Origin of the sequence: Phenylobacterium sp., assembly GCF_041691455.1 — a bacterium.
GTDB lineage: Bacteria > Pseudomonadota > Alphaproteobacteria > Caulobacterales > Caulobacteraceae > Phenylobacterium.
In genome coordinates, this window is record NZ_JBEPUO010000003.1 from 167,523 (window position 1) to 221,542 (window position 54,020).

Annotated in this window: 54 protein-coding genes (2 of these 54 cut by a window edge); 33 read left to right on the forward strand and 21 right to left on the reverse strand. The window is 69.6% G+C overall.

Annotated elements, in window-relative coordinates:
• Together ACESMY_RS07280 and ppk2 are read right to left on the reverse strand one after the other, a co-directional pair.
• Positions 1–477: the 5' portion of a winged helix-turn-helix domain-containing protein gene (locus tag ACESMY_RS07280; RefSeq protein WP_372783720.1), read on the reverse strand. It extends 729 nt beyond the left edge of the window; 477 of the gene's 1,206 nt are visible here — the first part of the coding sequence; its start codon is at positions 475–477; its stop codon lies beyond the left edge, outside the window.
• Positions 478–689: 212 nt separating this feature from the next.
• Positions 690–1,451 (reverse strand): polyphosphate kinase 2, encoded by a 762-nt coding sequence (gene ppk2, locus ACESMY_RS07285; protein WP_372783722.1) that lies wholly within the window; start codon positions 1,449–1,451, stop codon positions 690–692.
• Between the two features lie 46 nt (positions 1,452–1,497).
• Between ppk2 and ACESMY_RS07290 the strand changes: the two genes are divergently transcribed.
• Together ACESMY_RS07290 and ACESMY_RS07295 are read left to right on the forward strand one after the other, a co-directional pair.
• Entirely contained in the window at positions 1,498–2,232 is a 735-nt protein-coding gene (locus tag ACESMY_RS07290) for a 16S rRNA (uracil(1498)-N(3))-methyltransferase (protein WP_372783724.1), read from the forward strand.
• Positions 2,233–2,325: 93 nt separating this feature from the next.
• Complete coding sequence (locus ACESMY_RS07295) at positions 2,326–3,681, forward strand: glutamate--cysteine ligase (RefSeq protein ID WP_372783726.1); 1,356 nt, start codon at positions 2,326–2,328, stop codon at positions 3,679–3,681.
• Here the strand turns inward: ACESMY_RS07295 and ACESMY_RS07300 are convergent.
• Complete coding sequence (locus ACESMY_RS07300; RefSeq protein WP_372783728.1) at positions 3,678–4,169, reverse strand: DUF427 domain-containing protein; 492 nt, start codon at positions 4,167–4,169, stop codon at positions 3,678–3,680. The two genes, ACESMY_RS07295 and ACESMY_RS07300, sit on opposite strands and share 4 nt — an antisense overlap.
• A gap of 175 nt (positions 4,170–4,344) precedes the next feature.
• Here ACESMY_RS07300 and ACESMY_RS07305 point away from each other — a divergent pair, with 175 nt between their 5' ends.
• Positions 4,345–6,120, forward strand: a complete 1,776-nt coding sequence (locus ACESMY_RS07305; RefSeq protein ID WP_372783730.1) for a peptide MFS transporter — start codon at positions 4,345–4,347, stop codon at positions 6,118–6,120.
• A 3-nt stretch (positions 6,121–6,123) separates the two neighbouring features.
• Here the strand turns inward: ACESMY_RS07305 and ACESMY_RS07310 are convergent, their stop codons facing one another.
• The 5 genes from ACESMY_RS07310 to ACESMY_RS07330 all read right to left on the reverse strand — a co-directional run bounded on the left by ACESMY_RS07310 (position 6,124) and on the right by ACESMY_RS07330 (position 14,789).
• Positions 6,124–8,175 carry a TonB-dependent receptor plug domain-containing protein gene (locus tag ACESMY_RS07310; protein ID WP_372783732.1) on the reverse strand — a complete coding sequence of 684 codons (2,052 nt, stop codon included), beginning with the start codon at positions 8,173–8,175 and terminating at the stop codon, positions 6,124–6,126.
• Between the two features lie 162 nt (positions 8,176–8,337).
• Positions 8,338–10,431 (reverse strand): TonB-dependent receptor plug domain-containing protein, encoded by a 2,094-nt coding sequence (locus ACESMY_RS07315; RefSeq protein WP_372783734.1) that lies wholly within the window; start codon positions 10,429–10,431, stop codon positions 8,338–8,340.
• A gap of 91 nt (positions 10,432–10,522) precedes the next feature.
• Complete coding sequence (locus ACESMY_RS07320; RefSeq protein ID WP_372783736.1) at positions 10,523–12,559, reverse strand: TonB-dependent receptor plug domain-containing protein; 2,037 nt, start codon at positions 12,557–12,559, stop codon at positions 10,523–10,525.
• Between the two features lie 159 nt (positions 12,560–12,718).
• Complete coding sequence (gene tldD / locus ACESMY_RS07325; protein ID WP_372783738.1) at positions 12,719–14,149, reverse strand: metalloprotease TldD; 1,431 nt, start codon at positions 14,147–14,149, stop codon at positions 12,719–12,721.
• A gap of 283 nt (positions 14,150–14,432) precedes the next feature.
• The gene (locus ACESMY_RS07330; RefSeq protein ID WP_372783740.1) at positions 14,433–14,789 is read right to left on the reverse strand and encodes a DUF3140 domain-containing protein; all 357 of its coding nucleotides are present in this window, start codon (positions 14,787–14,789) and stop codon (positions 14,433–14,435) included.
• A gap of 243 nt (positions 14,790–15,032) precedes the next feature.
• Between ACESMY_RS07330 and coxB the strand changes: the two genes are divergently transcribed.
• The 10 genes from coxB (at position 15,033) to ACESMY_RS07380 (ending at position 24,328) form a co-directional block, all read left to right on the forward strand.
• Positions 15,033–16,001 carry a cytochrome c oxidase subunit II gene (coxB, locus tag ACESMY_RS07335; RefSeq protein ID WP_372783742.1) on the forward strand — a complete coding sequence of 323 codons (969 nt, stop codon included), beginning with the start codon at positions 15,033–15,035 and terminating at the stop codon, positions 15,999–16,001.
• Positions 16,002–16,018: 17 nt separating this feature from the next.
• Complete coding sequence (gene ctaD / locus ACESMY_RS07340; RefSeq protein ID WP_372783744.1) at positions 16,019–17,674, forward strand: cytochrome c oxidase subunit I; 1,656 nt, start codon at positions 16,019–16,021, stop codon at positions 17,672–17,674.
• 81 nt (positions 17,675–17,755) lie between these two features.
• Positions 17,756–18,739, forward strand: a complete 984-nt coding sequence (gene cyoE / locus ACESMY_RS07345) for a heme o synthase (protein WP_372783746.1) — start codon at positions 17,756–17,758, stop codon at positions 18,737–18,739.
• The gene (locus tag ACESMY_RS07350) at positions 18,736–18,888 is read left to right on the forward strand and encodes a hypothetical protein (RefSeq protein WP_372783748.1); all 153 of its coding nucleotides are present in this window, start codon (positions 18,736–18,738) and stop codon (positions 18,886–18,888) included. The genes cyoE and ACESMY_RS07350 overlap by 4 nt, the downstream gene beginning before the upstream one ends.
• On the forward strand, positions 18,878–19,471 hold the full coding sequence (locus ACESMY_RS07355; RefSeq protein WP_372783750.1) for a cytochrome c oxidase assembly protein: 594 nt from the start codon (positions 18,878–18,880) through the stop codon (positions 19,469–19,471). The genes ACESMY_RS07350 and ACESMY_RS07355 overlap by 11 nt, the downstream gene beginning before the upstream one ends.
• Before the next feature lie 124 nt (positions 19,472–19,595).
• On the forward strand, positions 19,596–20,474 hold the full coding sequence (locus ACESMY_RS07360; protein WP_372783752.1) for a cytochrome c oxidase subunit 3: 879 nt from the start codon (positions 19,596–19,598) through the stop codon (positions 20,472–20,474).
• 70 nt (positions 20,475–20,544) lie between these two features.
• Complete coding sequence (locus ACESMY_RS07365) at positions 20,545–20,901, forward strand: DUF983 domain-containing protein (protein ID WP_372783753.1); 357 nt, start codon at positions 20,545–20,547, stop codon at positions 20,899–20,901.
• On the forward strand, positions 20,894–21,652 hold the full coding sequence (locus ACESMY_RS07370; protein ID WP_372783755.1) for an SURF1 family protein: 759 nt from the start codon (positions 20,894–20,896) through the stop codon (positions 21,650–21,652). The genes ACESMY_RS07365 and ACESMY_RS07370 overlap by 8 nt, the downstream gene beginning before the upstream one ends.
• The gene (gene thrC / locus ACESMY_RS07375) at positions 21,652–23,043 is read left to right on the forward strand and encodes a threonine synthase (RefSeq protein WP_372783757.1); all 1,392 of its coding nucleotides are present in this window, start codon (positions 21,652–21,654) and stop codon (positions 23,041–23,043) included. Before ACESMY_RS07370 ends, thrC begins: the two co-directional genes overlap by 1 nt.
• The gene (locus tag ACESMY_RS07380; RefSeq protein WP_372783759.1) at positions 23,018–24,328 is read left to right on the forward strand and encodes a M16 family metallopeptidase; all 1,311 of its coding nucleotides are present in this window, start codon (positions 23,018–23,020) and stop codon (positions 24,326–24,328) included. The genes thrC and ACESMY_RS07380 overlap by 26 nt, the downstream gene beginning before the upstream one ends.
• Here ACESMY_RS07380 and ACESMY_RS07385 read toward each other — a convergent pair.
• Both ACESMY_RS07385 and ACESMY_RS07390 read right to left on the reverse strand, forming a co-directional pair.
• Complete coding sequence (locus ACESMY_RS07385) at positions 24,325–24,627, reverse strand: winged helix-turn-helix domain-containing protein (RefSeq protein ID WP_372783761.1); 303 nt, start codon at positions 24,625–24,627, stop codon at positions 24,325–24,327. The two genes, ACESMY_RS07380 and ACESMY_RS07385, sit on opposite strands and share 4 nt — an antisense overlap.
• A gap of 1 nt (position 24,628) precedes the next feature.
• Positions 24,629–25,243 carry a hypothetical protein gene (locus ACESMY_RS07390; protein WP_372783763.1) on the reverse strand — a complete coding sequence of 205 codons (615 nt, stop codon included), beginning with the start codon at positions 25,241–25,243 and terminating at the stop codon, positions 24,629–24,631.
• Between the two features lie 160 nt (positions 25,244–25,403).
• Here ACESMY_RS07390 and ACESMY_RS07395 point away from each other — a divergent pair, with 160 nt between their 5' ends.
• Together ACESMY_RS07395 and ACESMY_RS07400 are read left to right on the forward strand one after the other, a co-directional pair.
• Positions 25,404–26,015, forward strand: coding sequence for a GNAT family N-acetyltransferase (locus ACESMY_RS07395; RefSeq protein WP_372784053.1), 612 nt, complete (start codon positions 25,404–25,406; stop codon positions 26,013–26,015).
• Between the two features lie 40 nt (positions 26,016–26,055).
• The gene (locus ACESMY_RS07400; RefSeq protein WP_372784055.1) at positions 26,056–27,723 is read left to right on the forward strand and encodes a putative bifunctional diguanylate cyclase/phosphodiesterase; all 1,668 of its coding nucleotides are present in this window, start codon (positions 26,056–26,058) and stop codon (positions 27,721–27,723) included.
• Here ACESMY_RS07400 and ACESMY_RS07405 read toward each other — a convergent pair.
• A complete protein-coding gene (locus ACESMY_RS07405) occupies positions 27,720–28,283 on the reverse strand; it encodes a YqgE/AlgH family protein (RefSeq protein ID WP_372783765.1) in 564 nt (187 codons plus the stop codon). The genes ACESMY_RS07400 and ACESMY_RS07405 overlap by 4 nt on opposite strands.
• A gap of 126 nt (positions 28,284–28,409) precedes the next feature.
• Between ACESMY_RS07405 and ACESMY_RS07410 the strand changes: the two genes are divergently transcribed.
• Positions 28,410–28,892, forward strand: coding sequence for a peroxiredoxin (locus tag ACESMY_RS07410; protein WP_372783767.1), 483 nt, complete (start codon positions 28,410–28,412; stop codon positions 28,890–28,892).
• Positions 28,893–28,941: 49 nt separating this feature from the next.
• Here the strand turns inward: ACESMY_RS07410 and ACESMY_RS07415 are convergent, their stop codons facing one another.
• Together ACESMY_RS07415 and ACESMY_RS07420 are read right to left on the reverse strand one after the other, a co-directional pair.
• Positions 28,942–29,247, reverse strand: coding sequence for a hypothetical protein (locus ACESMY_RS07415; protein WP_372783769.1), 306 nt, complete (start codon positions 29,245–29,247; stop codon positions 28,942–28,944).
• Between the two features lie 93 nt (positions 29,248–29,340).
• Complete coding sequence (locus tag ACESMY_RS07420; RefSeq protein ID WP_372783771.1) at positions 29,341–30,033, reverse strand: DUF1223 domain-containing protein; 693 nt, start codon at positions 30,031–30,033, stop codon at positions 29,341–29,343.
• Between the two features lie 109 nt (positions 30,034–30,142).
• Between ACESMY_RS07420 and ACESMY_RS07425 the strand changes: the two genes are divergently transcribed.
• Positions 30,143–30,691, forward strand: a complete 549-nt coding sequence (locus ACESMY_RS07425) for a sigma-70 family RNA polymerase sigma factor (protein ID WP_372783773.1) — start codon at positions 30,143–30,145, stop codon at positions 30,689–30,691.
• Positions 30,681–31,325 (forward strand): NrsF family protein, encoded by a 645-nt coding sequence (locus ACESMY_RS07430; RefSeq protein WP_372783775.1) that lies wholly within the window; start codon positions 30,681–30,683, stop codon positions 31,323–31,325. The genes ACESMY_RS07425 and ACESMY_RS07430 overlap by 11 nt, the downstream gene beginning before the upstream one ends.
• Here ACESMY_RS07430 and ACESMY_RS07435 read toward each other — a convergent pair.
• Positions 31,322–31,912, reverse strand: coding sequence for a DNA-3-methyladenine glycosylase (locus ACESMY_RS07435; protein WP_372783777.1), 591 nt, complete (start codon positions 31,910–31,912; stop codon positions 31,322–31,324). The two genes, ACESMY_RS07430 and ACESMY_RS07435, sit on opposite strands and share 4 nt — an antisense overlap.
• Before the next feature lie 16 nt (positions 31,913–31,928).
• Here ACESMY_RS07435 and ACESMY_RS07440 point away from each other — a divergent pair, with 16 nt between their 5' ends.
• Positions 31,929–33,110 carry an amidohydrolase family protein gene (locus ACESMY_RS07440; protein ID WP_372783779.1) on the forward strand — a complete coding sequence of 394 codons (1,182 nt, stop codon included), beginning with the start codon at positions 31,929–31,931 and terminating at the stop codon, positions 33,108–33,110.
• Positions 33,111–33,112: 2 nt separating this feature from the next.
• On the opposite strand, the gene ACESMY_RS07445 is transcribed toward ACESMY_RS07440, so the two are convergent.
• The 4 genes from ACESMY_RS07445 to ACESMY_RS07460 form a co-directional block, all read right to left on the reverse strand.
• Complete coding sequence (locus tag ACESMY_RS07445; protein ID WP_372783781.1) at positions 33,113–34,972, reverse strand: ATP-binding protein; 1,860 nt, start codon at positions 34,970–34,972, stop codon at positions 33,113–33,115.
• Positions 34,973–35,044: 72 nt separating this feature from the next.
• The gene (locus tag ACESMY_RS07450; RefSeq protein ID WP_372783783.1) at positions 35,045–36,787 is read right to left on the reverse strand and encodes an acyl-CoA dehydrogenase; all 1,743 of its coding nucleotides are present in this window, start codon (positions 36,785–36,787) and stop codon (positions 35,045–35,047) included.
• Positions 36,788–36,825: 38 nt separating this feature from the next.
• A complete protein-coding gene (locus tag ACESMY_RS07455) occupies positions 36,826–37,944 on the reverse strand; it encodes a dipeptidase (protein ID WP_372783785.1) in 1,119 nt (372 codons plus the stop codon).
• Entirely contained in the window at positions 37,941–39,293 is a 1,353-nt protein-coding gene (locus ACESMY_RS07460; RefSeq protein ID WP_372783787.1) for an amidohydrolase family protein, read from the reverse strand. The genes ACESMY_RS07455 and ACESMY_RS07460 overlap by 4 nt, the downstream gene beginning before the upstream one ends.
• 90 nt (positions 39,294–39,383) lie before the next feature.
• Here ACESMY_RS07460 and ACESMY_RS07465 point away from each other — a divergent pair, with 90 nt between their 5' ends.
• The 10 genes from ACESMY_RS07465 to ACESMY_RS07510 all read left to right on the forward strand — a co-directional run bounded on the left by ACESMY_RS07465 (position 39,384) and on the right by ACESMY_RS07510 (position 48,421).
• Complete coding sequence (locus ACESMY_RS07465) at positions 39,384–39,881, forward strand: DUF421 domain-containing protein (RefSeq protein ID WP_372783789.1); 498 nt, start codon at positions 39,384–39,386, stop codon at positions 39,879–39,881.
• A gap of 87 nt (positions 39,882–39,968) precedes the next feature.
• Positions 39,969–40,571, forward strand: a complete 603-nt coding sequence (locus tag ACESMY_RS07470; protein ID WP_372783791.1) for a YceI family protein — start codon at positions 39,969–39,971, stop codon at positions 40,569–40,571.
• A 31-nt stretch (positions 40,572–40,602) separates the two neighbouring features.
• On the forward strand, positions 40,603–41,916 hold the full coding sequence (locus ACESMY_RS07475; RefSeq protein ID WP_372783793.1) for a cytochrome b/b6 domain-containing protein: 1,314 nt from the start codon (positions 40,603–40,605) through the stop codon (positions 41,914–41,916).
• 71 nt (positions 41,917–41,987) lie between these two features.
• Positions 41,988–42,740 (forward strand): class I SAM-dependent methyltransferase, encoded by a 753-nt coding sequence (locus ACESMY_RS07480; RefSeq protein ID WP_372783795.1) that lies wholly within the window; start codon positions 41,988–41,990, stop codon positions 42,738–42,740.
• A 34-nt stretch (positions 42,741–42,774) separates the two neighbouring features.
• Entirely contained in the window at positions 42,775–43,713 is a 939-nt protein-coding gene (locus tag ACESMY_RS07485) for an L-threonylcarbamoyladenylate synthase (RefSeq protein WP_372783797.1), read from the forward strand.
• 23 nt (positions 43,714–43,736) lie between these two features.
• Positions 43,737–45,146, forward strand: a complete 1,410-nt coding sequence (locus ACESMY_RS07490) for an FAD-binding oxidoreductase (RefSeq protein ID WP_372783799.1) — start codon at positions 43,737–43,739, stop codon at positions 45,144–45,146.
• 97 nt (positions 45,147–45,243) lie between these two features.
• Entirely contained in the window at positions 45,244–45,915 is a 672-nt protein-coding gene (locus ACESMY_RS07495; protein WP_372783801.1) for a hypothetical protein, read from the forward strand.
• Positions 45,916–45,988: 73 nt separating this feature from the next.
• Positions 45,989–46,810, forward strand: coding sequence for a peroxide stress protein YaaA (gene yaaA / locus ACESMY_RS07500; RefSeq protein ID WP_372783803.1), 822 nt, complete (start codon positions 45,989–45,991; stop codon positions 46,808–46,810).
• Positions 46,811–46,812: 2 nt separating this feature from the next.
• Positions 46,813–47,610, forward strand: a complete 798-nt coding sequence (locus ACESMY_RS07505; protein ID WP_372783805.1) for a 3-hydroxybutyrate dehydrogenase — start codon at positions 46,813–46,815, stop codon at positions 47,608–47,610.
• Between the two features lie 25 nt (positions 47,611–47,635).
• Positions 47,636–48,421, forward strand: coding sequence for an SDR family NAD(P)-dependent oxidoreductase (locus ACESMY_RS07510; protein ID WP_372783807.1), 786 nt, complete (start codon positions 47,636–47,638; stop codon positions 48,419–48,421).
• Positions 48,422–48,433: 12 nt separating this feature from the next.
• Here the strand turns inward: ACESMY_RS07510 and ACESMY_RS07515 are convergent, their stop codons facing one another.
• A complete protein-coding gene (locus ACESMY_RS07515) occupies positions 48,434–48,835 on the reverse strand; it encodes a nuclear transport factor 2 family protein (RefSeq protein ID WP_372783809.1) in 402 nt (133 codons plus the stop codon).
• Positions 48,836–48,916: 81 nt separating this feature from the next.
• On the opposite strand from ACESMY_RS07515, the gene ACESMY_RS07520 reads away from it, so the two are divergent.
• Positions 48,917–49,894 carry an NAD(P)H-dependent flavin oxidoreductase gene (locus ACESMY_RS07520; protein ID WP_372783811.1) on the forward strand — a complete coding sequence of 326 codons (978 nt, stop codon included), beginning with the start codon at positions 48,917–48,919 and terminating at the stop codon, positions 49,892–49,894.
• Positions 49,895–49,952: 58 nt separating this feature from the next.
• Here ACESMY_RS07520 and ACESMY_RS07525 read toward each other — a convergent pair whose 3' ends face one another.
• On the reverse strand, positions 49,953–50,522 hold the full coding sequence (locus tag ACESMY_RS07525; RefSeq protein WP_372783813.1) for a hypothetical protein: 570 nt from the start codon (positions 50,520–50,522) through the stop codon (positions 49,953–49,955).
• Positions 50,523–50,631: 109 nt separating this feature from the next.
• On the opposite strand from ACESMY_RS07525, the gene ACESMY_RS07530 reads away from it, so the two are divergent.
• The 3 genes from ACESMY_RS07530 (at position 50,632) to ACESMY_RS07540 (ending at position 53,583) form a co-directional block, all read left to right on the forward strand.
• A complete protein-coding gene (locus ACESMY_RS07530) occupies positions 50,632–51,618 on the forward strand; it encodes an SPFH domain-containing protein (protein WP_372783815.1) in 987 nt (328 codons plus the stop codon).
• 3 nt (positions 51,619–51,621) lie between these two features.
• Entirely contained in the window at positions 51,622–52,083 is a 462-nt protein-coding gene (locus ACESMY_RS07535; RefSeq protein ID WP_372783817.1) for an NfeD family protein, read from the forward strand.
• 171 nt (positions 52,084–52,254) lie between these two features.
• Positions 52,255–53,583: a hypothetical protein gene (locus ACESMY_RS07540; RefSeq protein WP_372783819.1), complete on the forward strand. Its 1,329-nt coding sequence runs from the start codon at positions 52,255–52,257 to the stop codon at positions 53,581–53,583.
• A 109-nt stretch (positions 53,584–53,692) separates the two neighbouring features.
• Here the strand turns inward: ACESMY_RS07540 and ACESMY_RS07545 are convergent, their stop codons facing one another.
• Positions 53,693–54,020: the 3' end of an acetolactate synthase large subunit gene (locus ACESMY_RS07545; RefSeq protein ID WP_372783821.1), read on the reverse strand. 1,214 nt of this gene lie beyond the right edge of the window; only the last 328 of its 1,542 coding nucleotides appear in the window; its start codon lies off the right edge, out of view — the gene reads right to left on this strand; the stop codon is at positions 53,693–53,695.

Here is a 54,020-nt window from a genome sequence, read left to right on the forward strand (position 1 = left end):
CCAGCCGCCCTCGCCCTTGTGGCCCATCTCCAGCTCCGAGGCCGACATCGGGCCGCGGGTGGTGATCTCGTTCAGCACCTTGTCGACGAACTCGCCCCGCTCGCGGCGGAAGCGCGCGACGCCCTGCCAGATGCCGACCCCGTCGCGGGCGTCCTGCATGCGCCAGCGCAGCAGCGGCTGGGCGCTGAGCGGCAAGAGCGAGGCCTCATGCGCCCAGTATTCGAAGAGCGGCCGCTTCCTGCCCCAGGCGACCTCTTCGAGGAGCGCCCGCGGATAGGCGCCCAGCCGCGAGAAGGCCGGCAGGTAGTGGGTGCGCGAGACCACATTGACGCTGTCGATCTGCACCACGCCGAGGCGATCGATCAGCTTCAGGAGCTGGCGTTTGGCGATGGGCCCGTCCGGGCGCGGGGTTGCGAAGCCCTGGGCGCCCAGCGCGATGCGGCGGGCCTCGCCGGCGGTCAGTTTGTCCTTGGGCATCCGTCCCCCATGCCGCGAGTCACCTTCGGACGGTAGCGAGCGAACAAAGAAAGAACAATGCGCGGGTTAACAATGGTTAACGCGTTTACCATTTCCCCTTGGGACGCGGAACATATGCTGAATCAGGCACGATCTAACACGGGTTTCGGAGCGTAACCGGCCGCCAGTCTTGTGACCGCCTCACCGCTCAGCTTCACGCCGTCGCTGCCTTCCTAGCGCTCGAGGCGGCCATCGGTCAGCGCCTCGGTCTCGAATTCGAACACCACCTTGGGATCGGGCTTGTCGACCGTCTTGGCGATGGCCTTGGGCGCGAGCGCCCTCAGGAGATAGCGGATGGTGTTCAGGCGGGCCTTCTTCTTGTGGTCGGTGCGGACGACGATCCAGGGGGCGTCGGCGGTATGAGTCCGCCGCAGCATCTGGTCGCGGGCCTCGGTGTAGGCGTCCCACTTGGCCTGGGCGACGGCGTCGAGCGGGCTGACCTTGAGCGCCTTCAGGGGGTCGGCCGTGCGGGCCTTCAGGCGCCGGGCCTGCTCCTCGCGGGAGATGTCGAGCCACAGCTTGACGATCCTGACGCCGCTCTTGACGACCATGGCCTCGAAGACCGGCGCATCGCGCAGGAAGGCCTCGTGCTCGTCCGGGGTGCAGAAGCCCATGACCGGCTCGACGCCCGCGCGGTTGTACCAGGAGCGGTTGAACAGCACGAACTCGCCGGCCGCCGGCAGGTGGCGGACGTAGCGCTGGAAATACCACTGGGTGGCCTCGCGGTCGGTGGGCTTGGGCAGGGCGATGGCGCGGGTGTTGCGCACCGACAGATGCTCGGTGATCCGCTTGATCGCCCCGTCCTTGCCGGCCGCGTCGCGGCCCTCGAAGATCACCAGGCTCTTCTCGCCCGCCTTGATGGCCGCGATCTGGAACCGCACCAGGGCGGCCTGCAGGGCCGCGAGCTCGCGGTCGTAGTCGTCATCCTTGGACATGGTTGAACCCTATGCCCGATGCGGCCGGGGACGCTAGAACGGCGGCATGATCCGGTTGTTCATTCCGCATGACCTTTCGGCCGGCGCCGAGCTGGCGCTGGATTCCGGCCAGAGCCGCTACCTGGCCGCGGTGATGCGCCAGGCGGTGGGCGACGAGCTCCTGCTGTTCAACGGCCGCGACGGGGAGTGGCGGGCGACGATCGGCGCGGTGACCAAGCGCGGGGTGGCGGTGCGGGCCGAGACGCCGGTCCGGCCACAGGCGGCTGGGCCGGATCTCGACCTGATCGTGGCCCTCGTCAAACGCGGCCGGCTGGAGACCATCGTCGAGAAGGCCGCCGAGCTGGGCGCGCGGCGCGTGCGGCCGGTGGTCACCGAACGCACCAACGCCGATCGGGCCCGCGTCGAGCGCCTGACCGCCATCGCCACCGAGGCCGCCGAACAGACCGGGCGGCTGGACGTGCCGGGGATCTTCGAACCCGTGAAGCTGGAGACGCTGATCGCCGGCTGGGAGGCGGGCCGGCGGCTGTTGTTCTGCGACGAGGCCGGCGAGGCGAGGCCGATCCTCGACGTGCTGGCGGACGAGGCGGCGGGCCCCTGGTCCATCCTGATCGGCCCTGAAGGCGGGTTTTCGCCGGCGGAGCGGGCCCGTCTACGGGCGCTGCCCTACGCCGTCCCGGCCTCGCTGGGCCCCCGGATCCTCAGGGCCGACACCGCCGCGATCAGCGCGCTGACCCTATGGCAGGCGGCGCTCGGCGACTGGCGTGTCGCAATCGCCCCTTGAGCTTGCGGGATTTGCGCCCACCTAGAACTCCGACGTAAAGAGCACGGCCGCACCGAAGAACGGCGGACCGGGTTGGGCTGGGGAAGGACACTGATGGCTGAGGCCGCCTGCGACGATCGCCCGCTGACGTTCGAGGACCTGGTCGCCTGGTTCGACCAGGGCTCCAAGCCCAAGTCGGCGTGGCGGGTGGGCGCCGAGCACGAGAAGTTCGTCTTCCGCCTGGGCACGCACGAGCCGGTCCCCTATCAGCCGAACGGCATCAAGGCGCTGCTCGACGGCCTCACCCGCTACGGCTGGAGCCCGGTGCTCGAAGGCGACAACGTCATCGCGCTGGAGCGCGGCCTGGCCAATGTCAGCCTGGAGCCCGGCGGCCAGTTCGAGCTTTCCGGCGCGCCGCTGGAGACCATCCATGACATCTGCGAGGAGACCGGCCTGCACCTGCAGGAGGTGAAGACGGTCGCCGACGAGCTCGGCATCGGCTTCCTGGGCCTCGGCTACAGCCCGATCTGGCGGCGCGACCAGGTGCCGATCATGCCCAAGGGCCGCTACAAGATCATGCGCGAGTACATGCCCAAGGTCGGCAATCTCGGGCTCGACATGATGTTCCGCACCTGCACGGTGCAGGCGAACCTCGACTTCGGCTCCGAGGCCGACATGATCGCGAAGTTCCGCACCAGCCTGGCGCTGCAGCCGATCTGTACGGCGCTGTTCGCCAACTCGCCGTTCATCGAGGGCAAGCCCTCCGGCTTCGTCTCGGCCCGGGCCAACGTCTGGACCGACACCGACGCCGACCGCACCGGCATGCTCGACTTCGTGTTCCAGGACGGCTTCGGCTTCGAGACCTATGCGAAGTATGCCCTCGACGTGCCGATGTATTTCGCCAAGCGCGACGGGCGCTATATCGACCTGGCCGGCCGCTCGTTCCGCGACTTCATGGACGGCAAGCTGGCTGAGCTGCCCGGCGAGCGTCCGACCATCAAGGACTGGGCCGACCACACCACCACGATCTTCCCGGAGGTGCGGCTGAAGCAGTACCTGGAGATGCGCGGCGCGGATTCCGGGCCCTGGAGCCGGCTCTGCGCGCTGCCGGCGCTGTGGATGGGGATCTTCTACGATTCCGCCGCCCTGGCCGCGGCCTGGGACCTCTGCAAGGACTGGAAGATCGACGACCACGAGCGCCTGCGCGCCGATGTCGCGCGCGTCGGCCTGAAGGCCGAGATCGCCGGGCGCACCGTGCAGGATGTCGCCAAGGACATGCTGGCGATCGCCCGCGAAGGCCTGAAGCGCCGCAACCGGCTCTCCGGCGGCCTGGTGGACGAGGCCGGCTACCTCAGCGAACTCGACGAGATCGCCGCCAGCGGGATCACGCCGGCCGAGCGCCTGCTGGAGCTCTACAACGGCCCCTGGGCCGGCGACGCCGGCAAGGTCTTCGAGAGCTTCGCGTACTAGCGAACCCCACCGTCGTCGACGGTGGGGGCCCAGGGCGCCTGCTGGGACGCGCCGGAGCCTGAGTCCGTGTGCTGGACCACCTCGTCGACCGAAGCGGCGGGCGCGTCGGCGGCCTCGCCAGTGACCGCGTCGGCGACTTCGTAGACCTCGACCTTGTCGGGATAGAAGGCGAGCCGCCCGGCGATCCCGGTCATGGCCGGGAAGGGGTCTTCATAGGTCCAGACCGCGTTGTCGGCGAACTGGCCGTCCATCAGCACCGTGTAGTAGGCCGCGTCGCCCTTGTAGGGGCAGTGGGTCGAGCGGTCGGTGCGGCTCATGTAGTCCATCGCCACGTCGGCCCGCGGGAAATAGACCACCGCCGGATAGCTCGCCTCCTGAAGGATCAGGGCGTCGGTCGTATCGGCGATCACGTGGCCGGCGAAGCGCGCGCGCCAGCGGGTCGGGGCGGGCGTGAGGGTGATCGGATGGTCGGGGCCGGGCGTCTTCATGGCGGCGTCTCCTTCGCGGACGGGAACGCGCGGACCTCGCCTGCGGCTCCCGGATCCTAGATGGGGCGCCGGCTTGCTTGTGCTTAGGGGGAGCGCGTGATTTTCTCCCCCGAAATCACGTCGGCGCGCGCTCTGGGGGGCCGCGCCCTCCCCGAAAACAGGCAAGGCCGTTCACATGGATCCCGTTGCTGTCGCCAGTCTGGTCGTTGCAGGGGTGACCGCGGTCCCGGTTTTCCTGCAGCTGCGCCAGCACCCGCCGGGCCTGCGGATCCTGTTCTTCGCCGAGATGTGGGAGCGGTTCTCCTACTACGGCATGCGGGGGCTGCTGATTTTCTACCTGACCCAGCACTACCTGTTCGACGACAAGACCGCCTCGGCCAACTACGGGGCCTACACGTCGCTGGTCTACCTGCTTCCGGTGATCGGCGGCGTGCTCGCCGACCGGTTCCTGGGCGCGCGCAAGGCCGTGGCCTTCGGAGCCCTGCTGCTGGTCGCCGGCCACTTCACCATGGCCTTCGAGGGCAAGCCCGCCACCCAGGTGCTGACCTACCAGGGCGCGGCCTACGACTTCCAGGTGACCGGCCGGGCCGACAGCCGCAAGGTGAACCTGATGGTGGCCGGCCAGCCCTATGCCTATGGCCCCTCGGCCGACGGCGGCCTGGACATCAAGGGCCTGCCGGCGGCGGCGCCCCTGCCGGCCCACCTGCCCGCCGGCCAGTACAGGCTCTCGGTCCAGCAGCCGCCCCCGCTGTTCAAGAACATCCTCTACCTGGCGCTGGCGCTGATCATCGTGGGCGTCGGCTTCCTGAAGGCCAATATCTCGGCGATCGTGGGCCAGCTCTATCCGCAGGGCGATCCGAGGCGCGATCCGGGGTTCACGCTCTACTACTACGGCATCAACCTGGGCTCGTTCCTGGCCGCGATCACCTGCGGCTGGCTGGGCCAGACCGTCGGCTGGTGGGCCGGGTTCGGCGCGGCCGGCGTCGGCATGGCCCTGGGCTGGGTGGTGTTCGTGCTGGGCAAGCCCCTGCTGCAGGGCAAGGGCGAGCCGCCGGATCCGGTGGCCCTGGCCAAGCCCAGGTTCGGGCCGATCAGCACCGAATGGCTGATCTACCTCGGCGCCTTCGCCGGCGTGGCGGTGATCTGGGCGATCGTCCAGAGCTTCACGGTGGTGAGCTATGTGCTGGGCGCCGGCGCCATCGTCACCCTGGGCTATGTCTTCTGGTACATGGCCACCAAGGCCAGCAAGGTCGAACGCGACCGGGTGATCCTGGCCATGGTGCTGATCGCCGCCTCGGTGGTCTTCTGGGCGCTCTACGAGCAGGGCGGGTCGTCGCTGGGCCTGTTCGCAGACCGCAACGTCAACCTGCATCTCTATGGCGACCATTCGATGAAACCCGCGCAGGCGCAGGCCTTCCAGTCGGGCTGGATCCTGGTCCTGGCGCCGGTGATGGCGGCGATCTGGACCTTTCTGGGCCGCATGGGCCGGGACCCCAATCCGGTGTTCAAGTTCGGCCTGGGCCTGCTGCTGATCGGCGCCAGCTACTATGTGATCATCCTCGGCGGGACCTTCGCCGGGCCCGACTTCAAGAGCCCGCTGATCTTCCTGGCCGGCGCCTATCTGATGCAGACCACCGGCGAGATGTGCGTCTCCCCGGTCGGCCTGTCGCAGATGACCAAGCTCGCGCCGCCGATGCTGATCTCCACCCTGATGGCGACGTGGTTCCTCGGCACGGCCGGGGCCCAGTTCGTCGCCGCCAAGATCGCCCAGCTCACCGCGTCCGACACCATCGGCGGCCAGGTGCTGGACGCCGGCAAGGCGCTGGCCACCTACAGCCACGTCTTCGGCATCATCGGCCTCTGGGGCCTCGGCGCGGGCCTGCTGATGATCGTGCTCTCCCCGTGGCTGAAGAAGCTGGCGCACGGGGCCAGCGACGTCCACGGGGGCTAGACGTCAGGCGCCGAAGTACTTGCGAAGGCGGACGTAGAAAATCCGCCCGAAGCGGGTGTCGCGGTCATCGGTGAAGCCGAGCGTGGCCAGGTTGCGCGGACCCGCGAACTGGCGGCGCACGTCATGGATGCCGCCGCCCTCGGTGATGTTCTGGATCTCGAGGTGGAGCTGGATGTCGGGCCTGGGCTTCCACTCGACGAAGGGCACGACATAGACCTTCAGCTTGGTGTCCTCGATGACGTCGGCGCGATAGACGGTCTGGCGCCAGGGCAGGCCGCCGGCCGTGTCGATCCCCCAGTTGGCGTTCCAGCGCGGCAGCGGCTGGCTGAAGTGCAGCGCCCATTCGTCCGGCCGCAGGCTGGAGATTTCGCGGGTCCGATGGACGGTGGGATCGGTCACCTCGGACCAGCGATGGATGTAGGAGCCCTTGAGCTGGGCGCCCTTCAGGCCGAGCCGGTCCATCGGCAGGGTCAGGTCGGCGTTGAGCTCATCCTTGGTCCCGTTTCCGATATTGGCCGGCGCATCGAAGAAGCCGCCGCCCGGCAGGAAGATCGGCGCCCGGTCGACCGCGTCGGTCAACGCATAGTGGCGCGCGGTGATCACCAGCGAGCCGGCGCCCCAGAAGTCGCGTTCCACCGCCGCCTCGCTGACCCAGGCCTGCTCCGGATTGAGGTTCGGGTTGCCAGCCGTGACCGTCGAGGTGTTGAGGGAGGACTTGGCGACGAAGTCGTCGAAGTTCAGCTGGCCGACCTCGCGCTCGAAGCGCAGCCGCACCTGCCAGACCGCCGACGGCGCCCAGGTGAGCGCCACGCGCGGTTTGGTGAAGCCCAGGCTCTTGCTCAGCCGGGCGTCGCCGATGGCGTCGATCGTCGAGCCCTCCTGGCGCACCGCGCCCTCCAGGCTGAGGCTGTCGGTCGGCCGCCAGATGGCCTTCACGAAGCCTTCCCAGCGCTTCTCCTCGACCTGCACGTCGGCGGAGGGCAGGACGATCGCGACGCCGTCCTCGGCGAAGCGGGTCCTGGACTCGAGCCGGTTGTCGGCCGCCTCGCCGCCGGCCTCCCAGGAGAGCCGCGCGGTCTGGCGGAACTTGACCACGCCCCGGCCGATCGTCTCGGTGGAGTAGCGGTGGAGGCGGAAGTTGTCTTCCGGCCCCGGCCGCTGGGTGAAGATGTCGCCGATATTCTCGTCCTTGGTGGTGTGCAGGCCGACGATCTCGAGGTCGGCGCGGCCGCTGACGGCGCGGCTGAAGCGGCCGCCGAGCTCGGTGTCGACCTCCTCGTCGCTGAAGTGATCGCGGTTGAGCTGGCCTGCGGGCAGGCTGAAGACGTCGGTCTCGTGGTTGTCGTAGTTGTTGGTGAAGAACCGGCCGTTCAGTCGGAACTGGCCGCCCGCCAGCGGCAGCTCGTAGGAGCCGGCCGACACCGACTGCCAGCCGCCGCCGCGCGCCAGGATGGCGTTGCGCGAGATGACCGCGCCGTCGCCCGCGGTCTTGACCTCGGGCCCGGGACCGGACCCGGAGTCGATGCCAAAGCCGCCGCGTACGCTGACCTCCCAGGCCCGGCCGTCGCGGCCGCCCTGGGCCTCCAGCCGCAGCGAGGGCGCGTTGCGCTGGTCGTCGACCACATAGCCGTCCGCCACCGCGGCCAAGCCCTTGAGCCCGCCGCCCGTCTTGCGGATCACGTTGGCCAGCACGGTCTTACCTTGCATGTCGATGCCCGGCGCGCCGCCGCGGATCACGTCGATGCGCTCGACCTGGCCCACGGGGATCCGCTGCAGGATCTGGTCGATGGAGTCCGACTTCGACGAGGGCCGCCTGCCGTCGATCAGCACATTGCCCGCCGCGCCTTCGTAGCCCCGTACCGCAGCCCCGGTGTCCAGGGTGAAGCCCGGGATATGGTTGGCCATGTCGAGCGCGTTGGCGGCGTTCAGCGCGGTGAAGAAGCTGGCCGGATAGCGGGTCACCGCCTGCTGGCCCTGGGTCTCCGCGGGCGCGGTCGGCAGGGCCGGGGCGCTGGCGGCCGCGGCGGCCTGGACGAGCGTGAACAGCAACGACATCAAAAGGATCCCCTGGGGGTTCCTACCTGACCCGCGCCGCCGCTCACGGCCAATTAATTGCCCGTAACTTGGATTAATTCTGCGAAATCTTGCCGGTGATTAGATCGTCCGCGCATGGATTTTCTGTGCAGCCGCGCTTCGACTTCAAGACTATTGCGCGGCTCAGCCGAAGTTCTTCAGGACGCGGAGATAGATCCCGTGCGGGAAGTGGAACTGGCGGTCCTGGATGTCCGGGCGGCCGCCGGCGCTGCGCGGGCCGGGGAAGATCTCGAAGGTGTCGCGCAGGCGCACCTGCGGCGCGGTGACGAGCGGCAGCTCCATGCGCAGGCTCCAGGCCTGCGTCGGCTTCCACTCGATATAGGGCCGCACATAGGTCTGCAGCTTGAAGGTCTCGATCAGGTTGAAGCGGTAGTAGTTGCGCCGGAAGCCGCCAAAGACGTCGACCCCCAGGCTCAGCTTCTCGCGCGGCAGGTCCTGGCTGAAGGTGACATTCCAGTCGTTGGGGTGCAGGCCGGAAATCTCGCGCTTCTCGCCGGTCGTCGGGTCGGTCACCGCCGACCAGCGCCGCATGACCTCGCCCTTGATCATCGCGCCATGCCAGCCGAGCTGGTCGAAGGGCAGGGTGAAGTCGAGGATCAGGTCGTCCTCGGTTCCTTCGCCGATGTTGGTCGGCCGGTCGAACACCGTGCCGTCGCTGGCGAACACCGGGCCGCGGTCGACAACGTCGGTGAGCTTCTGGTGACGGCCGGTCAGCAGCAGGCTCGCGCCCTTCCAGAGCTGCTGCTCGATGGCGGCCTCGCTCACCCAGGCCTGCTGTGGGTTGAGATCCGGGTTGCCGACGGTGATCCCGACACTGCTGGTGAGGTTCGAGGAGGCGACGAAGTCGTTGAAGTCGAGCTGGCCGATGGAGCGCTCGAAGCGCAGGCGAAACTGGGTCGAGGCGATCGGCGCCCAGGTCACCGCCAGCCGCGGCTTGGCGAACTGCAGGCTCTTGGAGAGCACGACATCGCCGGCCGAGGAGATGTCGGAGCTCTCGTAGCGCAGCGCCCCGTCGACGGTCCATTTGGCCGAGGGCCGCCAGGTCGCCTTGGCGAACACCTCGGTGCGCTTTTCCTCCACCTCGACGTTGGCGGCCGGCAGCACCTGGGCCACGGCGTCGATGGTGAACCGCGTGCGGCTGTCGAGCTTGTTGTCGGCGCCCTCGGCCCCGGCCTCGACCGAGATCGTCTGGCCGAAGCGGCGCTTCAGGACGCCGCGCAGGATGGTCTCGCTGCTCTGCTCCTTGGCGAAGAAGTCGCTCGCCGAGCCGGAGATGTCGGAGAGCGAATCGGTGTCCCGGTCGCGGGTGGTGTGCAGGCCGACCAGTTCGAGGTTCGTGCTCGGCCCGAAGGCGCGGGTGAAGCGCCCGCCGACCTCGGTGTCGGTGGTCTTCTGGACGTAGCCGAAGGTCTGGATCTCCGGCGTGGGCGCGATGATCCGGTCGAGCTCGGGCTCCTTGAACTTCTCCTGGTAGAGGCGGCCGTTGACCCGCAGCCGCCCACCCAGGAGCGGGGTCTCGAAGCTGCCGGTCGCCGAGCCGTTGAGGTCCAGGCCCTTGGAGTCGAGCAGCGCCACCTCGGTCGGCCGGCCGTCGGCGAAGATGATCTGGCTGCGGCCCTTGGAGACCCCGTCGTCGGGGCCCGCGCCGCCGCGGATCGCGCCCTCCCAGGAGCGGTCGCCCCAGGCGCCGGAGGCCTCCGCCCGCACGCCCAGGAAATCGCGGCGGTCGTTCAGGGTATAGTTGGACACCGCCAGGAGGCCGCGCGCCGCGCCGCCCTTCTTCAGGATGACGTTGGCGATCACCGTCTTGCCCTGCATGTCGATCCCGGGCGCGCCGCCGCGGATCACGTCGATGCGCTCGACCTTCGAGGCGGGGATCCGCTGCAGGATCTGGTCCAGGGTGTCGCTCTTGGACGACGGCCGCTGGCTGTCGATCAGCACGTTGCCGGCCGCGCCCTCGAAGCCGCGGACGCTGTCGCCGGTGTCGAGCGAGAAGCCCGGCAGGCGGTTGACCATGTCGAGCGCGTTGTTCGGGTTCTGCGCGGTGAAGAAGTCCGGCCTGTAGCTGATCAGGCTGCCGCCTACCGCCGCACCCTGGGCCGCGGCGGCAGGCGCCAGGCCGGCGAGCGCCAGGGTCAGGGCGGTCGCGAACAGGACGCCGGCGGCCGCGCGGCGCCGCGAGCCTCCGATAGTCCGCGCCGCAACCGACGATGGCATCCCCAGTTCTCCCCGTAACCGGCCTCAACTGCCCAGCTTCGGGCGCTCGGGCTAATTAATTGCGCGTAAGGTGTGTGAACGCCGCCGCGGCCTAGCCCCCGAAGGTCTTGCGCACGCGCAGGTAGAAGACCTTCCCGAACTGCGGATCGCGGTGCTCGATGTAGGAGAGCGGCGCGACGTCGCGCGGCCCCGCATATTCGTAGAGCGTGCGCCGGTAGGAGAAGTGGAAGGCGTAGTCGAGCTCGGCGCGGAAGGCGAGGTCGGGCCGCGGCTTCCATTCCCAGAACGGCGAGACGAAGTTGTTGAGCGTGCGCACGTCGATTTCGTCGAACCGGTAGGTGGTCTCGGTCCGGGCGCAGCAGACGTCGACGCCGTAGCTCATCTTCAACGCCGGCAGGTCCTGGATGAAGTGGCCTTCCCATTCGAAGGGGCGCAGGCGGGTGATGCCGCGCGTCTCGCCCGTCGTGGGGTCGGTGACCTCCGAGCGCCGCCAGGTGCCGGTGAAGCGCAGCTGCGCGCCCTTGAGGCGCAGGCGGTCCAGAGGGGCGGTCAGGTTGAGAATGAACTCGTCCTTGGTCCCGTCGCCGATATTGGCCGGGGCGTCGAAGGCGCCGCCGCCCGCCAGGAAGATCGGGGCGCGGTCGACGACGTCGGAGATCTGGGAGTGGCGCACGGTGGCGACGACGGCGCCCTGACCCCAGAAGTGCTGCTCGAGCGCCAGCTCGCTGACCCAGGCGGTCTCCGGCTCCAGGTTCGGGTTGCCGGCGGTGACCACACCCGCCGAAAGCGACTGCGACGCGACGAAGGCCCCGAAGTCGAGCTGACCCACCGAACGCTCGAAGCTGAAGCGGACCTGGGTGTCCTTGGACGGCGCCCAGGTAAGGAGCGCGCGGGGCTTGGTGAAATAGAGGGTCTTTTCGAGCGCCACGTCGCCGCTGGAAGTGATCTGCGAGCCTTCCTGGCGCAGGCTGGCTTCCAGGGTCAGCGTGCTGAACGGCCGCCAGACGCCCTTGGCGAAGGCCTCGCCGCGCTTTTCCTCGACGCGGACATTGGCGGCCGGCAGGGGGACCACCGCGCCGTTCTGGGTGAAGCGGGTGTGGCTGGTCAGGGTGTTGTCCGCGCCCTCCGCGCCGGCTTCCCAGGAGAGGGTCGGGCTCTGCTGGAAGCGCACGACGCCGCGCGCGATGGTCTCGGCGGTGCGGCTGTGGAGCTGGAAGTCCTCCGCATCGCCGGGCGCGGTGAAGACCGCCGGCGTGGGCTCGTCCTTGTCCTGGCGCAGGCCGACCAGCTCGATATTGGTGCGCGGGCCGAGGGCCCGCTGGTAGCGCGCGCCGAACTCGGTGGAGAGGCTGGTGTCGAGGTCCCGCTCATGCTCCTCGTGGACGTTCGGGACCTGGATGAAATCGGCCTCGTCGTAGTGATAGCGGTTCCAGGAGATGCGTCCGTTCAGCCTGAGCTTCCCGCCGGCCAGCGGGCTTTCCACGGCGCCCGTGCCGATCAGGCTGGTCGAGCCGCCCTGCGAATGGATATTGCCGGCGATGAGCTGGGCGCCGGCCGGATCGCGGCGGCTGAGCGGGCCGTCGCCGGAGCCGTCGTCATGGCCGCGGCCCGCGAAGAAAGCGCCCTCCCAGGCATGCGGACCGATCTTTCCGCTGCCCTCCAGCCGCATGGCGAGTTCGTTGCGCCCGTCGTAGACGAGGTTGTCGGCGAGCGCGAAGAGGCCATGGAAGGCGCCGCCGTCCTTGCGCACCACATTGGCCAGCACCGACTTGCCCTGCATGTCGATGCCGGGCGCGCCGCCGCGGATCACGTCGATGCGGGCGACCGCCGCGGCCGGGATGCGGCGCAGGTATTCATCCAGGCTGTCGGTCTTGCTGGTCGGCCGCTGGCCGTCGACCAGGACGTTGCCGGCCGCGCCCTCGTAGCCGCGCACGCTGTCGCCGACGTCGAGGGAGAAGCCGGGAAGCCGCTGCACCATCTCCAGCGCATTGGCCGGACGCATGGCGGCGAAGAACTCGGGGCCGTAAGCGGTGACGCCGTCCTGGGCCGCGGCCGGCGTCGCCGCGGGGGGCGCGACGGCGGCCGGCGCGACCGCCGCGGCGGCCTGCGCGAGGGCGAACAAAAACATCCAGGCACTCCCCAAAACTCCGGGCGCACCTGATCCGCGCCGCCCGGCGCGCGCCAATTAAATGGCCGTAAGGTTGATTAATTCGCGGACAGGTCAGCCATCCGCGCCGGGTCGGGCGTGATGAGATTTACGATCGTAATTTATAAAGTCAACCAGCGCCTAGAGGCTGGTGCCGCCGACCGTCAGCCCGGTGATCTTCAGCGACGGCTGGCCGACGCCGACCGGTACGCTTTGGCCGGACTTGCCGCAGACGCCGACGCCCGGATCGAAGCCGAAGTCGTCGCCGATCATGGTCACGCGGGTGAGGGCGGACGGACCGTCGCCGATCAGGGTCGCGCCCTTCACCGGGGTGGTGACCTTGCCGTCCTCGATCAGATAGGCCTCGGTGCACTGGAAGACGAACTTGCCGTTGGTGATGTCCACCTGGCCGCCGCCGAAGTTGGCGCAGTAGAGCCCGCGCTTGGTCGAGGCGATCATCTCCGCCTGGGTGTGGCTCCCGCCCATCATGGCGGTGTTGGTCATCCTGGGCATGGGCAGGTGGGCGTAGGACTGGCGCCGGCCGTTGCCGGTGGCGGTCAGCCCCATCAGCCGCGCGCTCATCCGGTCGTGCATGTAGCCGACCAGGATGCCGTCCTCGATCAGGATGGTGCGGCCCGTCGGCGTGCCCTCGTCGTCGACCGTCAGCGAGCCGCGGCGGTCCTGGATCGCGCCGTCGTCGAACACCGTCACGCCCGGCGCGGCCACCCGCTCGCCGATCCGGCCGGAGAAGGCCGAGGTGCCCTTGCGGTTGAAGTCGCCCTCCAGGCCGTGGCCGACCGCCTCGTGCAGCAGGACGCCGTTCCAGCCGGGGCCCAGCACCACATCCATCTCGCCGGCCGGGCAGGGGACGGCGTCGAGGTTGACCAGCGCCTGGCGCAGGGCCTCGTCGACCTGTTCCTGCCACTTCTCGGGCGTGATCCAGGCCTCGAAGCCGGCGCGGCCGCCGGCCCCCGAATAGCCGCTCTCGCGCTTGCCATCCCGCTCGACGGTGAGCTGGACGTTGATCCGGGCGAGGGGGCGGATGTCGCGGATCAGCCGGCCGTCGGCGCGCAGGATCTCGATGGTCCGCCGCTCGCCGGCCAGGGAGGCCATCACCTGGACGACGCGCGGATCGCGTTCGCGGGCCCAGGCGTCGATCTCCTGCAGCAGGGCCACCTTGTCGGCGAAGTCGGGGGAGGCCAGCGGATCGTCCTCGCCATAGAGCTTGGCGTTGGTGGCGCGGGGACCCTCGGCGGCCACGCCCGCGTAGCCGCGCTTGGCCAGCGCGGCCGAGCGGCCGGCGCGGCCGATGGCGGCTTCGGAGATCTCGCTGGCGTGGGCGTAGCCGGCGGTCTCGCCCGCCACCACGCGCAGGCCGAACCCCTCGGTCGCGTCGAAGGCCGCCGACTTCAGCCGGCCGTCGTCGAACAGGAAGCTCTCGCTCTCGGAGCGCTCGACGAACAGCTCGCCGTCGTCGGCGCCGGCCAGGGCCTCGCCCAGGATGGCTTCGGCGCGCTTGGGATCGACGCCGGCGGAGTCGAGGATCGAGGGGGCGGGGGTGTGGGCGTTCATCAAGGGAAGATAGGGGGCCGAGGCTCGGGCGTCACCCCGCGGCGCGCCGGGGCCGCTATTTCGCGGCCGCCTCCTCGTGGAGCGCCCCGGCCAGCACGCCCGGCAAGGCGTAGTTGCCCTCGTGGCCGCCGCGCCCAGCGCGAGGATCGCGGCGGGCAGCGCAGGCGTGGATTGATGCGGATGTCGGCGCATGCCCCCTGCGGTCCCCAAACCTCAGGGCGGCAAGCCTGGCACAGCCGCGGGGCGTCCACGACGCACAAATTGAATCGGCCGCGCTGGTCCGTCAGCCGCGCTTGCGCCCCTGCAAGGGGTCGTGGCCCCAGTTCATCAGGCTCCAGCGCCAGCGGGTGTCGGTGACGTCTCCCCAGGGTCTCTGGGCCAGGTGGCGGCGGCAATAGCCGATCACCTTCTTCATGTGGGCGTAGTCGGCGTCGGTGAGGTCCTCCACCGGCCGGGCGCGGATCGCCAGGATCTTCCTGGCCGACTGGCGACCGACGGATTCGGTCTCGCCCCGGCGGGTCATGCCGACCTTGTGGCTCTGCGGCGTGGCGAGCCAGGCGCGGAGCTCCGCGGGCTCAAGGTTCACCAGGGCGTCGAAGTCCTCGCGGATGCGGCGCTCGGCCTCGGGACTCAGGTGCATGGCGATACTCGAACGTGAGTCGGCGAAACGTCCGAAAATCGCAGCGGTTCGGCCGTGATTCCCTCTCGGGGCGGGCGCCCTTGGGGCAGGGGCGTCCTAGCGCCTTGGCAAGCCCAAGGGATGCGCGTATGCACCCGCGATGAAGGGCTTAAGCGGCGCGCGAGCGTCTGCGCGCGCCGTTCTGTATCGTCGGCCAGATCGCCAGATTCGGGCGGCGTGGCCGGCCAACCAGACCGAGGGGACATGAAGTCTAGGTTTCAGGGGATGCGGGCGCTGGCGACGGGAATCGCGACAGGCGCCCTGACAGCGTTTTGGACGGCTTCGGCCTTCGCGGCCGATCTTGTCGGTCAGCCCACGGACGGGGCGATCGGCATGCAGCCGGGGGTCACCCCGCTGCGGCACGACGCCATTTTCTTCCACGACGTCATCCTGATGCCGATCATCACGGCGATCATGCTCCTGGTGCTGGGCCTGCTGCTCTGGTGCATCTTCCGCTTCAACAAGCGGTCGAACCCGGAGCCGGCGAAGTGGAGCCACAACACCCCGATCGAGATCATCTGGACGCTGGTCCCGGTGCTGATCCTGGTGGTGATCGCGGTCTTCTCGTTCCGCCTGCTGTTCGAATATCACGACATGCCCAAGCCCTACATGACCATCAAGGCGACCGGCTATCAGTGGTACTGGGGCTATGAGTACCCGGACAAGAAGATCCCCGAGTTCGTCTCCAACATCCTTCCCGAGGACAAGGCCAAGGCCAAGGGCGTGCCGTACAAGCTGGCCGCCACCGAGCCGCTGGTGGTGCCGGTGAACCAGGTGGTCCGCGTGCTGGTCACCGGCGCCGACGTGATCCACGCCTTCGCGGTGCCCTCGTTCGGGATCATCACCGACGCCGTTCCGGGCCGGGTCAACGAGACCTGGTTCAAGGTCGAGAAGGTCGGCACCTACTACGGCAGCTGCCGTGAACTCTGCGGCATCGACCACGCCTTCATGCCGATCGAGGTGAAGGTGGTGACCCAGCCCGAATTCGACGCCTGGGTCGCCTCGAAGACCAAGCCTGCCGCACTGCCGCCCGCGGCCCCCGCCGCCGCCGCGCCCGCAGCCGGGGCGGCCCCCGCGGCCGCCGGCTCGGCCGTCGCCCCCGCTCAAGTGAACCCCGCCGCTCCCGCGTCCACCACTAAGACCGCCGCGCCAGCCGCTGCGGCCACGCACTGATCCAGGACCTGCGTACCATGTCCCAAGCCGCCGCCCACGACAGCCACGACAGCCACGATCACAAGCCGGGCTTCATCGTCCGCTGGCTGTTCTCGACCAACCACAAGGACATCGGCACGCTCTACATCCTGTTCGCCATCATGGCGGGCCTGGTGGGCGGAGCGCTGTCGGGCCTGATCCGCTGGGAGCTCTACGAGCCAGGGATCCAGATCTTCCAGCCGCACAGCTGGCTGGCGCAGATCGGCCTGATCGAGGGGTCCAAGCAGGGCTATAACGCGGTGGTCACCGCCCACGCCCTGATCATGATCTTCTTCATGGTCATGCCCGCCATGATCGGCGGGTTCGGCAACTGGTTCGTGCCGCTGATGATCGGCGCGCCGGACATGGCCTTCCCGCGGATGAACAACATCTCGTTCTGGCTGCTGGTGGCGGCCTGGATCATGATGCTCACCTCGATGATGGTCGACGGCGGGCCGGGCCGAGGGTTCGGCGGCGGCTGGACGATGTATCCACCGCTATCCACCTCGGGTCACACCGGCCCGGCCATGGACTGCGCGATCCTGGCGATCCACCTGGCCGGCGCCTCCTCGATCCTGGGCGCCATCAACTTCATCACCACGATCTTCAACATGCGCGCGCCGGGCATGACGCTGCACCGCATGCCGCTGTTCGTCTGGTCGATCCTGGTGACGGTGTTCCTGCTGCTGCTGTCGCTGCCGGTCCTGGCCGGCGCCATCACCATGCTGCTCACCGACCGCAACTTCCACACCCACTTCTTCGACGCGGCGGGCGGCGGCGACCCAATCATGTTCCAGCACCTGTTCTGGTTCTTCGGGCACCCTGAGGTCTACATCCTGATCCTGCCGGGCTTCGGCATGATCAGCCACATCGTGTCGACCTTCTCGCGCAAGCCGGTGTTCGGCTACCTGGCCATGGCCTACGCCATGGTGGCGATCGGGGTGATCGGCTTCGTCGTGTGGGCCCACCACATGTACACGGTCGGCATGCCCATCAACCTGCGGGCCTATTTCGTGGCCGCGACCATGGTCATCGCGGTGCCCACGGGCATCAAGGTGTTCAGCTGGATCGCCACGATGTGGGGCGGCTCGATCGACTTCAAGACGCCCATGCTGTGGGCGATCGGCTTCATCTTCCTGTTCACCCTGGGCGGGGTGACCGGCGTGGTCCTGGCCAACGCCGGCGTCGATTACAGCCTGCACGACACCTATTACGTGGTCGCCCACTTCCACTACGTGCTGAGCCTGGGCGCCGTGTTCGCGATCTTCGCGGGCTTCTACTACTGGTTCGAGAAGATGTGGGGCGTGAAGTACCGCGAGTGGCTGGGCTGCCTCCACTTCTGGATCACCTTCGTCGGCGTGAACCTGATCTTCTTCCCGCAGCACTTCCTGGGCCTGCAGGGGATGCCGCGCCGCTACGTCGACTACCCGGACGGCTTCGCCTACTGGAACAAGGTCTCCTCGATCGGCTATGCGATCACCCTGGTCGGGGTGTTTGTGTTCCTGGCCGTGCTGCTGGACGCCATGGTGTTCCGCCGCAAGGCCGAGGCCAATCCGTGGGGCGAAGGCGCGACGACGCTGGAGTGGACACTGCCCTCGCCGCCGCCGTTCCACCAGTTCAACGAGCTGCCGGTGGTGAAGGCCGACGCCCACTAAAGGGCGGGCTTTCCCCCAACACCACCCGAGGGGCGCGGATCGCAGGGTTCGCGCCCCTCGACCATTTAAGAGTAATGTCCCATGGCCATGTCTCCGGCCCTCTCCACAGCAGCCCCAGCCCGCTGGCAGGACTTCGTCCAGCTCCTGAAGCCGCGCGTGATGTCGCTGGTGGTGTTCACCGGCCTGACGGGCCTGATCTGCGCGGGCCATGCGGTGAACCCGATCCTGGGCGCGGTGGCGATCCTCTGCATCGCGGTGGGCGCCGGGGCCTCGGCCTCGCTCAACATGTGGTACGACGCCGACATCGACGCCAAGATGCGCCGCACCCGCGGCCGCCCGGTGCCGGCGGGCCGGGTCCAGGGGGCCGACGCGCTGGCGCTCGGCGTCGTGCTCTCGATCTTCTCGGTCATGCTGATGGGCATGGCGCTGAACTGGCTGGCCGCGGGCCTGCTGGCCTTCACGATCTTCTTCTACGCGGTCGTCTACACGGTGTGGCTGAAGCGATTCACCGCCCAGAACATCGTCATCGGCGGCCTGGCCGGCGCCCTGCCGCCGGTGATCGGCTGGGCGGCGGCGAGCGGCTCGGTCCCGCTGAACGCCTGGCTGCTCTGCGCGATCATCTTCATGTGGACGCCGCCGCACTTCTGGGCGCTCAGCCTCTACACCAGCGAGGACTACGAGAAGGCCGGCGTGCCGATGATGCCGGTGGTGGCGGGCGCGGCCTCCACCCGCCGCCAGATCCTCGTCTACAGCCTGCTGTTCACGCCCATCTGCCTCCTGCCGGCCTTCACCGGCCTCGGCGGGCCGATCTACCTGGCGGTGGCCGGGCTCGGCGGGCTGGTCTTCGTGCTGCTGGCCGCGCGGCTGGCGCGCAGCCACGCCGGCGAGGCCAAGGGCCAGCGCAACGACGACGGCCTCTACGACGTCCGCGCCGGGGCGAAGGACGCCAGAAATCTTTTCGCCTTCTCGATCCTCTATCTCACCCTCTTGTTCGCCACTCTCCTCGGTGAGCACCTGATGGGCGTGACACCCCTGACCCTGGCGCCTTGGGAGCTGCTGCGATGAGCGATCCGGCCCGCGAGTCCCCTGTCGAACAGAAGGCCCGGCGGGGCCGCAATATCGCGCTGGCGCTGGGACTGATCCTGTTCGTCATCCTGATCTTCGTGGTGACGATCGTGCGGCTTGGCGGGAATGTCGCGGCCGATGTCCTCTAAGCGCCCTCTCACCCGCCAGCAGCGCGGCAACCGGATCATCGGCGCCGTGGTCGCCGCCGTGTTCGTGGGCATGGTCGGCGCGGCCTATGCGGCGGTCCCGCTCTACAAGGCCTTCTGCCAGGCCACCGGCTACGACGGCACCGTGCGCCGCGCGACCAAGGCGCCGGACCAGGTGCTCGACGACAAGATCCTGATCCACTTCGACACCAACGTCCGCGACCTGCCCTGGGACTTCAGCGCCGAGCAGCGCACCCAGCCCTTGAAGATCGGCGAGACCAAGGTCGCGATCTTCAAGGTGACCAACCATTCGGACAAACCGGTGACCGGCCGGGCGGTGTTCAACGTGGTGCCCGAGCAGGCGGCGGTCTACTTCCACAAGCTCTCCTGCTTCTGCTTCTCCGACCAGACCATCGCCGCCGGCCAGACCGTCGAGATGCCGGTGCTCTATTTCGTCGATCCCAAGTACGCGACCGACTTCGAGACCCGCACCCAGAAGGAAGTGACGCTCTCCTACACCTTCTATCCGGCGGTCGACGCGAAGCCGCAGACGGCCTCGGCGGCCCCGGCGAAGAAGGCGGGCTGACGGCGCCCCGTTTCCCCTTGGCGGACCCCGCGCCGCAGGGCTATAGCGTCACGCGAACCGGTCTTCCGCGCGGGGTGAGTCCCGCGGGGCGGCCGCGTGGATTTGTGAGGGACTAGGACCGAAGATGGCCGAAGGCGTGAAGCACGACTACCACCTGGTCAATCCGTCGCCCTGGCCCCTGATCGGTTCGATCTCGGCGACGGTGATGGCGCTGGGCGGCGTCACCTGGATGAAGGGCCTGTTCGGCCTGCCGCAGCACACGGCCTGGCTGTTCTTCGCCGGCCTCGCGGGCGTGCTGTTCACGATGATCGTCTGGTGGCGCGACGTGGTGATCGAAGCCAACCAGGGCGACCACACCCCGGTGGTCTCCCTCGGCCTGCGCTACGGGATGATCCTGTTCATCGCCTCGGAGGTGATGTTCTTCGTCGCGTGGTTCTGGATCTTCTTCGAGATGGCCCTGTTCCACGGCCACCGCGCCGGCGCCGGCGAGGCGATCGAGGAGGTCCGTCAGGCCTGGGCGACCTGGCCTCCGAAGGGCGTCGAGACCGTGCCCGCCTTCCAGCTGCCGCTGGTCAACACCCTGACCCTGCTGCTCTCCGGCACGACGGTGACCTGGGCGCACCACGCGCTGCAGACCGGCGACCGCAAGGGGGCCAAGATCGGTCTCTTCCTGACGATCTGCCTGGGGGTGCTGTTCACCTCGATCCAGGCCTACGAGTACCACCACATCATCGTGGCCAAGGAGTTCTTCTCGGAAGAGGCGGTCAACTCGGGCCTCTACGGCTCGTCCTTCTTCATGGCCACCGGCTTCCACGGCTTCCACGTGCTGATCGGGACCATCTTCCTGACGGTCTGCCTGATCCGCCTGCTGGGCGGCGGCTTCACCCCGCAGAAGCACTTCGGGTTCGAGGCGGCGGCCTGGTACTGGCACTTCGTCGACGTGGTGTGGCTGTTCCTGTTCGCCTTCATCTACGTGATCTTCGGAGCCCACGGCGGAGCCTAGTGTGGTGGATTTGAAGGGCCCACAGAGCTTGCGGCGGACGCAGCTGGGAACTTCGGAAACGGGACACTAGATGGCGAAGCCCAATCCTCTGCTGTCGGGTGCGGCCGGGCGCTGCCCCAACTGCGGAGAGGGCCACCTCTTCGAGGGCTTCCTGAAGGTGTCGCCGGTCTGCGAGGCCTGCGGTTTCGACCTGGCCAGGGCCGATTCCGGCGACGGGCCGGCGGTGTTCGTCATCCTGATCGCGGGTTTCATCGTGGCGTTCGGCGCGCTCTTCACCATGGTCGCCTTCCGCGCGCCGGTTTGGCTGACCTTGCTGATCTGGCTGCCCATGACGCTGGTCATCTGCCTGGCGCTGCTTCGGCCCATGAAGGGCCTGATGCTGGCGGCGCAGTTCATGAACAAGGCGAGCCAGGCGCGGAATGACTGAGGCCTGGGAACCGCAGATCGAAGCCCGCGCGGCCAAGCCGCCATCGCGGGGCTTTCCGGTCAGCCTCACGGTCGCCACGCTGATCGCGATGGCCATCCTGATCGGCCTGGGCGTCTGGCAGCTGCAGCGGTTGAAGTGGAAGGAAGGCCTGCTGGCCCATATCGCCGCCCTGCAGTCGGCGCCCGCGAGGCCGCTCGAGCCGCTGCTGGACGCGCTGGGCCAGGGCCGCGACGTGGACTTCACCCGCGTGGCCGTGGACTGCCCGGGCCTTTCCACCGCGCCCTTCGTCGAGATGTACGGGATCATCGACGGCCAGGCCGGGGCGCGGCTGATCTCGGCCTGTCCGGTGGCGAGCGCCCACTACCGCAGCGTGCTGGTGGACCGCGGCTTCGTGCCCGACACGGTCGCCGCCCGCCCGGCGGTCGATCCGGCGGGCAAGGCGCCGATGCGGCTGGTGGGCGTTCTGCGCAAGCCCGAGCGCGGCAACCTCTTCACCCCGCCCAGCACCGCCGCGCACTGGTATGTGCGCAACGCCGCCGGCATGGCCCGCAGCCTGAATGCGCCGCTGCCCGCGCCCTATTTCCTGATGGCCGAGAGCGTCACCAATCCGGAGTTCAAGGCGCTGGTCCCCGCGCCCCTGCCGACCGAGATCCCCAACCGGCACTTCGAATATGCGCTGACCTGGTTCGGCCTTGCCGGGTCCCTGCTCTGTGTCTATGCCGCAGCCCTCTTCAAGCGGATGAGGGGTTGATGCGGTACGTCTCCACGCGGGGGCAGGCGCCTTCGGTCGGTTTCATCGATGCGGTGCTTGGCGGGCTCGCGCCCGACGGCGGCCTCTATGTGCCCGAGACCTGGCCGCAGATCTCCGCCCAGGAGATCGCGGGCTTCGCCGACAAGCCCTACGCCGAGGTGGCGGCCCGGGTGATCGGCGCCTTCGCCGACGGCGAGATCGCGGCCGCCGACCTGAGGGAGATGTGCCACGAGGCCTACGCCACCTTCACCCACACCGCCGTCGTTCCGCTGACCCAGCTGCAGCCGGGCCTGTTCATCGCCGAGCTGTTCCACGGGCCGAGCCTCGCCTTCAAGGACGTGGCCATGCAGATCCTGGCGCGGCTCTACGACCACCTGCTGGGCCCCCAGAAGCGCAACCAGACGATCCTCTGCGCCACCTCGGGCGACACCGGCGGGGCGGCGGTCGAGGCCTTCCGCGGCCGGCGCAACGTGAAGGTCGTGGCGCTGTTCCCCGAAGGCCGCATCTCCGAGGTGCAGCGCCGGTTCATGACCACGGCGGCTGAGAGCAACGTCGCCTGCGTGGCGGTGAAGGGCTCGTTCGACGACTGCCAGGCGATCGTCAAACTGGCCTTCCAGGATCAGAGCCTGCGCCAGGCCGTCGACCTGTCGGGCGTCAATTCGATCAACTTCGCGCGGATCGCGGCGCAGGCGGTCTACTACTTCACCACCGCCGTCGCCCTGGGCGCGCCGGAGCGGAAGGTGTCGTTCTGTGTGCCCTCGGGCAATTTCGGCGACGCCTTCGCGGGCTATGTGGCGCACCGCATGGGCCTGCCGATGAGCCGGATCCTGGTGGCCACCAACTCCAACGACATCCTGGCCAGGACCTTCGAGACCGGCCGCTACACGCGCGGCAAGGTGCATCCGACCATGTCGCCCGCCATGGACATCCAGTCGGCCTCCAACTTCGAGCGGCTCTATTTCGAGGGCGTGCAGCGCGAGGCGACCGAGACCGCGCGGGCCTTCGCCGCCTTCGCCGACACCGGGGCGATCGACGTGCCGCCGCAGGCCTTCGCGGCCATGCGCGAGCTCTTCCGCGGCGTCTCGGTGAGTGAGGCCGACACCGTCCGCACCATCGTGGCGACGCTGAACGAGACTGGCGAGCTGATCGACCCTCACACGGCGGTCGCCGTCTCCGCCCAGGGCCGCGCCCACGACCTGGAGGGTCCGGTGGTGGTGATGTCCACCGCCCACCCCGCCAAGTTCCCGGAGGCGGTTGCCAAGGCCTGCGGCGTGACGCCCGAGCTGCCGCGCGGCGTCGCCGACCTGGTCAGCCGCCCCGAGCGCTTCGACCGCCTGCCGGCGGAGGCCGAGACCATCAAGGCCTATGTCCGCGCCTTCGCGGAGGGCTGATCCCATCGCGCCGACGCAGACACCCAAGGTCCACACGCTGTCGAACGGCGTCCGCGTCGTCTGCGACCCGATCCCCGGCCTGCAGACCGTGGCCCTGTCGGTGGTGGCCGGGCAGGGCGCGCGGGCCGAGGACGCGGTGCGCTCGGGCTGGTCGCACCTCCTGGAACACATGGTCTTCAAGGGCGCCGGCGGACGTTCGGCGCGCGAGATCGTCGAGGCGATCGAGGCCCAGGGCGGCAACATCAACGCCGCCACCGGCTACGAACGGACGAGCTTCCAGGTCCGCGCCCTGGCCGGCGGCCTCGACCTCGGCTGCGCGGTCATCGCCGACCTGGTGCAGCGCCCGACCATGGACGAGGCCGACCTCGCCAAGGAGAAACAGGTGGTCGGCCAGGAGATCGCCGAGGCGGCCGACGCGCCGGACGACCTGGTGTTCGAACTGGCCCAGACCGCGGCCTTCGAGGGCCAGCCGCTCGGCCGGCCGATCCTGGGCACCCCGCAGTCGATCGGGACCACGACGCCCACGACGCTGAGCGCCTGGCGGGCCAGCCTCTATGGGCCGAAGACGCTCGTCGTCAGCGCCGCGGGCGCGGTGGACGAGGACGAGCTCTTACGGCTGGCGGAACGCGACTTCGGCCATGGCGCGGACGACGGGGCGGCGCTGGCGGCGCCCGAGCCCGCGATCTTCACCGGCGGCCAGCGGCCGGTCGCCAAGAAGCTGGAGCAGGCCAATCTGGTGCTGCTGCTGCCGGCCGTGGGCGTGAAGGACGACGGCTATTTCGCGCTGCGTCTGCTGGCCGAGATCCTCGGCGGCGGCATGGCCTCGCGGCTCTTCCAGGAGGCCCGCGAGAAGCGCGGCCTGGCCTACGCCATCGACGCCTATTCCGAGACCTATGCCGACACCGGCGTTCTCGGCGTCTTCGCCGGCTGCGCGGCGGGCGATGCGGCCGAACTCGCCCGGGTGGCGGCGGGCGAGATCATGGGCATGCTGCAGCCGGTCGGCGAGGCCGAGCTCTCCCGCGCCAAGGCGCAGCTGAAGGGCGCGATGTTCATGGGCCGCGAAGGCGCGCTGGCCCGCGCCGAACAGGCCGCGGGCCAGGTGCTGCTGTTCGGCCGCACGCTCGATCCCGCCGAGGTGGCCGCCGAGGTCGACGCGGTGACGCCGGGCGACCTGGTGACGCTGACAGAGCGCATCCTGGCGCATAGGCGCGCGGCGATGGCGGTGCTGGGCCCGAAGACCGCGCTGAAGGCCGCCCCGGCGTTCGAGGCCGCGCTGTTCGGCTAACTCTGCGGGCCGATCAAGCGGCCCAGCGCGTCCAGATAGACCGCGAACGCCTTGCGGCCCGCCGGCGTGATCCGCACCTGGGTGCGGGGCTTGCGGCCGAGGAAGCCCTTCTCGATGGCCACGTATTTGGCGTCTTCCAGCTTGCGCAGCTGCACCGAGAGGTTGCCCTGGGTGACCTCCAGAATGGCCTTCAGCTCGTTGAAGTCGGCCACTTCGGCATTGGCGAGATAGGCCATGACGCCCAGGCGAAGGCGTCCGTGGATGACCTCGTCGATCTTGCCGATGTCATAGTCGCCCAACTTAGGCGCTCCGGCGGCTCTGGCGCAGCATGAAGAGGCCGGGAAGCAGCATGAAGGCGAACATGCCGACCCCCGCCGCGACGACGAAGCCTCCCATGTTGTCGATGAAGATGGCCATGGCGAAGCCCGTGGCGAACCAGCCGATGGCGACCAGCGCCAGCCAACTCTTGCGGCGCAGCATGTAGGCGACCAGCCAGGCCAGGCCCTGCAAGATCATCACGACGCAGGGATAGATCAGCCAGACGCCGAGGCTGTGCCAGCGCCAAGCCACCGACCCGATCACCAGCACCAGCGCCAGGTTGGTGGCGCCCACGGCGCCGAAGACGGAGCCGACCGCCCGGCTGGTGGCCCCGCCAGCGGCCCCGCTGCGATTCCGCCGAATGATCCAGATCAAGAGGCCCAGGAAAACCACCGTCGGCCCCAGCCCGATGGCCAGGGCGACCGGTCCGCCGGCCGGCGCGAGGCCGAAGAACTGACCGCCGTGCAGCAGCATCTGGACGCAGTAGCAGAGACCGGCGGCGGAGTAGGTTTCGCCGAATTGCTTCTGCCAGTCGTCCGTCGGCTCTACGAGCGCGCGCATGAACGCGAGGTCGTCTCGGGCGCTGTCGGTGTTCATCGGGCAGTCTCCGGCAAGCCGATGGAAGGGACTTACGACGAGTCGGCGAACCCGCGCCGTCCCGCAACGGATAGGTCATTTAGTCTATGATGTAAACTAGTCTGCAACGCATGATTCGTCCCAACTTGCCCCGGCGGGGCAATTGCGCGACTTTCCCCCAATGGCCCTGCTGGACTGGATCGCGCCGGAGAGCGGCCTTCGCGTCGATGGCGAGGGGATCAGCCTGCGGCCTCCCAGGGCCTCGGACTATGCGGAGTGGCGCGAGCTGAGGGCGGTGAGCCGCGCCTTCCTCCAACCCTGGGAGCCCACCTGGCCGGCCGACGACCTGGGCCGCCCGGCCTTTCGCCGGCGGCTCACCGCCTACGCCCGGGACCGTGACGCGGGCGCGGCCTACCCGTTCTTCGTGTTTCGGGACGAGGACGGAGCGCTCACCGGCGGGATCACGCTTTCCAACGTGCGCCGCGGCGTCGCCCAGATGGGCTCGGTCGGCTACTGGTGCGGCAGGCCCTTCGCGCGGCAGGGGCACACGCTGGCGGCGGTCCGCGCGCTCAGCGATTTCGCCTTCCGCACGCTCAGCCTTCACCGCCTGGAGGCCGCCTGCATCCCGAATAACGCCCCATCGCGTCGATTGTTGGTCAAAGCGGGCTTCCAGGAGGAAGGATTCGCTAAGGCTTATCTTAAAATTAACGGCGACTGGCGAGATCATGTTCTGTTCGGATTGATCTCGCCCTTCAAGAGGCCGGAGGGACCGGACGAAGGCGTGTCGGTCTGATCCGACGCTCACGTTTTGGTGGGGCGCAGTTCCCTTGGCTATGCCGAATGACCGTTGGATGTGGGACGCCACCTCGACGCTTGAAGCGTTGGGCGCGGCCGACGTCGCCCTATGGGTCTGGGAGCCCGAGCGCGACCGCATGCGGCTGACCGGCGCGACGCGGGCCCTGGGTCTGGGCCCGCTCGCCCCCGACTGCTCGTCCGCCGCCCTTCGCGCGCTCGCCCTGCCGCAGGACCGCGCCTACGCCGAGGACATCCTGCGGGTGCAGGAGCCCGGGACCGAGGTCGCGGTGCGGCTGCGCATGCGAGGGGCCGGTATCTCCATCTGGCGGGGCGTCTGGCTCGAGGAAGGCTGCCGCGCCGCCGGCGTGGTCGCCCCCGAGACCCGCTTCGCCGCCTCCGACCAGGACCTGCTGACCGGCCTTCTGGACCGCCGCAGCTTCATCACCCGCGCCCGCGAGCAACTGCAGGTCCCCGGCCACTACGAGGTGATCGTCGCCGACCTCGACCGCCTGCGCCGCCTGAACGAGGCGCTGGGCCACGAACGCGCCGACCTGGTGCTGGCCGCCCTCGGCTCGCGCCTGGCCGCGGCCTTCCCCTCGGACGCCATCCTGGCCCGCATCGGCGAGGACGAATTCGCCGCCATGGCGCCGGTCGGCGCCTCACCCGGCGCGGAGATGCTGCGCCGCGCGCTGGAACAGCCGCTCAGGGTCGCGGGCTTCGACATCCATCCCACCCTCTCGATCGGCGCGGTGGACGCCCACGGCGGCGTCGATGCGCCGGAAGCCGCCGAACTGCTGCGCCGCGCCGAACTGGCCGTGGAATCGGCCAAGAGCCATGGCCGCGGCGGGGCCGCCGCCTACGGCCGCGGCCTGGAAAGCGACGGCCTGTCGCGCCTGGCCCTGGAGGGCGACCTCAAGGGCGCGCTCGGCCGCGGCGAACTGGTGCCGTTCTACCAGCCGATCGTGCGGCTCTCGACCGGCGCTCTGTCCGGCTTCGAGGCCCTGGTCCGCTGGCGCCACCCGCGCCGCGGCCTGCTGATGCCCGACACCTTCCTGCCGCTCTGCGAAGAGATGGGGCTGATGGAGGAGCTGGGCGCGATGATGATGCGCGAGGCGGCCAAGCAGCTCGCCGCCTGGCGGCTCAAGCACAAGGCGGCCGGCGAACTGACCGTCGCCGTGAACCTCTCCACCCACGAGATCGACCGGCCGGACCTGGTGAGCGACGTCGCCGCCATCCGCCGCGAGACCGGCCTGCCGCCGGGCGCGCTGAAGCTCGAGGTCACCGAGGGCGACGTCATGCGCGATCCGGAGCGGGCGGCGGTGATCCTGGCCGAGCTGCGCGGGGCCGGCGCGGCGCTCGCGCTCGACGATTTCGGCACCGGCTTCTCCTCGCTCTCCTACCTGACCCGCCTGCCCTTCGACACGCTGAAGATCGACCGCTACTTCGTGCGCACCATGGCCACCAACGAGGGCTCGCTGAAGATCGTCTCATCGGTGGTGAAGCTGGGACAGGACCTGGCGCTGGAAGTGGTCGCCGAGGGCGTCGAGAACGCCGGCATGGCCCGCCAACTGCTGGCGCTCGGCTGCGACTACGGCCAGGGCTTCGGCTATGCGCCGGCGCTGTCGGCCCAGGAGGCCGAGGTCTACCTCAACGAAAGCTATGTCGACGGCGCGGCCCCGGTGAAGGCCAAGGGCTCGCGGGGCTAGGCCCGTCCCGCCGTCGAACTCAGCCGCTCCGGATCGACGCCGAGCTTGGCGAGCGCGCGGCTCCATTTGCGACCGTAGTCGTGACCGAAGATCAGCTCGTCGTCCGCCTCGCAGGTCAGCCAGACGTTCTCCTTGATCTCGTTCTCCAGCTGGGCGGCGCCCCAGCCGGCGTAGCCCAGGGCCAGCAGGCTGCGGGTGGGCGCGCCCTCGTGGTTGGCCATCGCCTCCAGCACCTCCCGGGTGGCGGTGAGCGCGACGCCCGGGCTCACATCCAGGCTGTGCTCGCCCTGGTAGTCGGTGGTGTGCAGCACGAAGCCGCGCTCGCGCTCGACCGGCCCGCCCAGCAGCACCAGGTCCGGCGGAAGCGTGATGGTGGCCTCGATCTCCAGCCGCTCCAGCAGGTCGGGGACGGTCAGTCCCTCGATCGGCCGGTTCAGCGCCAGGCCCATGGCGTGCTCTTCGTCGTGGGCACAGATCAGGATGAGCGCGCGCTCGAAGCGCGGGTCGGAGATGCCCGGCATCGCGATCAACAGCTGGCCGCAGAAGAATCCGCCTTCCATGGCCTCGACATTTGACCCCGGACGTGGCGCTTTCAAGGGCCGTCTGCCCGCGCGCGCTTGCTCTGCGCGAAGATGACGCTATCTGCCCCTGAACACCAAGAAGCTCCCCATCAGAGGAACGGACCCATGACCATCAAAGTCGGCGACAAGCTGCCCAGCGTAACCCTCACCCTGGCGACCGCCGAGGGTCCGAAGCCGGTGACCACCGACGAGTTCTTCGGAGGGAAGAAGGTGGCGCTGTTCGCGCTCCCCGGCGCATTCACGCCCACCTGCTCGGCCAAGCACCTGCCGGGCTTCAAACAGCTGGCCGGCGACATCAAGGCCAAGGGCGTCGACGTGATCGCCTGCCTGTCGGTCAACGACGCCTTCGTGATGCGAGCCTGGGCCGAGGACCAGGCGGTGGGCGAGGACATCGCCATGCTGGCCGACGGCGGGGCGGCCTTCACCGACGCGGTGGGCCTGGCGTTCGACGCCTCGCGCTTCGGCATGGGCAAGCGCTCGCAGCGCTATTCGATGATCGTCGACGACGGCGTGGTGAAGGAGCTCAACATCGAGGAAGGCGGCGAATTCCGCGTCTCGGCGGCGGACTACCTGCTGGCCCAGCTCTAAGACCGTCAGGAGGCCCCGCAGGCGCGAGCCGCGGGGCCGTCCTCAGGCGCTACTTCTTGGTCGCCATCGCGCCCGTCGACATCGCGCCCGTCGACATGGAGCCGGTCGACATCGCGCCGGCCGACATGGCCATCGGCTTCTTCTTCATCGCCTTCTTCTTCATCGGCTTCTTCATGGCGTGGTCGCCCATGGCGTCCGACTTCATGCCGTCGGCGTGCATGGGCGAAGAGGCCATGGCGCCGGTCGACATCGCGCCGCTGGTCGCCATGGGCTTTTCCTGAGCCAGGGCGCCGCCGGCGAAGGCGGTGGCGATGCTGAGAGCCGCGAGCGCGGTCAGGGTCTTGCGGAGGGTCATTTCGAGTTTCCTTTGGGTTTGAACCGGGCAAGCCGGCAGGGTCTCCTCCGCGGCGTCGCGGAGAATGGGGGTCGGACGGCGATGTGAGGGGGATCAGCTCTTGGCGGCCGCCAGGATGGGTCCGCCGGGTCCGGCCTGGACCAGGATGGCGGTCTTCAGGCCGGCCGGGGCGACCGGCACCGCGTAGCTCCTGGCCCCGCCGTTCCAGTCGCCGAGCCGGGTCAGCTCGCGCACCACATTCTTGATCGGCAGGGTCTTGCCGCCGTTCTCGCCCCGCTTGACCGGCACCTGCAGGACGCTCGGGTCATAGCGGACCAGCCAGACCTGGGCGGGGCGGGCGGACGCGGGGCCGGCGACCTCGACGCGGGTCGGCTGCAGGCTCACGGCGGGCCCGCCGGCCGGCAGCAGGGCCCGGCGCAGCGTCTGGTCGATGGCCGGCACGCTCTGGCCGACGGTGTCGAGGCGGCCGTTCACCACCACCTGCGGCGTGCCGACGTTGTCGTGGCGAAGACCGCGGGCGTAGTCCCACTGGCGGTCGGTGAACTTCTTCTGGGCGAAGGTGTCCTTCCAGCCGAGGTTGTCCCAATAGGTGACCCCGAACGAGAGCGCGAGGATGTCCGGCCGAGCGGAGATCGCGGCGACCGCCACATCGGCCGGCGGGCAGGACGAGCAGCCCTGGCTGGTGAACAGCTCCACGACCTGCAGCGGGGCCGCCGGCTGGGCGAAGGCGGGCGCGGCGAGGGCCAGGGTGGCCGCCGCCAGGGCGCCTGTGATCGGTCGGTTCATCGTCATCTCCGGCGAAGTTCGATGACAGGTTCGCAGCGCGACGTGGTTCGGTTACCAAGACCTTGTTGTAACCTTTCGCCGGGTGTCGCGAATTCCTTAAAAGGCGGCGTTGGACGAGATCGAACCCAGACTGCGAGGCTTGATGCTCGCCGGCCTCGCCGGGGAGGCCGGGCCCTATCGCCGGCTGCTCGACGAATTGAGCGGATTGCTGCGCGGCTACTACGGCCGCCGCTGCCCGCCGGGCGTCGATGCCGAAGACCTGGTGCAGGAGACGCTGATCGCGGTGCACACGCGCAGAGCCACCTATGACGCGGGCCAGCCCTTCACCGCCTGGGCCTATGCGATCGCGCGCTACAAGCTGATCGACGCGCTGCGCCGTGGCCGCGCCCACCTGCGCGCGCCGCTGGAGGCCGCCGACGCCTTGTTCGTCCCGGCCGGCGCGGACGCCGCCATGGCGCGCCGCGACCTCGACCGGGTGATGGCCGACCTGCCGGCCCGCACCCGCGACCTGATCCGCGACGTGAAGATCGCGGGCCTGTCGACGCGCGAGGCGGCGGAGAAGCACGGCATGAGCGAGACGGCCGTGAAGGTCGCCGTGCACCGGGGCCTGAAGTCGCTGGGCGGCAAGTACGGAGGCTCGCCCGGCGATGAAGACTGACGAGCTGATCCAGAACCTGTCGGGCGACCTGGCCCCGGTGGCGCCCGGCGCGGCGGCGCGGCGCGTGGCGCTGGGCCTGGGCGGCGGGGCGGTGGTCGCCACGGCCGTGATGCTGGCCTGGCTCGGCCTGCGCCCGGACCTCGCCCAGGCGGTCACGACGACGATGTTCTGGATGAAGTTCGGCTATGCGGTGGCGACCGGCCTGATCCTGGCGGCGGTGCTGATCCGGCTGGCCAAGCCCGCGGTGCCCGCGGGCGCCCTGGCGGCTTTCGCCGGCGCGCCCCTGGCAGTCGTGATCGTCATGGCGCTGGTCAGGTTCGCCAACGCGCCGCCGGAAACCCATCGGGCGCTCCTGATGGGCCACTCCTCGTCGCTCTGCCCCTGGCGCATCCTGGTGATCGGCCTGCCGCTGCTGGTGGGCGCGGTCTGGGCGGTGCGCGGGCTCGCGCCGACCCGCCTGCTGCTGGCGGGCCTCGCAGCCGGCGGGGCGGCCGGCGGCCTGGGGGCGGCGATCTACGCCTTCGCCTGCAACGAGACTTCCGCCCCGTTCCTGGCCATCTGGTACACGCTCGGCATGGCCCTGGTGGCGGCGCTGGGCGCGCTCGGCGGCTCGCGCCTCCTGAGGTGGCGTTAGGGCTTCGGGAACGGCTTGCTCAGGTAGCGCGAGCCGCGCTCGCCGAAGCGCCAGGGGACATCGACCGCCTTGGTGATGCCGATGCGTGGGCCCACCACGACGTCCGCCGCCGGGCCCGGCTCCAGGGCGAAGGGCGGCCGATCGACCCGAAAACCGTTCTGGTCGTGGGTCACGCCCATCGCCTGGCAGAGCCGCCCGGGCCCTGAGCACAAGAGGCGCGGGTCCTCCAGGCCGCGGCGGGCGATCATCAGGTCGAGGCCTTCGGTGGGCTCGATGGCGCGGATCAGGACCGCGCTGCCCGGCGTCGGGCCGCAGACCAGGTTCATGCACCAGTGGATGCCGTAGGAGCGGTAGACGTAGATCACCCCCGGGGGCCCGAACATCACCGCGTTGCGCGGCGTGGGCCCGGAGAAGCTGTGCGAGGCCGGATCCTCGAAGTGATAGGCCTCGGTCTCGACGATCCGGCCGCCGACGCCGTCCAGGGTGAGCGTCCAGCCGATCAGCGTGCGCGCCGCCTCGCTCGAGGCGCTGATGAACAGCTCGGCTTGACGGCGCAGGGCCTCGCGGCGCGAAATGGGGGCAATCATAAGCGGAGGATTTCGCATGCCGTACGTCGAGGGCCAAACTATCCACGACGCCGACAGCCACGTGATGGAGCTGCCGGGGACGATCAACCGCTACATCGATCCGAAATTCCGCGAGGCCTTCGTCGAGAAGACCGGGCGCAAGGACGTGCTGCCCGAATGGTTCGCCAAGGCCGCCGCCCAGATGGAGAACCCGGAGTTCCTGGCCGGGGCGGAAGCCAACATCCTGCTGCGCAAGAACTATGAAGCGCTGGGCGCCTTCAAGGCCGCCGACCGCCCGAAGACCCTCGACTACCTGGGCTTCGCGAGCCAGCTGGTGTTCACGACAGCCTGCCTGTCGAACTTCGGACTGGAGCAGATGGGCGAGGTCGAGCTCGCCGCCGAGGCGGCGCGGGCCCACAACCGGATGATGACCGAGTTCTGCGGGGTGGACCGCCGGCTCCTGGCCACCGGCTATGTGCCGCTGATCGACCGGGCCCGGGCGCCGGAGATCGCGCGCGAGGCCATTGCGCTGGGCGCCAAGGCCCTGGTGATCCCGTCGCGCCATCCGCCGGGCTTTTCGCCCAGCCACCGGGAGCTGGATCCGCTGTGGGCGCTGGCCCAGGAGGCCGGCCTGCCGATCCTCTTCCACGTCGGCGGCGAGGAGAAGATGGCCAAGGACTACCTGGAGAACGGCCTGCCGTTCGTGAAGGACTTCCATGGCGGCGACGAGAACTTCACTTCGCTCACCTTCATGGCGATCCCGCTCAGCCTCTGGCAGACGCTGTCGGCGCTGGTGATCGACGGGGTGTTCGACCGCTTCCCGCGGCTGAAGTGGGGGGCGATCGAGCTCGGCGCCTCATGGCTGCCCAGCCTGATGCATTTCCTGGATTCCGGGGTCGCGGCCTTCGGCAAGGAGGAGCGGCTGCATACGCTCTCCGGCAAGCCCAGCGAGATCCTGCGCCGGCAATTCCGCGCCACGCCCTATCCGCACGAGGACACCCGCTGGATCATCGAGAATTCGGGCGAGGACATGTGCCTGTTCTCGTCGGACTTCCCGCATGTGGAGGGCGGCCGCAATCCGCTGAAGCGGTTCAACGACTGCCTGGAGGGGGTGTCGGCGAGCGCGCGGGGGAAGTTCTTCCGCGACAACTTCATCGACCTGATGGGCGCGGGCCTCGATCCGGCCCTGCACGACCTGCCCGAACTTAGGGCCGCCTGAGCTCAGGCTGCCTTGACGGCCTCACGGGTCGGCGGGCCGGCGGCCATCGCGCGTTCGATGGCCTCCATCAGCTCGTGAATCTGGATCGGCTTGGAGCTGTGCTCGGTGAACCCGAGCTCCAGATAGCGCTTGCGGCCGCCGGAGGTGACGTCGGCGGTGAGCGCCACGACCGGGGCGTCGCGGTTCGGACTGTCGCCGGCCCGCAGGCGCTCCAGCACCTCGACCCCGGTCATGCCGGGCATCTGGATGTCCAGCAGCAGCAGATCGAAGGAACTCACGGCGAGGGCTTCCAGGGCCTCGGCGCCGCTGGCGGCCTTGGCGACTTCGTGACCGAAGCTGGCGAGGAGCTGGTCGAGCACCAGCAGGTTCACCGCATTGTCGTCGACCGTCAGGATCCGCAGGCCGGTGAGCGGGGCGGCGACGTCTTCGGCCGCCTGGGCGGGCTTGGGCGCCTCCACGCCGTCCGCCAGGGCCAGCGGCAGCTTGATGTGGAAGGTCGAGCCCTTGCCCAGCTCGCTCTCCGCCCAGATCTTGCCGCCCATCAGCTCGACGAGCTGCTTGGCAATGGCCAGGCCCAGGCCCGTGCCGCCGAATTTGCGCACCTCGGACTCGTCGCCCTGGCTGAAGCGGGTGAACAGGTGCGGCAGGTGCTCGGCCGGAATGCCCATGCCGGTGTCGCGGACCGCCAGGTGCATCAGGACCGCGCCTTCGCCGTTGGGCATGGCGTCGGCGATCACCTCGACCGAGCCGGTCTCGGTGAACTTGAGCGCATTGCCGACCAGGTTGAACAGCACCTGGCGCAGCCTGAGCGCGTCGATCAGCGCGAAGTTGGGCACGCTCTTGGCGACGCTGAGGTTGAGGGCCACGCCCTTCTCGTCGGCGCCGGCGCCCCAGAATCCGACCAGGCGGTCCAGGAAGAGTGGCATGTCCTCGGGCGCCGGCATGATGTCCAGGCGCCCGGCGTCGATCTTCGAGACGTCCAGGATGTCGTTGAGGATCGAGAGCAGATAGTCGCCGCTGTCGAGCAGCACCGCGAGGCGTTCCTTCTGCGTCGGGTCGGTCTCGTCGCGCTGCAGGAGCTGGGCCATGCCCAGCACGCCATTCATCGGCGTGCGGATCTCGTGGCTCATGGTGGCCAGGAAGTTGGCCTTGGCGCGGCCGGCCTGGCGGGCTTCCTCGCGCGCCTCGTCGGCGGCGAGCCGCTCGGCCAGCGCCCGGTCGCGGGCCGCTTCGAGCTCGGGGATCAGGGCCAGGTTTTCAAGGAAGGCGGAGTGCCAGGCGCTGATCACATAGCGGCTGGTCTCGGTCATGACGGTCAGGAGCACCCCCAGGGTCGCGAGCGTCACCAGCACCCCGGCGCAGGCCAGCGGCGACAGCAGGTAGACGGCCAGGCCGCTGGCGGCCGCCATGGCCGGGCCGGCGAGGCCCCAGAACACCCACCGCGACAGCACCCCCGCCGACATGCCCACCGCCAGCATGGTCGCGGCCTGCAGGCCGAACACGAACAGCGCCGCCGGCTCTCCGCTCAGGGAGAGGAACGCCGCGGGCGCGACGTAGACGCCGGCCCGTACGACGCAGAGAACCGCAAGCTTGCGGAACCCCGCCTGGATCTCGACGCCGTTCGAGGTGGCGATCAGGTGTTTGAGCAGGCGGTCGTGCCCCAAGACCATGAGGGACCAGCCGACGAAGGCGGCGACACCGGCCACGGGATGGCCGATCATCGCCAGACAGACCGCGCCGAGCCCGTTGGCCAAGGTGTGCCATTTCAACGGCAGCATCAGGCCCGCGAGCGTCATCTGGTAGATCGTCGACGTGAGCTTTGGGCTCTCTTCGACGGCCTCGCCGTTGCAATACCGGTCCATGCGCCGCCCTCAGCCCGCGTCAACCATGCGGGCAAAGGGTAAATCTTCGGAAAATGCAATCAGGGGGTGCAGCTAGGACGCAAGCGCGCTCGCGGGTGTCGATTCCAGGTCCTCGGCGCCGTCCATCAGGCCGTCGGCGAGGCCGGGCGCCTGGGCCAGGACCTGGCCCGCGAAGACCCGCGCCAGCGCCGCCTTGCCCTTGAGCCAGGGGTCGTCGGATCCGGCCGCGGCCAGGGCTTGGCGGCCCAGCAGGGCCCCGCCGATCACGTCGCCGGCGAGCTTCAGATAGGGCGTGGCGGCCGCCAGGCTGGGCGCGCCGCGGTTGGCCAGCAGCCAGTCGGTGGCCCGCTCCAGCGCCGCGACCCCGGCGGCGAGGCGGCGGCCCACGCTGGCCAGGTCCGGGACCTCGGTCAGGTTTTCGGCGGTCAGGGCCAGCTCCGCGCAGAGGCTGCGCATCACCGCGCCGTCGGCCATGCCCACCTTTCGGCCGACCAGGTCGATCGCCTGGATGCCGTTGGTGCCCTCGTAGATCGGGGCGATGCGGGCGTCGCGATAGTGTTGGGCCGCGCCGGTCTCTTCGATGAAGCCCATGCCGCCGTGCACCTGCACGCCCAGCGAGGCCACCTCGACGCCGACGTCGGTGGACCAGGCCTTGGCGATCGGGGTGAGCAGCTCCTGGCGCGCCTTGGCGGCCGCGCGCTCGTCCTCGCTCTCGGCAAGGCGGGCGATGTCGGCCAGCACGCCGGTGGTCAGGCAGATGGCGCGCGCCGCCTCGATCTTGGCTTTCATCAGCATCAGCATCCGGCGCACGTCGGGGTGGCCGTAGATGGTCCCGTCCGCCTCCCAGGCCGTGCGGCCCTGCTTGCGCTCCTGGCTGAAGGCCAGCGCCTGCTGGAAGGCCCGCTCGGCGATGGCGACGCCCTGGACGCCGACCTGCAGGCGCGCGGCGTTCATCATGACGAACATGTGCGGCAGGCCCTGGCCGAGCTCGCCGACCAGTTCGGCCTGGGCGCCCTCGTAGAGCATGACGCAGGTGGGCGAGCCGTGGATGCCGAGCTTGTGCTCGATGGAGCCGGGGCGGAAGTCGTTGCGGCCGCCCAGGGTCCCGTCGTCCTTCACGGCGAACTTGGTGGTCAGGAACAGGCTGATGCCCTTCACGCCCGGAGGCGCGTCCGGCGTGCGCGCCAGGACCAGGTGGCAGATGTTGTCGGCGACGTCGTGATCACCCCAGGTGATGAAGATCTTCTGGCCCGTGAGCTTGTAGCCGCCGTTCCCGTCGGGGTCGGCGCGGGTGGTGATCTGGCCAAGGTCGGAGCCGGCCTGCGGCTCGGTCAGCACCATGGCGCCCGGCCATTCGCCGGAGACCAGCTTGGGCAGGATCAGCCGCTTCTGGCGCTCGGCGCCGTGCAGCTCGAGCGCCTCGATGGCGCCCTGGGTCAGCATGGGGCAGAGGCCGAAGGCCATGTTGGCGGCGTGGACCATCTCGAAGACGGCCAGCTCCATGGCTTTCGAGAGGCCCTGGCCGCCGTGTTCGGGCGCGGCGGAGAGCGAGTTCCAGCCGTCGGCCACGAAGGCCTTGTAGGCCTCGGCGAAGCCGGGCGCGGCGGTGACGGCGCCGTTGGCGTAGCGAGCGCCCTGGAGGTCACCCACCCGGTTCAGCGGGGCCAGCACATCGTTGGCGAAAGCTCCGGCCGCTTCCAGGACCGCGCCCACGGTGTCGGCGTCGAGGTCCGGATAGGCCCGCGCGATCAGGGCGTCATGCCCGACGGTGGAGAGCGCGAAGGCGAGGTCCCGGACGGGCGCGCGGAAGGTCATCGAGAGGCTCCGGATCAGCTTGCGGCGGTGTTTTAGGCTCAGGCGCCCCAGATGTCGCGCGCGTAGCGGACGAAGTTGGTCCCGAGGATCTTCTCCAGGCGCGCCGGCTTGTGGCCCCGGGCGGCGAGCAGGCGGTAGAGCTTCCTGAACTGGTCGGGGCCCCGCAGGTCATCGACGAACGGATGGGTGTCGGCCCGCTCGCCCGCCGCGGCGATCCCCTTGGCGACCCGGTCGTCGTGTTCCTTGGAGAGCGCGGCCTTGTACGCTTCCAGGTCGTCGATCGGCGTGGTGCCGCCGTCGGTGCCGATGCCGACGTGGTCCTCGCCGCAGACGTTCAGGGCGTGCTCGATGTGGGCGACCACGTCGGCGGAGGTCGGGTGGCCGGAGAGATTCAGGAACGGCATGAAGTAGATCCCGACGAAGCCGCCCCTGTCGGCGACCAGCTTCAGCTCCTCGTCGGTCTTGTTGCGCGGCAGGTCGGTGAGCGCGCGGCAGCCGGTGTGGTTGATCGAGATCGGCTGCTTCGAGGCCCGCGCGGCGTCCAGGCAGATCTGCCGGCCGGAGTGGGAGAGGTCGACCATCACCCTGTTGGCGTTGAGGCGCTCGACCACCTCGTGGCCGAATTTGGTGAGGCCGCGGCCCTCCGGCGCCATGGAGCCGTCGCCGAGTTGGTTGGCGACGTTGTAGGTGAGCTGGACGATGCGGACGCCGAGGTCGGCGAAGATGTCCGCGCGGGCGGGGTCGCTCCCCATCTGGGCCGCGTTCTGGAAGCCGTAGATGATCCCGATCTTCTTCTCGGCCTTGGCGCGGGCGATGTCGGCGACCGTCGTGACCTTCAGGACGTCGCGCGCTTGCTGGCGGATCAGGACATCGAACATGCCGATGTCGGCGATCGAGTCCTGGAACGGATCCTTGGCGCTGGCGACATAGCCGATCGTCCAGTTGACCGCCGTCATGCCTGAGGCCCGGGCGTCGGCGAGGATGCGCGGCGTCAGCACGGGCCGCGGGTGCTCGACGGTGTCGTTGGCGTCCAGCAGCCCGCCCAGCGCATTGATCACCGTCAGGCCGGCTATGGGGTCCTTGGACCCGGCGGCGAGCGCGGGCGTGGCGGCGGCCGCGGCCGAGAGGGCGAGGACGGTGCGGCGGCTCAAGGTCATTCGTCGTCTCCGATATCGCCCTTGCTGAGGGGCTTGAAGTCGCGGCGCGGATAGGCGCGCCCGCGCTTGATGGTCGTCTCGAGGCTCTTCAGGTTCTCGATGTCGGCCAGCGGGTCCTTCGCAAGCACGATCATATCGGCGAGCTTTCCCGGCGCGAGGGTCCCCATGTCGGCTTGCTGGCCGGCGGCGCGGGCCCCGACCTCGGTCGCCGAATGGATCACCTGCGCCGGCGTCATGCCCAGCCGGACCAGGGCCGCGAATTCCTGATGCACGGTGGGCCAGGGGTCGTCCCAGGGCGCCTGCCAATCGGTGCCCGTGGTGACCGGCACGCCGGCGCGGACCGCCTGGCGGGTCAGGGCCGCGGCCATGGCGCCGCTGCATAGGGCGGGCTTCATCTTCGGGGTCTTGGCCCGCAGCCGTTCCTGCTCCTCGTAGATGCTGACGGTCGCGTCGAGGATGGTCCCCTGCGCCGTCATGGTCTCGTAGAGCCGTCCGATCACCGGGTTGTCGCCGGCCAGGAACGGGGCCGGGTCCATCGGCGTGCGCGCCTGGTAGCTCGGCGGCGTGCCGGCGACAGCGTGGCCGAGGCCGCAGGCGTGGGACACCACATCGGCGCCGGCGGCGAGCACGTCGGCGGCTGTGGCCGGATAGACGGTGCTGTGCGCCCAGACCTTGAGGCCCTGGCGGTGGGCCTCGGCGGTGATCTTCGCGACGAGATCGGCCGGCAGGTTCGCGTAGATCTTGATCGCCGTGGCCGAGGTGCCCTTGGCCAGGGTGACGGCGGTGCGGATATCGGTGTCCGCGTCGATGGACTGCATCCAGGGCGCCTGGCCGGGCGTGACCCCGAAGTTCGCCGCATGGGTGCGCGGGTCGACGAAGAAGCTCGGGCCGGCCATCAGGGCGGCGTAGTAGATGTCCGGGCCGGGAATCTCGGCGGCGCGGGAGGCGCGGGCGAGCTCGGCCACGGCGCGCAGGTCGTCGGCCATGTCGCGGATCGCGGTCACCCCGCCATAGAGGTCGCGGCGCATGTTGGCCTCGGCCATCCGGCGGTTGGGCGGCGTCGCCAGGTGTTCGTGGCTGTCGATCAGGCCGGGCAGCAGATATTTGCCCGAGAGGTCGACGGTCTTGGCGCCCGGCGGCGGCGAGACCTTGTCGTCCGGCCCGACGGCGGCGATCCGCTCGCCGACCACCAGCACCGACATCCCCGGACGCGGCGGGCCGCCGGTCCCGTCGATGAGGGTCGCACGGCGATAGAGGGTCGCCGTCGGCGCGTCTGCGGCGCGGACCGGTCCCACCGCCAGCGCCATGACGCACGCCGCGACGACGGCTCCCAAGCCTGACCGGATCACGCAATCCCTCCCGCTGACGGCGTAAGCGATAGGCGCCCCGCCCGCGCCGGGCAAGGGCAACGCAGCGTCACCATCGGCGTTACCGCTCGCATGGACATGCTCCGCACCCTGATCGGTCCGGATAACGGCGATGCGAGCGCGCTCCAGCTCTGCGCGCGGGCGGTGATCCTGTTCCTCGTGGGCATCGCCTACATCCGCATCGCCGGTCGTCGGACGTTCTCCCAGGCGTCGCCCCTGGACATCGTCGTGGCGCTGGTCGTGGGGTCGAACCTTAGCCGGGCGATGACCGGCAAGGCGCCGTTCTGGCCGGCGCTCGCGGCGACCCTGCTGCTGGTCGTCCTGCACCGCGTCTTCGCGATGCTGACGATCCGCTGGGGCTGGCTGGCCAAGCTGATGAAAGCCGAGCCCGTCGTGCTGCTCCGCGATGGCGTGGAGGACCACAAGGCCATGGCCTCCCACGGCATCGGGCACGCCGACCTGCTGGAGGGTCTTCGCCTGGAACAGGTCGAGCGGCCGGAGGACGCGCATCTGGCGACCCTGGAGAACAACGGCCGGATCAGCGTCGTACGCCGGGGCTCCGCGGCCTAGGCGGGAATAAAATCCCCGTCCGCGCCGTCTTTCCGTCAAGCTTGCCGCGAACCATGTTCAGCGGGACGACCTCTTGGAGACGGTACGATGACGCGCACGATAGCGGTGGCCCTGGTGGTTTCGGCGGTGCTCTGCGGGCCGGCCTTGGCCAATCCCTCGATCCAGGACCCGGCGAAGGTCCCGGCGGGGACCTACGTGCTCGACAAGCGGCACGCGAGCCTGACCGCGAAGATCGTCCACATGGGCTTTTCGCACTACACCCTGCGCCTCAACGGCCTGGACGGCGGCTTCACCTACGACCCGGCCAACTGGCAGGCGACCAAGGTGACCTTCACCGTCGATCCCAAGTCCGTCGACACCAACGACCCGTCGTTCAACAAGCAGATCGCCGGCTACTTCGACGCCGATAAATACCCGACCATCAGCTTCGTCTCGACGAGCCTCCAGGGCCAGGACGGCAAGGGGACCATGACCGGCGACCTCACCTTCCACGGGGTGACCAAGCCGGTGACCCTGGACGTCACCTTCGCGGGCGCTGGCCACGGGGTGACGCCGCTCGGCACCCGCCTGGGGTTCTCCGGAACCACCCAGATCAAGCGGTCCGACTTTGGGGTCAACAACGTCTTCCTGAACCAGTTCACCGCCGACGAGGTTGATGTGATCTTCGAAGGCGAGTTCGAAAAGAAGTAGACCGCCGCCAGGCGCAGCAGGAAGGCCCTCCATGACCGCAGTCCGCAACGGCCCCAACGCCGGCCGCAGCCGCTATGCGAGCGTCGCGATCGCCCTGCACTGGCTGATCGCGCTCGCCATCGTGGCCCAGGTGACCGTCGCCTGGCGGATGGGCGGCCCGCGCACGCCGGATAATTTCGCCCTCCTGCAGCTGCACAAGTCGATCGGGGTGACGATCCTGGTGCTCAGCATCCTGCGGCTGGGCTGGCGGCTGACCAACCCGCCGCCGCCCGAACCCCCCGGCCTGGCGCGCTGGGAGATCGTTCTGTCGCAGATCGTCCACTGGGGCTTCTACGTGATCATGATCGGCATGCCGCTCACCGGCTGGCTGATGGTCTCCACGAGCCGCATCCAGATCCCGACCCTGCTCTACGGCCAGGTGCTGTGGCCGAACATCCCGGGGATCGAGGGTCTCGACCACGCCACCCGGAAGCTCGCCCATTCCGTCGGCGAGAACGGCCATGGGCTCCTGGCGTGGGGCTTCTACGCGCTCTTCGTCCTGCACGTGGCCGGCGCGCTGAAGCACCAGCTCTTCGAGCGCGACACGCCGGTGCTCTCGCGCATGGCGCCGGGCGCTGTCGCCGGGCGCTGGTGGGATCCGCGCCTGTTGCTGATCGTCCTCGTCGTGGCCGGCGCCGCAGCCTTCGGCACGCTGGTGCAGCCGCCGCATCCGGCCCAGGGCCCGCCGCCGGCCGCCGCCGAGCCCGCAACGCCGGCGGCTGAGGCGCCGCCCGCCGCGATCTCCGCAGCGGCGCCGAGCGCGGGCGCCGCGGCTGCCGCGCCGGCCGCCCCGCCCTCGACAGAGCCGGTCGCCTGGAAGGTCGCCCCGGGCTCCGCGCTCACCTTCGCCACGAGCTGGGGCGGCGACCCCGTGCAGGGCCGGTTCGACACCTGGAAGGCGGACATCCTGTTCGCGCCCGAGGCGCTCGACAAATCGAAGGTGACGGTGACCATCGACATGGCCTCGGCCAAGACCGGCGACGCCCAGCGCGACGCCTCGTTGCCGGCCGCCGACTGGTTCGATACGGCCACCCACCCGAAGGCGGTCTTCACCGCGACGAAGTTCCAGAAGACCGGGGCGGACCGCTATGTGGCGCACGGCGCGCTGGAGCTGCGTGGGGTGAAGAAGCCGGTCGACCTGCCGTTCAGGCTGACCATCGCCGACGGCAAGGCCAGGATGAGCGGCGACGCCAGCCCCGACCGGACGGCCTTCGGCGTCGGCCAGGGCGAGTTCACGGCCACCGACCAGATCCCGGCGAAGGTCAGCGTACACGTCCAACTGACCGCCACGAGCGACAAGCGGTGACCGGGGCTCATTGACAGGGGCGCAGCCGCGCCGGAGCTTGGCGGCAGCTTCACCTTGCTCAGGATGAGATCATGAAACGCCTGCTCCTGGCCGCCTGCGCCGCCGCCAGCGTCCTTATGGTGGGCGCGGCCGCCGCCGCGCTTTCGCCCGCCATCTCCGCCGCCGTCGCCGACAAGGGCCGCGACGCCGACCGTGACGCCGACGCCCGCCGCCACCCCGGCGAGGTCATCGCCTTCTCCGGCGTCAAGGCCGGCGACAAGGTCGTCGACCTGATTCCGGGCGGTGGCTACTTCACCAAGGTCTTCTCGAAGGTCGTGGGCCCCAAGGGCCACGTCTACATGGTCTGGCCGAACGAATATGCGAAGGAAGCCCAGCCCGACCCGGTGAAGAACGCCGACCTCGCCAAGACCGGCTATCCCAACACCTCGGTGATCCTGCAGCCCGGCGCGGCCTTCGCGGCGCCCGAGCCCGTGGACCTGGTGTTCACGGTCCAGAATTATCACGACTATCCGGACAAATTCATGGGCAAGATCGACCCGATGGTCTTGAACCGGGCGGTCTTCAAGGCGCTGAAGCCGGGCGGGACCTTCCTGATCGTCGACCACGCGGCCGAGGCCGGGTCCGGCATGCGCGACACCGACACCCTGCACCGCATCGACCCGGCCATCGTCAAGAAGCAGGTGACCGACGCGGGCTTCGTGTTCGCCGGCGAGAGCGACGTGCTCAAGAACCCGGCCGACGACCACAAGAAGGTGGTGTTCGACAAGGCGATCCGCGGCCACACCGACCAGTTCATCTACAAGTTCACCAAGCCCAAGAAGTAGGACAGGTCCGGCCCCGGCGGTGTAACCAGCCGCCGTGGACCACGCCGCCGACATCGCCAGTTCTCCCGAGCTAGAGAGCGCCGCCGCCGCGCTGAAGGCGGGCGGTCTGATCATCCTGCCGACCGAGACGGTCTATGGCCTGGCGGCCGACGCCAGCGACGCGCGCGCCGTGGCCAAGGTCTACGAGGCCAAGGGCCGGCCCGCCTTCAACCCGCTGATCGCCCATGTCGCCGACGTCGCCATGGCCCGGCGGGTCGCGCGCTTCGACGACCGCGCCGAACGGCTCGCGGCGCGGTTCTGGCCCGGACCGCTCACCCTGGTGCTGCCGGTCGCCGACGAGGGCGCGGTCTGCGACCTGGCCCGCGCGGGTCTCGACACCGTGGCGGTGCGCGCGCCGGCCCACCCACTGGCCCACGCCCTGCTGGCGGCCTTCGGCGGTCCGCTGGTCGCCCCCTCCGCCAACCGCTCCGGCCGCCCGAGCCCCACGACCCTCGCCGACGCGGTGGAGGAGACCGGGGCGGCCGCGGCCCTGGCGCTCGATGGCGGGCCCTGCCGGATCGGCCTGGAGTCGACGGTCGTGGCCCTGCTGGACGAGGCGCGGCTGCTGCGGCCGGGCTCGGTGACCCGCGCCGAGATCGAGGCCGAGATCGGGCCGCTGTCCGAGGCCGAGGCGGACGCCAGGCGTTCGCCCGGGCGCCTGGCCCGCCACTATGCGCCGAACCTGCCGCTGCGGTTGGAGGTGACCGAGCCCCGGGCCGGCGAGGCCTGGCTGGGCTTCGGGCGGGACGGCGCGGAGCCCTTCAACCTCAGCCGCGAGGGCGACCTGGCCGAGGCGGCGGCTAACCTCTTCGCCTATCTGCGCGCCGCGGACCGGTCGGGCGCCTCCGGCATCGCCGTGGCGCCGATCCCCAAGACCGGCCTCGGCGAGGCGATCAACGACCGCCTGCGCCGGGCTGCGGGGTTTGTCGGCTAGGGCGGCGGCGCTACATTGAGCGCATGACCGCGCCCGTTCCCGCCGATGTGCTCTCCCGCCTGAAGGCCGTGCTGGGGGAGGGCGGCTGGAGCCAGGACCCGGAGCGGCTGGCGCCCAAGCTGCTCGAATGGCGCGACCGCTGGAGCGGCGAGACGCCGTTCCTGGCGCTGCCGAAGACCACGGCCGACGTGGCGGCGGTGGTGGGGATCTGCTGCGAATCCGCCACGCCGATCACCACCCAGGGCGGCAACACCGGCCTGGTCGGCGGCCAGATCCCGATGGGCGAGGTGCTGCTCTCCACCGAGCGCCTGCGGGCGATCCGCGAGAGCGACACCTTCGATGACGTGCTGGTGGCCGAGGCCGGGGTGACGCTCTCGGCGATCCACGCGGCGGCGGCCGACCTGAGGCGGCGGTTCCCGCTGGGCCTGGCCTCGGAAGGCTCCGCGACGGTCGGCGGGTTCGTCTCCACCAACGCTGGCGGCACCCAGGTGCTGCGCTATGGCATGACCCGCAACCTGGTGCTGGGGCTTGAGGCCGTGCTGCCGAACGGCGAGGTCTGGAACGGGCTGAAGCGGCTGCGCAAGGACAACACCGGCTACGACCTGAAACAGCTGCTGATCGGGGCGGAGGGCACGCTCGGCGTGGTCACCGCCGCGGCGCTGAAGCTCTATCCGGTGATGGCGTCCCGCGCGGTGGCGATGATCGGGGTCGCCGATCCGGAGACCGCCATCAAGCTCCTGGTCCGGGCCAAGGACGAGACCGGCGGGGCGGTGGAGGCCTTCGAGCTGATGGGCCGCCTCGGCGTCGACTTCGCCCTGAAGAACATCGCCGGGACCCGCGATCCGCTGGCGCAGGTCCACCCCTGGTACGTGCTGGCGGAGTTTTCCTCCGGCGAGCCCGGGTCCGCCGAGGCGTCCATGGAGCGTTTCCTGGCGTCGGGCCTGGAGGACGGCCTGGTCCGCGACGCCGTCGTCGCCCAGACCGACGCCCAGGCCAAGGCGCTCTGGGCCATCCGCGAGAACCAGTCGCCAGCCCAGAAGCCGGAGGGCGCCACCTGGAAGCATGACGTCTCCGTGCCGGTGAGCCAGGTGGCCGCGTTCCTGACCGAGGCCGACGCGGCGATGCGGGCCTTCGCACCGGGCTGCCGGATCGCCGCCTTCGGCCACATGGGCGACGGTAACATCCACTATGACGTGCTGCGCGTCGACGGGGCGTCCGACACCGCGCACGCCGCCCGGCGCGACCAGGGCTCGCGGATCGTCCACGATATCGTGGCCTCCCTGGGCGGCTCGATCAGCGCCGAGCACGGCCTGGGCTCGATGAAGACCGAGGAGGCCCGGCGCTACAAGTCGAGCGTCGAGATCGAGGCCCTGACCGCCATCCGCAAGGCGCTCGATCCCAAGCGGATCATGAATCCGCGGGTCCTTTTCTAGGCGTCATTTCGCCTATCCTAGGTGGTGTCTTGCTTATTGCCGGTTACATCTGTGACCCCTAGGCTTAAGCAGAATTCACCACTTTGGAGTGTATTTTGTGATCAGCAAACTGTGTGGCGCCGCCTGCGTGGCGGCGTTCGGGCTTTGCGCGGCCTCGGGGGCTTCGGCCAAGGTCATGGTGGCGACCTATGACGGGGTCGTGTCATCGATGTCCGGGGGCGCCTTCCATACGGACGGCGTCGCCGGTTCGGCGTTCAAGCTGAGCTTCAAATACGACACCGACCTCGGTGAGAGTGTCGATTTTCCGCTGTCCCAGGTCGGGGTTTTCGGCGGGACGGGCGACGCGCCGGGGACCGTCTCGCCGGTCCTTCTGGCCTCGGTGGAGATCAACGGCGTCCGCCAGATTTTCCAGGCGGAATTCGACGGTTCGGCCTTCCTCGAGTTCGGCGACGAGAACGACATCTTCCACAGCGCCTCGACCTGCGCGTCGCCTGGATTTTTCTGCGCGAGCCTGTTGGCCAACTTCCATCCGACCTCGATGCCCGCCGATCTCACCTCGCGGCTGGATGTTGACGGGTCCGGCGATGGGGAAATCGATATCCTCGATTCCGACTTCCGGCACACCTCCGCAACCTTGGCGCTACAACACCTGACCATCGCCGAAGCGATCCCGGAGCCGGCGATCTGGGTCAGCCTGATCGGCGGGCTTTTCGGCGCCGGGTCGATGCTTCGCCAGCAGCGTGGCCGCAGGACGCCCGCCGCCGCCTGAATCCCCGGCAAAAGGCGGGGCGGAGCAAGTCAGGCCTTGGCTTGCCCTTGAACTCGCGCCACAGGGATTGGCGATGCTCATCGTCCTCTCCCCGGCCAAGGCGCTCGACTTCACCGCCGCGCCGCCGTCCGTCGGCATGACCGCGCCGGAGCTCGCCGACCACACCGCCGAATTGGCCAAGGTCACGAAGAAGCTTCGGGTCATCGACCTGAAGCGGATGATGGACCTCTCCGACGCCCTGGCGAAGCTCAACCGCGAGCGGTTCCAGGCCTTCCAGCCCGGGAGCGAGGACGGGCTGCAGGCGGCCTTCGCCTTCAACGGCGACGTCTATCTCGGCCTTCGGGCCCGCGAGCTGGACAAGAAGGCGCTGGGCTGGGCCCAGGACCATCTGCGGATCCTCTCCGGCCTCTACGGCGTGCTGCGCCCGCTCGACGCCATCCAGCCCTACCGGCTGGAGATGGGCGTGCGGATCAAGACCAGGCGGGGCGCGAGCCTCTACGATTTCTGGGGTCCGAAGGTCTCGGAGGCCCTCGACGCGGCCTTGACGGGCCACAAGGAACGCACGGTCGTGAACTGCGCCAGCCAGGAGTACTTCGGCGCTGTCGACCGCGCCGCGCTGAAGGCCCCGGTGGTGAGCTGCCGCTTCCTCGAGGAGAAGGACGGCGAGGCCAGGATCATGTCGTTCTTCGCCAAGCGGGCGCGCGGGGCCATGGCCCGGTTCGCCATCGACAACCGCATCGAGCGCGCCGCCGATCTCAGGGCCTTCGATGTCGACGGTTACCGCTTCCAAGCCTCGCTCTCCAGCGACGAGGACTTCACCTTCGCCCGGCCGCAGCCGCCGCCGGTCGCCGAAACCCGCGCCGCCCAGCGCGCCAAGCTCAAAGAGGAGGCCTGACCATGGCCGTGGACTACAAGCTCGAGGGCCAGGTGGCGGTGATCACCGGCTCGACCTCCGGCATCGGCCAGGCGCTGGCGACCGCGCTGGCCGAGCAGGGCGTCAACGTCGTGCTGAACGGCTTCGGCGATCCGGCGAAGATCGAGGCTGACCGGCTGGCGATCCAGCAGAAAACCAACGCCGCGGTCCGCTACCACGCCGCCGACATGACCAAGCCCAAGGAGATCGCCGACCTGATCGCCTATGCGGTGAAGGAATTCGGCCGCCTCGACATCCTGGTCAACAACGCCGGCATCCAGTTCGTGGGCCCGGTCGATGAATATCCGGAGGAGAAGTGGGACGCCCTGATCGCGGTGATCCTGTCGTCGACCTTCCACGCCACCAAGGCCGCGATCCCGATCATGAAGGGCCAGGGCCGCGGGCGGATCGTCAACATCGCCTCGGCTCACGGCCTGGTCGCCTCGGCGTTCAAAGCGCCCTATGTGGCCGCCAAGTTCGGGGTGGTCGGCTTCACCAAGGCCTGCGCGGTGGAGCTGGCGCGCACCGGGATCACCGTCAACTGCATCTGCCCTGGCTATGTGAAGACCCCGCTGATCGAGGCCCAGGTGGTCGACCAGGCCAAGGCGCGCGGCATCCCCGAGGACCGGGTGATCGAGGACGTGATCCTGGCCGCCCAGCCCAACAAGACCTTCGTGCAGTACGGCCACCTGGCGGGCCAGCTGCTCTATCTGGTCTCCGACCAGGGGGCCTCGGCCACCGGCGCGTCGTTCGTCATCGACGGCGGCTGGACCGCCCAATAGCAACGAGAAGAGGGAGGCAGCGGTCATGGCCTACAAGCCGTTCGACCTGACGGGCAAGGTGGCGCTGGTCACCGGCGGCAACGGCGGCATCGGGCTCGGCATGGCCGACGCCATGGCCCAGGCCGGGGCCGACATCGTGATCTGGGGCACCAACGCGGACAAGAACGCCGCTGCGGAAGGCAGCCTCAAGGCCCATGGCGTCAGGGTGCTGACCCAGACGATCGACGTCGCCGACGAGCATGCGGTGACTGCCGGCTTCGCCGAGGCCGTCGCCAAGATGGGCCGCGTGGACACCGTGATCGCCAACGCCGGGGTCGGCGGCGGCGCGCCCTCCTTCTCGGAATTTTCCACCGAACAGTACCGCCGGGTGCTGTCGGTGAACCTCGACGGGGTGTTCTTCACCTTCCGCGAGGCCTGCAAGCACATGGTCGAGCGGGCGGGGCAGGGCGACAAGGCCGGCGGCTCGCTGGTGGTGACCTCCTCGCTCAGCGCCATCGACGGGGCGGCGCGCAACGAGGCCTACGCCTCGACCAAGGGCGCGGTGATCTCGATGATCCGGGCGATCGCCGTGGAGCACGCCCGCTATGGCGTGCGCGCCAACGCCATCCTGCCGGGCTGGATCGCCACCGACATGACCGCGGGCGCGCAAGGCAACGACAAGTTCAACGACGCGGTGATCAAGCGCGTGCCGTTCCGCCGCTGGGGCGAGCCGGAGGACTTCGGCGGCATGGCCGTCTACCTGGCCTCGGACGCCTCCGGCTTCCACACCGGCGACAGCTTCCTGATCGACGGCGGCTACGCGATCTTCTGAGGCTGCCGCCGCTCAGAAGGGCGGGAAGCAGTCGAAGTTGCGCTGGCCGGTGATCTTGCCGTCCTTGAAGTCGAGGAAGATGCCGGAGAAGCAGGTCATGGCGTCGCCGGGCTTCAGCTCGCCCAGCGGCACGTTCAGCACGCCGGTCCACAGGACCTCCAGCGCCACCCGGTCCTCACCGGCCACGGCGCTCTGGATTTCGTAGGTCTGGCTGCGCAGGATCGAGAGGCCCTTCTGGCCGTCGGCCTGCATGGCCGCGATCGAGCGCCGGTCGCCCTTGGGCTTCAGCCGGTTGGGGTGTTCGATCTGGACGACGTCCGCGGCGAAATACTGCGCGGCGTCCCGGGGCCGCGCCTCTTCGAGCGCCTTCAGATAGGCCCGGGCGGTCGCAAGGTTCGTCTCGGTGTCCGACATCGGCGCCTCCTTTGCCCCGACGTCATGGTTTGCATCCCTCGTCGGGGGCGCCATCGTGCCGCAAAATCGAGGAAACCCGCGATGACTTTACATACCAAGCTCTGTGACCTCCTGGCCGTGAAGCACCCGATCATGCTGGCCGGCATGGGCGGGGTTTCCTACGCCGAGCTCGTCGCCGCGGTTTCCAACGCCGGGGGCTATGGCGTGCTGGGCATGGCGGGCCGCTCGCCGGATTTCATCCGCGACGAGATGCGCAAGGTGAAGACCCTGACCGACAAGCCGTTCGGCGTCGACCTGCTGGCCGCCAGCCCGGAGAGCCTGGAGGCCTCGGTGGAGATCATCGTCCAGGAGGGCGCCTCGTCCTTCGTGGCGGGCCTGGGCGTGCCGATGCCGATCATGGAGCGGCTCAAGAAGGGCGGCCTCAAGGTGATGGTGGTCTGCGGGGCGGTGAAGCACGCGGTGAAGGCCGAGCAGGCCGGCTGCGACGCGGTGATCTGCCAGGGCGGCGAGGGCGGCGGCCACACCGGCCTTGTCGGCACCATGCCGCTGGTCGCCCAGGCGGTGGAGGCGGTGAAGATCCCGGTGGTGGCGGCGGGCGGGCTCTATGACGGGCGCGGCCTCGCCGCGGCGCTCAGCCTGGGCGCGGTCGGGGTCTGGCTGGGCACGCGGTTCATCGCTTCGGAGGAGGCGCACGCCGGCCAGATGTACCGCGACGTGATCGTCGAGGCCTCCGACGAGGACACCATCCGCACCCGCAGCTATTCGGGCAAACCCATGCGGGTGAAGAAGAACCCCTATGTCGACGACTGGGAGCGCCGGCCGGCCGAGATCCAGCCCTTCCCCGCCCAGGCGATCCTCTCCAGCCGCGCCGGCGTCATGGGCGGCATCGGCGGCCAGATTGAGGGGCTCGACGCCGACAAGTCGGCCTTCGCCATGGGCCAGTCGGCGGGCGGCGTCCACGACGTGGCCCCGGCCGGCGAGATCGTGAAGCGGATCATGGCCGAGGCGGAGGCCGCCATCGACCGAGTCTCGGCCTTGCGGGCGAAGGTCCCGGCCTAGGGCGGTAATTCTCCCCTTCGGGGGAAATGGCGCGCAGCGCCAAAGGGGGCCGCGCCCGCTAGGGCGCGGCGGCCAGGTAGGCCGACGGATCCTTCAGGAAGTTGCGGAACTCGCCGATGCAGCCGGTCCAGGCGAGCACGTGGGTGCGGAAGTGCTCGTAGGGCTCGTCGGCGAACAGCAGGGTCGAATAGAGCACGTGCGGCTTGCCGGACTTGTCCTCGGTCCCGCGGCAGGTGGCCGAGGTCTGGTTGAAGGCGTTGAGCTGGGCGAAGCTTGGGCCGGGCCTGTCCTCCAGATAGTCGAACTGCACGGCCTTGCAGGCGCGGCCCTGGGCGTCGCAGGCGGCGAACTGCAGGCTGAAGTTGGCCGCCACCGAGGTCACCGTGACCAGCACCGCGTCCGGGTCCTTGCGCGCGATGGCCGCCTTGCCGCCGCCGGCGTTCATCAGCTCGACGACGCTGGCCGGATTGCGGGCGTCGAAGTTGGCCACCGGCGCGGCCATGGCCTTCGGCGGCGCGGTCTTCGTGGGCGCGGCCTTGCCGGCCGCGGGCTTCGGCGCCGGGGATTTTGGCGCGGCGCCGGCGATCAGCAGGGCGGCGGCGAGAAGGGTCGCGGTCTTCCAGAACATCATCGAGCGCTATCAGACCTCGGAATTGGGCGCGAGCGTGGCCTCGCGGTTTCCGTAGCGTCGGACCGCGCGCGGTGGTTAAGCTTCGGGGCCTTCTGAGGAGTTGTTCATGGGTTTCATCGTCGCCGCGGTCTTCCTGGTGCTGGCCCTGGTGGTCGCGCTGGGGGCCATCAAGATCGTCCCGCAGGGCCAGGAAGTGACCATCGAGCGGTTCGGCCGCTACACCCGCACCCTGAAGCCCGGCATCAGCTTCCTGACCCCCTTCGTCGAGGGCATCGGACGGCGCATCAACATGATGGAGCAGGTGCTGGACGTGCCGCGCCAGGACGTCATCACCAAGGACAACGTCTCGGTGCAGGTGGACGCCATCGTCTTCATCCAGGTGATGGACGCCTCGGCCGCCGCCTATCGGGTGACCAACCTCGACTTCGCCATCACCCAGCTGACCATGACCAACCTCAGGACCGTGGTCGGCAACATGGAGCTCGACGAGGTGCTGTCGCAGCGCGACCAGATCAACACCCGCCTCCTGGAGGTCATCGACCAGGCGACCAGTCCCTGGGGCGTGAAGGTGGCGCGCATCGAGATCAAGGACCTGCAGCCGCCGCCGGACATCACCAACGCCATGGCCCGCCAGATGAAGGCCGAGCGCGAGCGGCGCGCGGTGATCACCGAGGCGGACGGCGAGAAACAGGCCGCGATCACCGTGGCGGAGGGCCAGAAGCAGTCGGCGATCCTGCAGGCGGAGGGCCGGCGCGAGGCCGCCTTCCGCGACGCCGAGGCCCGTGAGCGCTCCGCCGGCGCCGAGGCCAAGGCCACCGAGCTGGTCTCCAACGCCATCGCCAAGGGCGACGTCAACGCGATCAACTACTTCATCGCCCAGAAATACGTGGAGGCCTTCGGCAAGCTGGCCGAGAGCCCGCAGCAGAGGACCGTGATCGTGCCGGCCGAGATGGGCTCGCTTGTGGGCTCCATCGCCGGCATCGCCGAACTCGTCAGGACCGCCCAGGCCGAGCAGCCGCCGATCCCGCCGCGCGGCGGGAGCGCCCGGCCGGCGAGCCGCGGCGGCACGGCGGTTCCGCCGGCAGGGAGCTGAGCCATGCCCGACCTGACCACCTTCTATGCGGCCTACCCGTTCTGGGTGTGGATCGCGCTCGCCGCGGCGCTGCTGGCCATCGAGGTGGCGACCGGTTCCGGGTGGCTGCTCTGGCCCGCGGCCTCGGCCGGCGCGGTAGGGGTGCTGGCGGCCTTCGCCGATCTCGGCCTGCCGCAGGCGGTGCTGGCCTTCGCGGTGCTGACCATCGCCTCGACGGTGCTGGCGCGCCGCTACCTGCCGCGCTCGCTGCTCAGTCATCCGGCTCATGACGTCAACGACAACGTGGGCCGGCTGGTCGGTCATCACGGCCGGGTGGTGTCGGCCTTCCGGGACCGCGCCGGGCGCGTGTTCATCGACGGCAAGGAGTGGGCAGCGGTGCTCGACGACGGCGAGGCGCTTGAGGCGGGCTCGCGGGTGGAAGTCACCGGCGTCGCGGGCGCGCACCTGACGGTGCGCGGCGCCTGAGATTCGAGCTGCGGCGCCCTTCGGCGCAACCTGAAGACGTCGGCTAAGCCTTTGGAAGTGCGTCAAAGTTCCCCAGTGTTACAGGGTCATCTTGACCCCTGCGACGTTCATGGCGCTTATGTGCGCGGAAGGGGCGAACGCCCCACCAAACGTCCAGGAGAGACTGAAGTCATGAGGCCAATTGGATTGGGGCTGCTCGCGGCCCTCATCGTCGCCATGATGGCCCCGGCCGCGGCCATGGCCGCCCCCGCGAAGGCCGCGCCGTCCGCCGTCCGCGCCGAGGACCGCAAGGCCGGTATGGCCGACGCGCCGGCTCTGATCGCCGCGGCTGGTGCGCCCTGCAAGGTCACCGACGCGCGGCTGGTGGGCAAGGCCGCGGCGGACAAGAAGACCGGCTCGCTCGGCTCCAGCCTCTATGAGGTCGCTTGCGAGAACCAGCCGGGCTTCCTGGTCCAGACCACGGCCACCACGCCCAACGCCTTCAGCTGCCTGCTGGTGAACTACCCCGCCGATCCGGCGACCAAGTCGCCGAACACCTGCGTGCTGCCGGGCAACCTCGACCTCAAGCCGGCGCTCGCGCCGCTGTTCGCCTCGGCCAAGATCACCTGCGCCCCGGACGCGATCCGCGGTATCGGCCAGACCGCCACCAACACCCTGATCGAGGTCGCCTGTCCCGGCGGCAGCGTCGGTTACATCATCACCGCCAGCACGCCCCTCGACGTCAACAAGCCGGCGACCGCAGCCAACTGCCTCGGCTATGACGCGGCCGAGGGCAACATCAAGTGCATCCTGGCGCCCGCCGCCACCCGCCTGACGGTCATCGACAACTACGCCAAGCTCGCCAACAACGGCTGCGCCGTGAAGGATCGCCGCTTCGTCGGCCTCTTCACCGACGGCACCGAGGGCTACGAAGTCGCCTGCGACAATGGCAAGGGCTACATCTACAAGGTCACCGCCGGCGCGGTGAAGGAGACCCTGGACTGCGCCAAGGTGCCCGGAGACACCTGCAAGCTCACCGACAGCCGCGCGGCCACGGCCGAGCAGGCCGGCCTCTACACCAAGCTCGCCAAGAACTCCGGCTCCAGCTGCACGGTGGCCCGCTATGCGATCTTCCCGACCCGCGGCGCCGAAGAGGTGGTCGAACTGGTCTGCGCGGACGGCGCCGGCGCGATCGGCATGTTCCCCGCCACCGGCAAGGGCAAGGTGCTGGACTGCGGTCACGCTCTGGTCGCCGGCTACAAGTGCACCCTGGGCAAGCCCGACTACGCGGCCCTGACCGCCGACCTGCGCAAGTTCGACAAGAAGGAATGCACGGTCTCCTCGGTCGGCTCGCCCCTGAAGGCCGCGGACGGCACGATCCGCCTGGAGGTCGCCTGCTCCGATGGCCTGCCGGGCTACATGATCGCGTTCAGCGATCCGCAGACGGCGAAGGAAGCCGTGGCCTGCAGCTTCGCCGGCAACTGCACGCTGCCGACCAACAAGCCGAAGGCCAAGAGCTAGCCGCTCTTCGCCCTCAGGCAACTCCAAAGAGGCCCGCGGGGTTCGCGCCCCGCGGGCCTTTCTTTGCCCTTCCCATTCATGGGAATGGTGGGAGGGGCGAGGTTCGCCCCTAGATCGCCGCTTCGATGAACATCGGGCCGCGGCGGGCCATGGCGCCGGCGAAGGCGGTCTCGAATTCCTCGGCCGTGGCGCAGCGCACGGCCGGCAGGCCCAGGCCGTTGGCCAGCGGGACCCAGTGGATCGAGGGGTCGCCCAGACCCAGCAGCTTGGCGGCCTGGGGCCCCGCGTCGCCCGCCCCGGTGCGGGCCATCTCGATGTTGAGAATGCGGTAGCTGTTGTTGGCGAAGACCACGACGGTGACGTCGAGGTTCTCGCGCGCCAGGGTCCAGAGCGCCTGGATGGTGTACATCGCCGCTCCGTCGCCGTTCAGCGAGACC

What these genes read in the sequence shown, in the direction of transcription:
- ACESMY_RS07510 (WP_372783807.1), top strand. Translation starts at nt 47,636, where the DNA reads ATGGCCTACAAGCCGTTCGACCTGACGGGCAAGGTGGCGCTGGTCACC.
- ACESMY_RS07415 (WP_372783769.1), bottom strand. Translation starts at nt 29,247, where the DNA reads ATGACCCTCCGCAAGACCCTGACCGCGCTCGCGGCTCTCAGCATCGCC.
- ACESMY_RS07400 (WP_372784055.1), top strand. Translation starts at nt 26,056, where the DNA reads ATGCCGAATGACCGTTGGATGTGGGACGCCACCTCGACGCTTGAAGCG.
- cyoE (WP_372783746.1), top strand. Translation starts at nt 17,756, where the DNA reads ATGGCCATGTCTCCGGCCCTCTCCACAGCAGCCCCAGCCCGCTGGCAG.
- ACESMY_RS07290 (WP_372783724.1), top strand. Translation starts at nt 1,498, where the DNA reads ATGATCCGGTTGTTCATTCCGCATGACCTTTCGGCCGGCGCCGAGCTG.
- coxB (WP_372783742.1), top strand. Translation starts at nt 15,033, where the DNA reads ATGAAGTCTAGGTTTCAGGGGATGCGGGCGCTGGCGACGGGAATCGCG.
- ACESMY_RS07540 (WP_372783819.1), top strand. Translation starts at nt 52,255, where the DNA reads ATGAGGCCAATTGGATTGGGGCTGCTCGCGGCCCTCATCGTCGCCATG.
- ACESMY_RS07535 (WP_372783817.1), top strand. Translation starts at nt 51,622, where the DNA reads ATGCCCGACCTGACCACCTTCTATGCGGCCTACCCGTTCTGGGTGTGG.
- ACESMY_RS07435 (WP_372783777.1), bottom strand. Translation starts at nt 31,912, where the DNA reads ATGATTGCCCCCATTTCGCGCCGCGAGGCCCTGCGCCGTCAAGCCGAG.
- ACESMY_RS07530 (WP_372783815.1), top strand. Translation starts at nt 50,632, where the DNA reads ATGGGTTTCATCGTCGCCGCGGTCTTCCTGGTGCTGGCCCTGGTGGTC.
- thrC (WP_372783757.1), top strand. Translation starts at nt 21,652, where the DNA reads ATGCGGTACGTCTCCACGCGGGGGCAGGCGCCTTCGGTCGGTTTCATC.
- ACESMY_RS07350 (WP_372783748.1), top strand. Translation starts at nt 18,736, where the DNA reads ATGAGCGATCCGGCCCGCGAGTCCCCTGTCGAACAGAAGGCCCGGCGG.
- ACESMY_RS07390 (WP_372783763.1), bottom strand. Translation starts at nt 25,243, where the DNA reads ATGAACACCGACAGCGCCCGAGACGACCTCGCGTTCATGCGCGCGCTC.
- ACESMY_RS07445 (WP_372783781.1), bottom strand. Translation starts at nt 34,972, where the DNA reads ATGGACCGGTATTGCAACGGCGAGGCCGTCGAAGAGAGCCCAAAGCTC.
- tldD (WP_372783738.1), bottom strand. Translation starts at nt 14,149, where the DNA reads ATGAACGCCCACACCCCCGCCCCCTCGATCCTCGACTCCGCCGGCGTC.
- ACESMY_RS07320 (WP_372783736.1), bottom strand. Translation starts at nt 12,559, where the DNA reads ATGTTTTTGTTCGCCCTCGCGCAGGCCGCCGCGGCGGTCGCGCCGGCC.
- ACESMY_RS07405 (WP_372783765.1), bottom strand. Translation starts at nt 28,283, where the DNA reads ATGGAAGGCGGATTCTTCTGCGGCCAGCTGTTGATCGCGATGCCGGGC.
- ACESMY_RS07490 (WP_372783799.1), top strand. Translation starts at nt 43,737, where the DNA reads ATGACCGCGCCCGTTCCCGCCGATGTGCTCTCCCGCCTGAAGGCCGTG.
- ACESMY_RS07305 (WP_372783730.1), top strand. Translation starts at nt 4,345, where the DNA reads ATGGATCCCGTTGCTGTCGCCAGTCTGGTCGTTGCAGGGGTGACCGCG.
- ACESMY_RS07455 (WP_372783785.1), bottom strand. Translation starts at nt 37,944, where the DNA reads ATGACCTTGAGCCGCCGCACCGTCCTCGCCCTCTCGGCCGCGGCCGCC.
- ACESMY_RS07355 (WP_372783750.1), top strand. Translation starts at nt 18,878, where the DNA reads ATGTCCTCTAAGCGCCCTCTCACCCGCCAGCAGCGCGGCAACCGGATC.
- yaaA (WP_372783803.1), top strand. Translation starts at nt 45,989, where the DNA reads ATGCTCATCGTCCTCTCCCCGGCCAAGGCGCTCGACTTCACCGCCGCG.
- ACESMY_RS07525 (WP_372783813.1), bottom strand. Translation starts at nt 50,522, where the DNA reads ATGTTCTGGAAGACCGCGACCCTTCTCGCCGCCGCCCTGCTGATCGCC.
- ctaD (WP_372783744.1), top strand. Translation starts at nt 16,019, where the DNA reads ATGTCCCAAGCCGCCGCCCACGACAGCCACGACAGCCACGATCACAAG.
- ACESMY_RS07505 (WP_372783805.1), top strand. Translation starts at nt 46,813, where the DNA reads ATGGCCGTGGACTACAAGCTCGAGGGCCAGGTGGCGGTGATCACCGGC.
- ACESMY_RS07450 (WP_372783783.1), bottom strand. Translation starts at nt 36,787, where the DNA reads ATGACCTTCCGCGCGCCCGTCCGGGACCTCGCCTTCGCGCTCTCCACC.
- ACESMY_RS07395 (WP_372784053.1), top strand. Translation starts at nt 25,404, where the DNA reads ATGGCCCTGCTGGACTGGATCGCGCCGGAGAGCGGCCTTCGCGTCGAT.
- ppk2 (WP_372783722.1), bottom strand. Translation starts at nt 1,451, where the DNA reads ATGTCCAAGGATGACGACTACGACCGCGAGCTCGCGGCCCTGCAGGCC.
- ACESMY_RS07475 (WP_372783793.1), top strand. Translation starts at nt 40,603, where the DNA reads ATGACCGCAGTCCGCAACGGCCCCAACGCCGGCCGCAGCCGCTATGCG.
- ACESMY_RS07410 (WP_372783767.1), top strand. Translation starts at nt 28,410, where the DNA reads ATGACCATCAAAGTCGGCGACAAGCTGCCCAGCGTAACCCTCACCCTG.
- ACESMY_RS07330 (WP_372783740.1), bottom strand. Translation starts at nt 14,789, where the DNA reads ATGCACCTGAGTCCCGAGGCCGAGCGCCGCATCCGCGAGGACTTCGAC.
- ACESMY_RS07520 (WP_372783811.1), top strand. Translation starts at nt 48,917, where the DNA reads ATGACTTTACATACCAAGCTCTGTGACCTCCTGGCCGTGAAGCACCCG.
- ACESMY_RS07310 (WP_372783732.1), bottom strand. Translation starts at nt 8,175, where the DNA reads ATGTCGTTGCTGTTCACGCTCGTCCAGGCCGCCGCGGCCGCCAGCGCC.
- ACESMY_RS07430 (WP_372783775.1), top strand. Translation starts at nt 30,681, where the DNA reads ATGAAGACTGACGAGCTGATCCAGAACCTGTCGGGCGACCTGGCCCCG.
- ACESMY_RS07295 (WP_372783726.1), top strand. Translation starts at nt 2,326, where the DNA reads ATGGCTGAGGCCGCCTGCGACGATCGCCCGCTGACGTTCGAGGACCTG.
- ACESMY_RS07365 (WP_372783753.1), top strand. Translation starts at nt 20,545, where the DNA reads ATGGCGAAGCCCAATCCTCTGCTGTCGGGTGCGGCCGGGCGCTGCCCC.
- ACESMY_RS07300 (WP_372783728.1), bottom strand. Translation starts at nt 4,169, where the DNA reads ATGAAGACGCCCGGCCCCGACCATCCGATCACCCTCACGCCCGCCCCG.
- ACESMY_RS07480 (WP_372783795.1), top strand. Translation starts at nt 41,988, where the DNA reads ATGAAACGCCTGCTCCTGGCCGCCTGCGCCGCCGCCAGCGTCCTTATG.
- ACESMY_RS07360 (WP_372783752.1), top strand. Translation starts at nt 19,596, where the DNA reads ATGGCCGAAGGCGTGAAGCACGACTACCACCTGGTCAATCCGTCGCCC.
- ACESMY_RS07420 (WP_372783771.1), bottom strand. Translation starts at nt 30,033, where the DNA reads ATGAACCGACCGATCACAGGCGCCCTGGCGGCGGCCACCCTGGCCCTC.
- ACESMY_RS07515 (WP_372783809.1), bottom strand. Translation starts at nt 48,835, where the DNA reads ATGTCGGACACCGAGACGAACCTTGCGACCGCCCGGGCCTATCTGAAG.
- ACESMY_RS07440 (WP_372783779.1), top strand. Translation starts at nt 31,929, where the DNA reads ATGCCGTACGTCGAGGGCCAAACTATCCACGACGCCGACAGCCACGTG.
- ACESMY_RS07315 (WP_372783734.1), bottom strand. Translation starts at nt 10,431, where the DNA reads ATGCCATCGTCGGTTGCGGCGCGGACTATCGGAGGCTCGCGGCGCCGC.
- ACESMY_RS07370 (WP_372783755.1), top strand. Translation starts at nt 20,894, where the DNA reads ATGACTGAGGCCTGGGAACCGCAGATCGAAGCCCGCGCGGCCAAGCCG.
- ACESMY_RS07470 (WP_372783791.1), top strand. Translation starts at nt 39,969, where the DNA reads ATGACGCGCACGATAGCGGTGGCCCTGGTGGTTTCGGCGGTGCTCTGC.
- ACESMY_RS07380 (WP_372783759.1), top strand. Translation starts at nt 23,018, where the DNA reads ATGTCCGCGCCTTCGCGGAGGGCTGATCCCATCGCGCCGACGCAGACA.
- ACESMY_RS07465 (WP_372783789.1), top strand. Translation starts at nt 39,384, where the DNA reads ATGGACATGCTCCGCACCCTGATCGGTCCGGATAACGGCGATGCGAGC.